Annotated in this window: 57 protein-coding genes and 3 pseudogenes (2 of these 60 cut by a window edge); 22 read left to right on the top strand and 38 right to left on the bottom strand. The window is 60.6% G+C overall.

Annotated elements, in window-relative coordinates; genetic code table 11:
• The 17 genes and pseudogenes from AC244Q_RS36080 to AC244Q_RS36000 all read left to right on the top strand — a co-directional run.
• A protein-coding gene (locus AC244Q_RS36080; RefSeq protein WP_003555624.1) for an alpha-L-rhamnosidase crosses the window boundary here: on the top strand, positions 1-803 show its 3' portion. It extends 1519 nt beyond the left edge of the window; 803 of the gene's 2322 nt are visible here — the last part of the coding sequence; its start codon lies beyond the left edge, outside the window; its stop codon occupies positions 801-803.
• Positions 804-840: 37 nt separating this feature from the next.
• Positions 841-2113, top strand: a pseudogene (locus AC244Q_RS36075) (ABC transporter substrate-binding protein).
• A 66-nt stretch (positions 2114-2179) separates the two neighbouring features.
• The gene (locus tag AC244Q_RS36070) at positions 2180-3058 is read left to right on the top strand and encodes a carbohydrate ABC transporter permease (protein WP_128407732.1); all 879 of its coding nucleotides are present in this window, start codon (positions 2180-2182) and stop codon (positions 3056-3058) included.
• Complete coding sequence (locus AC244Q_RS36065) at positions 3055-3882, top strand: carbohydrate ABC transporter permease (protein ID WP_128407733.1); 828 nt, start codon at positions 3055-3057, stop codon at positions 3880-3882. The genes AC244Q_RS36070 and AC244Q_RS36065 overlap by 4 nt, the downstream gene beginning before the upstream one ends.
• 4 nt (positions 3883-3886) lie before the next feature.
• Complete coding sequence (locus tag AC244Q_RS36060) at positions 3887-4864, top strand: ABC transporter ATP-binding protein (RefSeq protein ID WP_128407734.1); 978 nt, start codon at positions 3887-3889, stop codon at positions 4862-4864.
• A 135-nt stretch (positions 4865-4999) separates the two neighbouring features.
• On the top strand, positions 5000-5248 hold the full coding sequence (locus tag AC244Q_RS36055; protein ID WP_003555631.1) for a FitA-like ribbon-helix-helix domain-containing protein: 249 nt from the start codon (positions 5000-5002) through the stop codon (positions 5246-5248).
• On the top strand, positions 5245-5667 hold the full coding sequence (locus AC244Q_RS36050; RefSeq protein ID WP_128407735.1) for a type II toxin-antitoxin system VapC family toxin: 423 nt from the start codon (positions 5245-5247) through the stop codon (positions 5665-5667). Before AC244Q_RS36055 ends, AC244Q_RS36050 begins: the two co-directional genes overlap by 4 nt.
• Positions 5668-5730: 63 nt before the next feature.
• Positions 5731-5835 (top strand): annotated as a pseudogene (locus AC244Q_RS36045) (RidA family protein); the annotation flags it as partial.
• A gap of 261 nt (positions 5836-6096) precedes the next feature.
• Positions 6097-6723, top strand: a complete 627-nt coding sequence (locus AC244Q_RS36040; RefSeq protein ID WP_003555633.1) for an SIS domain-containing protein — start codon at positions 6097-6099, stop codon at positions 6721-6723.
• A gap of 17 nt (positions 6724-6740) precedes the next feature.
• The gene (locus AC244Q_RS36035) at positions 6741-7979 is read left to right on the top strand and encodes a glycosyltransferase family 2 protein (RefSeq protein WP_128407736.1); all 1239 of its coding nucleotides are present in this window, start codon (positions 6741-6743) and stop codon (positions 7977-7979) included.
• Between the two features lie 17 nt (positions 7980-7996).
• On the top strand, positions 7997-9967 hold the full coding sequence (locus tag AC244Q_RS36030) for a hypothetical protein (RefSeq protein WP_128407737.1): 1971 nt from the start codon (positions 7997-7999) through the stop codon (positions 9965-9967).
• A complete protein-coding gene (locus AC244Q_RS36025) occupies positions 9964-10923 on the top strand; it encodes a lysylphosphatidylglycerol synthase transmembrane domain-containing protein (RefSeq protein ID WP_128407738.1) in 960 nt (319 codons plus the stop codon). Before AC244Q_RS36030 ends, AC244Q_RS36025 begins: the two co-directional genes overlap by 4 nt.
• A gap of 32 nt (positions 10924-10955) precedes the next feature.
• Complete coding sequence (locus AC244Q_RS36020; RefSeq protein WP_128407739.1) at positions 10956-11897, top strand: NAD-dependent epimerase/dehydratase family protein; 942 nt, start codon at positions 10956-10958, stop codon at positions 11895-11897.
• Positions 11887-13836 carry an HAD-IIIA family hydrolase gene (locus tag AC244Q_RS36015; protein WP_128407740.1) on the top strand — a complete coding sequence of 650 codons (1950 nt, stop codon included), beginning with the start codon at positions 11887-11889 and terminating at the stop codon, positions 13834-13836. The genes AC244Q_RS36020 and AC244Q_RS36015 overlap by 11 nt, the downstream gene beginning before the upstream one ends.
• A complete protein-coding gene (locus AC244Q_RS36010; protein WP_128407741.1) occupies positions 13833-14813 on the top strand; it encodes a GHMP family kinase ATP-binding protein in 981 nt (326 codons plus the stop codon). The genes AC244Q_RS36015 and AC244Q_RS36010 overlap by 4 nt, the downstream gene beginning before the upstream one ends.
• A gap of 9 nt (positions 14814-14822) precedes the next feature.
• Positions 14823-16040 (top strand): NAD-dependent epimerase/dehydratase family protein, encoded by a 1218-nt coding sequence (locus tag AC244Q_RS36005; protein WP_128407742.1) that lies wholly within the window; start codon positions 14823-14825, stop codon positions 16038-16040.
• Entirely contained in the window at positions 16037-17566 is a 1530-nt protein-coding gene (locus tag AC244Q_RS36000) for an FAD-dependent oxidoreductase (RefSeq protein WP_128407743.1), read from the top strand. The genes AC244Q_RS36005 and AC244Q_RS36000 overlap by 4 nt, the downstream gene beginning before the upstream one ends.
• A gap of 15 nt (positions 17567-17581) precedes the next feature.
• On the opposite strand, the gene AC244Q_RS35995 is transcribed toward AC244Q_RS36000, so the two are convergent.
• From AC244Q_RS35995 to AC244Q_RS35890, 22 genes are all read right to left on the bottom strand, one after another.
• Positions 17582-18382, bottom strand: coding sequence for a phosphate/phosphite/phosphonate ABC transporter substrate-binding protein (locus tag AC244Q_RS35995; protein WP_128407744.1), 801 nt, complete (start codon positions 18380-18382; stop codon positions 17582-17584).
• Positions 18383-18403: 21 nt separating this feature from the next.
• Complete coding sequence (locus tag AC244Q_RS35990; RefSeq protein ID WP_003555645.1) at positions 18404-19879, bottom strand: HAL/PAL/TAL family ammonia-lyase; 1476 nt, start codon at positions 19877-19879, stop codon at positions 18404-18406.
• Entirely contained in the window at positions 19876-20877 is a 1002-nt protein-coding gene (locus tag AC244Q_RS35985; protein ID WP_128407745.1) for an ornithine cyclodeaminase family protein, read from the bottom strand. The genes AC244Q_RS35990 and AC244Q_RS35985 overlap by 4 nt, the downstream gene beginning before the upstream one ends.
• Positions 20878-20889: 12 nt before the next feature.
• Complete coding sequence (locus AC244Q_RS35980) at positions 20890-22209, bottom strand: LLM class flavin-dependent oxidoreductase (protein WP_128407746.1); 1320 nt, start codon at positions 22207-22209, stop codon at positions 20890-20892.
• A complete protein-coding gene (locus tag AC244Q_RS35975) occupies positions 22206-23285 on the bottom strand; it encodes an LLM class flavin-dependent oxidoreductase (RefSeq protein ID WP_128407747.1) in 1080 nt (359 codons plus the stop codon). Before AC244Q_RS35975 ends, AC244Q_RS35980 begins: the two co-directional genes overlap by 4 nt.
• A gap of 14 nt (positions 23286-23299) precedes the next feature.
• Positions 23300-24232 (bottom strand): ABC transporter ATP-binding protein, encoded by a 933-nt coding sequence (locus AC244Q_RS35970; RefSeq protein WP_003555649.1) that lies wholly within the window; start codon positions 24230-24232, stop codon positions 23300-23302.
• Complete coding sequence (locus AC244Q_RS35965; protein ID WP_128407748.1) at positions 24229-24870, bottom strand: ABC transporter permease; 642 nt, start codon at positions 24868-24870, stop codon at positions 24229-24231. Before AC244Q_RS35965 ends, AC244Q_RS35970 begins: the two co-directional genes overlap by 4 nt.
• 10 nt (positions 24871-24880) lie before the next feature.
• A complete protein-coding gene (locus tag AC244Q_RS35960; protein WP_003555652.1) occupies positions 24881-25498 on the bottom strand; it encodes an ABC transporter permease in 618 nt (205 codons plus the stop codon).
• Between the two features lie 100 nt (positions 25499-25598).
• A complete protein-coding gene (locus AC244Q_RS35955; RefSeq protein ID WP_128407481.1) occupies positions 25599-26480 on the bottom strand; it encodes a glycine betaine ABC transporter substrate-binding protein in 882 nt (293 codons plus the stop codon).
• Positions 26481-26696: 216 nt separating this feature from the next.
• Entirely contained in the window at positions 26697-28151 is a 1455-nt protein-coding gene (locus AC244Q_RS35950; protein ID WP_128407482.1) for an NAD-dependent succinate-semialdehyde dehydrogenase, read from the bottom strand.
• 12 nt (positions 28152-28163) lie between these two features.
• The gene (locus tag AC244Q_RS35945) at positions 28164-29243 is read right to left on the bottom strand and encodes an ABC transporter ATP-binding protein (RefSeq protein WP_017997690.1); all 1080 of its coding nucleotides are present in this window, start codon (positions 29241-29243) and stop codon (positions 28164-28166) included.
• Positions 29240-30040 (bottom strand): ABC transporter permease, encoded by an 801-nt coding sequence (locus AC244Q_RS35940; protein WP_003555656.1) that lies wholly within the window; start codon positions 30038-30040, stop codon positions 29240-29242. The genes AC244Q_RS35945 and AC244Q_RS35940 overlap by 4 nt, the downstream gene beginning before the upstream one ends.
• 1 nt (position 30041) lies before the next feature.
• Positions 30042-30914: an ABC transporter permease gene (locus AC244Q_RS35935; protein WP_128407483.1), complete on the bottom strand. Its 873-nt coding sequence runs from the start codon at positions 30912-30914 to the stop codon at positions 30042-30044.
• A gap of 112 nt (positions 30915-31026) precedes the next feature.
• Positions 31027-32037, bottom strand: coding sequence for an ABC transporter substrate-binding protein (locus AC244Q_RS35930; RefSeq protein WP_128407484.1), 1011 nt, complete (start codon positions 32035-32037; stop codon positions 31027-31029).
• 48 nt (positions 32038-32085) lie between these two features.
• Positions 32086-32409 (bottom strand): NIPSNAP family protein, encoded by a 324-nt coding sequence (locus AC244Q_RS35925; protein ID WP_128407485.1) that lies wholly within the window; start codon positions 32407-32409, stop codon positions 32086-32088.
• 5 nt (positions 32410-32414) lie between these two features.
• Entirely contained in the window at positions 32415-33878 is a 1464-nt protein-coding gene (locus tag AC244Q_RS35920) for an aldehyde dehydrogenase (protein WP_128407486.1), read from the bottom strand.
• 4 nt (positions 33879-33882) lie between these two features.
• Positions 33883-34923 (bottom strand): LLM class flavin-dependent oxidoreductase, encoded by a 1041-nt coding sequence (locus AC244Q_RS35915; RefSeq protein ID WP_128407487.1) that lies wholly within the window; start codon positions 34921-34923, stop codon positions 33883-33885.
• Positions 34920-35855 carry a flavin reductase family protein gene (locus tag AC244Q_RS35910; RefSeq protein WP_017997696.1) on the bottom strand — a complete coding sequence of 312 codons (936 nt, stop codon included), beginning with the start codon at positions 35853-35855 and terminating at the stop codon, positions 34920-34922. Before AC244Q_RS35910 ends, AC244Q_RS35915 begins: the two co-directional genes overlap by 4 nt.
• Entirely contained in the window at positions 35852-36697 is an 846-nt protein-coding gene (locus AC244Q_RS35905) for an alpha/beta fold hydrolase (protein WP_128407488.1), read from the bottom strand. The genes AC244Q_RS35910 and AC244Q_RS35905 overlap by 4 nt, the downstream gene beginning before the upstream one ends.
• 14 nt (positions 36698-36711) lie before the next feature.
• Entirely contained in the window at positions 36712-37314 is a 603-nt protein-coding gene (locus AC244Q_RS35900) for an amino acid synthesis family protein (protein ID WP_018071756.1), read from the bottom strand.
• Between the two features lie 411 nt (positions 37315-37725).
• A complete protein-coding gene (locus tag AC244Q_RS35895; protein ID WP_003555665.1) occupies positions 37726-38418 on the bottom strand; it encodes a GntR family transcriptional regulator in 693 nt (230 codons plus the stop codon).
• A 202-nt stretch (positions 38419-38620) separates the two neighbouring features.
• On the bottom strand, positions 38621-39982 hold the full coding sequence (locus AC244Q_RS35890) for an FAD/NAD(P)-binding protein (protein WP_128407489.1): 1362 nt from the start codon (positions 39980-39982) through the stop codon (positions 38621-38623).
• Positions 39983-40198: 216 nt separating this feature from the next.
• Between AC244Q_RS35890 and tauA the strand changes: the two genes are divergently transcribed.
• Genes tauA through AC244Q_RS35875 form a run of 3 tightly spaced genes read left to right on the top strand, consistent with a single transcriptional unit; the run spans position 40199 to position 42908 of the window.
• Entirely contained in the window at positions 40199-41212 is a 1014-nt protein-coding gene (tauA, locus tag AC244Q_RS35885) for a taurine ABC transporter substrate-binding protein (RefSeq protein WP_128407490.1), read from the top strand.
• 56 nt (positions 41213-41268) lie between these two features.
• A complete protein-coding gene (locus AC244Q_RS35880; protein ID WP_128407491.1) occupies positions 41269-42057 on the top strand; it encodes a taurine ABC transporter ATP-binding protein in 789 nt (262 codons plus the stop codon).
• Positions 42054-42908: an ABC transporter permease subunit gene (locus AC244Q_RS35875; protein ID WP_003555670.1), complete on the top strand. Its 855-nt coding sequence runs from the start codon at positions 42054-42056 to the stop codon at positions 42906-42908. The genes AC244Q_RS35880 and AC244Q_RS35875 overlap by 4 nt, the downstream gene beginning before the upstream one ends.
• Before the next feature lie 24 nt (positions 42909-42932).
• Here AC244Q_RS35875 and AC244Q_RS35870 read toward each other — a convergent pair whose 3' ends face one another.
• From AC244Q_RS35870 to AC244Q_RS35795, 16 genes are all read right to left on the bottom strand, one after another.
• A complete protein-coding gene (locus tag AC244Q_RS35870) occupies positions 42933-43700 on the bottom strand; it encodes a gamma-glutamylcyclotransferase (RefSeq protein ID WP_128407492.1) in 768 nt (255 codons plus the stop codon).
• 3 nt (positions 43701-43703) lie between these two features.
• Complete coding sequence (locus AC244Q_RS35865; protein WP_128407493.1) at positions 43704-44012, bottom strand: hypothetical protein; 309 nt, start codon at positions 44010-44012, stop codon at positions 43704-43706.
• Between the two features lie 11 nt (positions 44013-44023).
• Complete coding sequence (locus AC244Q_RS35860; protein ID WP_128407494.1) at positions 44024-44605, bottom strand: RBBP9/YdeN family alpha/beta hydrolase; 582 nt, start codon at positions 44603-44605, stop codon at positions 44024-44026.
• A gap of 70 nt (positions 44606-44675) precedes the next feature.
• Positions 44676-44825, bottom strand: a complete 150-nt coding sequence (locus AC244Q_RS35855) for a hypothetical protein (protein ID WP_017997703.1) — start codon at positions 44823-44825, stop codon at positions 44676-44678.
• Positions 44826-44838: 13 nt separating this feature from the next.
• The gene (locus AC244Q_RS35850; protein WP_017997704.1) at positions 44839-45015 is read right to left on the bottom strand and encodes a hypothetical protein; all 177 of its coding nucleotides are present in this window, start codon (positions 45013-45015) and stop codon (positions 44839-44841) included.
• A 33-nt stretch (positions 45016-45048) separates the two neighbouring features.
• Complete coding sequence (locus AC244Q_RS35845) at positions 45049-45246, bottom strand: hypothetical protein (RefSeq protein WP_128407495.1); 198 nt, start codon at positions 45244-45246, stop codon at positions 45049-45051.
• Between the two features lie 11 nt (positions 45247-45257).
• Complete coding sequence (gene msuE, locus AC244Q_RS35840; RefSeq protein ID WP_128407496.1) at positions 45258-45818, bottom strand: FMN reductase; 561 nt, start codon at positions 45816-45818, stop codon at positions 45258-45260.
• Between the two features lie 199 nt (positions 45819-46017).
• Positions 46018-46614: a 2-hydroxychromene-2-carboxylate isomerase gene (locus AC244Q_RS35835; protein ID WP_128407497.1), complete on the bottom strand. Its 597-nt coding sequence runs from the start codon at positions 46612-46614 to the stop codon at positions 46018-46020.
• Between the two features lie 55 nt (positions 46615-46669).
• Positions 46670-47707 carry an LLM class flavin-dependent oxidoreductase gene (locus AC244Q_RS35830; protein WP_128407498.1) on the bottom strand — a complete coding sequence of 346 codons (1038 nt, stop codon included), beginning with the start codon at positions 47705-47707 and terminating at the stop codon, positions 46670-46672.
• Positions 47708-47714: 7 nt separating this feature from the next.
• The gene (locus AC244Q_RS35825; protein WP_128407499.1) at positions 47715-48650 is read right to left on the bottom strand and encodes an ABC transporter substrate-binding protein; all 936 of its coding nucleotides are present in this window, start codon (positions 48648-48650) and stop codon (positions 47715-47717) included.
• A gap of 66 nt (positions 48651-48716) precedes the next feature.
• The gene (locus tag AC244Q_RS35820) at positions 48717-49661 is read right to left on the bottom strand and encodes an ABC transporter substrate-binding protein (RefSeq protein ID WP_128407500.1); all 945 of its coding nucleotides are present in this window, start codon (positions 49659-49661) and stop codon (positions 48717-48719) included.
• A 92-nt stretch (positions 49662-49753) separates the two neighbouring features.
• The gene (locus tag AC244Q_RS35815) at positions 49754-51529 is read right to left on the bottom strand and encodes an amino acid ABC transporter permease/ATP-binding protein (protein ID WP_128407501.1); all 1776 of its coding nucleotides are present in this window, start codon (positions 51527-51529) and stop codon (positions 49754-49756) included.
• A 37-nt stretch (positions 51530-51566) separates the two neighbouring features.
• Complete coding sequence (locus tag AC244Q_RS35810; RefSeq protein ID WP_017997716.1) at positions 51567-52124, bottom strand: GNAT family N-acetyltransferase; 558 nt, start codon at positions 52122-52124, stop codon at positions 51567-51569.
• A complete protein-coding gene (locus tag AC244Q_RS35805) occupies positions 52121-53320 on the bottom strand; it encodes a M20 aminoacylase family protein (RefSeq protein ID WP_128407502.1) in 1200 nt (399 codons plus the stop codon). Before AC244Q_RS35805 ends, AC244Q_RS35810 begins: the two co-directional genes overlap by 4 nt.
• A gap of 17 nt (positions 53321-53337) precedes the next feature.
• On the bottom strand, positions 53338-54687 hold the full coding sequence (locus AC244Q_RS35800; protein WP_128407503.1) for an LLM class flavin-dependent oxidoreductase: 1350 nt from the start codon (positions 54685-54687) through the stop codon (positions 53338-53340).
• A 24-nt stretch (positions 54688-54711) separates the two neighbouring features.
• Positions 54712-55704 carry an LLM class flavin-dependent oxidoreductase gene (locus AC244Q_RS35795; RefSeq protein ID WP_128407504.1) on the bottom strand — a complete coding sequence of 331 codons (993 nt, stop codon included), beginning with the start codon at positions 55702-55704 and terminating at the stop codon, positions 54712-54714.
• A 220-nt stretch (positions 55705-55924) separates the two neighbouring features.
• Here AC244Q_RS35795 and AC244Q_RS35790 point away from each other — a divergent pair, with 220 nt between their 5' ends.
• Together AC244Q_RS35790 and AC244Q_RS35785 are read left to right on the top strand one after the other, a co-directional pair.
• Positions 55925-56206 (top strand): type II toxin-antitoxin system Phd/YefM family antitoxin, encoded by a 282-nt coding sequence (locus AC244Q_RS35790; RefSeq protein ID WP_128407505.1) that lies wholly within the window; start codon positions 55925-55927, stop codon positions 56204-56206.
• Positions 56206-56363, top strand: a pseudogene (locus tag AC244Q_RS35785) (type II toxin-antitoxin system RelE/ParE family toxin) (it continues 143 nt past the right edge of the window). The gene AC244Q_RS35790 and the pseudogene AC244Q_RS35785 overlap by 1 nt, the downstream one beginning before the upstream one ends.

Genomic DNA, 56363 nt, shown 5'->3' with positions numbered 1-56363 from the left:
TCTCGACCGACCTTCTGGCAAGGATCGCAGCCACTCTCGGCGAGCATGCCCTTGAAGAGAAGATGAAACAGCGCGCAAACGAGATCCGGCTGACATTTTCCAACGAGTTCATCACGCCGGCGGGACGGCTCGCGCACAACGACCAGACGTCCTACGCCTTGGCCTTCCTTCACGACCTGATACCGGCAGAGCACAGGCAAGCCGCGCAGCAGCATTTCCGGCAGGTGATCATTGATGCCGACTACAAGATCGGCACCGGCTTCATCGGAACGCCGGCCCTGTTGCCGGCCCTGACGAAGCTCGGCATGGACGATCTGGCCGAAAAGGTTTTCCTGCAGGAGGATGTACCGGGCTGGCTCTACCAGGTCTCGAAGGGAGCGACGACGATCTGGGAGCGCTGGGATTCCATGGCGCCTGACGGCACGATCTACGAACCCGACATGAACAGCTACAACCACTATGCCTATGGCGCTGTCTGCCAGTGGCTGTTCGAAAGCGTCGCCGGAATTTCGCCGAGCCCGAGCGCACCCGGATTTGCCGAGGTGATCGTCGATCCAGCGCCGATTCCGTCGCTTTCGCCGGTATCGGCCCATCATGATATCAGCCAGGGACGCATCGAGGCCGGCTGGCAGTGCGACGGCAACAAGGTCACCTATGTGCTGACACTTCCGGAAGGTTGCATCGGCCGGTTCCGGCCCGGAAAACGGCATCAAAACCCGTCGCTCAACGGAGAGCCCGTCGTCGAGGAAGCCGTTATTCACCCCGGGACGCACCGACTGGCCTTTTCTCTACCCACTTCCTGAGGAGCATAAACGTCACACCGTTCAGAGGAGGAACGTCATGACACATCGGATTAAACTCATTCTTGCGGGCGCGTCCGCGCTTTTGGCATTGGTCGCGGCCGGCCCGTCGCATGCAGAAACCACGCTGTCATTCCTGATCGACAACAATCCGGACACGGTCGCTGCCGCCGAGGCGCTGGTTGCCGCCTATCAGACAAAGGCGCCTGACGTGACGATCGAAATCGAGCCGCGGGCCGGTGGCGGCGAGGGTGACAACATCATCAAGACGCGCCTAGCGACGGGTGAGATGTCGGATGTGTTTCTCTATAATTCCGGCTCGCTGCTCCAGGCGCTGAAACCCGCGCAGACGCTTGTCGATCTGAGCGGTCTCGCGTCGCAGGCGAAGGTGGACGAAGGCTTCAAGTCGGTCGTCCGCGCCGACGGCAAGCTCTACGGTGTTCCCTTCGGCACGGCGATGGCGGGCGGCATCCTCTACAACAGGAAAATCTACCAGGACCTCGGCCTCTCCGTCCCGAAGACATGGGCGGACTTCATGGCGAACAACGCAAAGGTCAAGGCATCAGGCAAGGTCGCCGTGGCGCAGACCTATCGCGATACTTGGACCTCGCAGTTATTCGTTCTGGCGGACTATTACAACCTCCATGCCGCCGTGCCGAACTTCGCCGCCGACTACACTGCCAACAAGGCGAAATACGCAGAGACGCCGGCGGCCATGAAAGGCTTCGAACGGCTGAAGGACGTTCACGACGCTGGCCTGATGAACGAGGATTTCGGCGCAGCAAGCTATGACGATGGCTTGAGAATGGTGGCAACGGGCGAGGCAGCGCACTAGCTTCGCAATCGGCGCGCTCAAGCAGAATTATCCCGACAACCTCGCAGATGTCGGTTTCTTCGCGCAGCCGAGCGACGACGCGGCGACGAATGGCCTGACGGTCTGGATGCCGCCCGCCCTCTACATTCCCCTTACCAGTCAGCACGCAGAGGAAGCGCAGAAATTCGTGGATTTCGCAGGAAGCGTCGAAGGCTGCAAGATCATGGTGGAAACCAACACCGTGCAAGGGCCTCCCTTGATCGACGGCTGCGGTCTGCCTGCCGACGTGCCGCCTGCGGTGAAGGACATGCTTCCCTATTTCGAGGCCAAGGACAAGACGACCCCGGCGCTGGAATTTGTTTCGCCGGTCAAGGGGCCGGCTCTTGAGCAGATCACCGTCGAAGTCGGCTCCGGTATTCGCCAGCCGGCCGACGCGGCAAAACTCTATGACGACGATGTGCGCAAACAGGCCAAGCAACTCGGCCTGCCCAACTGGTAGCGGTCTTTCGGGTCAAATGACCTCGCTCCCGATGGAGCGAGGTTCCACCCGATCGAAGAGGTAGTCATGACCGAGACACGCCCCCGCTCGCGCAAATCGCCCTACCCGCTGTGGTTTTTCATTCCGGCCGCAATCATCTACGGCGTGCTGTTTCTGGTTCCCACTGTATCCTCTCTTTGGTTCAGCCTCACGCGCTGGGATCTTTCGACCGCCGAATTCATCGGGCTCGAAAACTTTCAGCAGTTCTTTTCCGAACCATTCCTGGTCAAGGGACTGGTCAACACGGTGATCTATGCCGTGACGACATCCGGCCTGAAGACGGTCTGCGGGCTGCTGCTCGCCGTGCTCCTGACCAGCAATATCTTTGCCCGCGGCTTCCTGCGCACGCTGGTCTTCTTTCCCGTCCTGGTCTCGACGATCGGCATCGGCATCACCTTCACAGTGATGATGCATCCAACCAGGGGCATCATCAACGTCACGCTCGAAACGCTCGGCATTCCGGGACCTGGATGGCTCACCAATCCGGCGCTGGCGCTTTTTTCGGTGGCTTTGGTCGATGTCTGGAAGGGTGTCGGCCTCGCAACGCTGATCTTCATCGCCGGCCTTGCTGCGATCAGCCCCGATTATTATGAGGCCGCGCGGATTGACGGCGCCACGCGTCTCCAGCAATTTTTCCGAATCACTCTGCCACTCGTGCGTCCCGCCACTGTCATCGTGGTGACATTGTCGCTGATCGGCGGGCTTCGATCCTTCGATCTGATATGGGCCATGACCCGCGGCGGGCCAGGTTTCTCCTCCGATGTGGTCGCCTCGGTGATCTATAAGCAGTACCAGGCGGGTTTCTACGGCCTGTCGACGGCCGGAAACGTCATCCTGTTTGCGCTAATCGCCGTAATCATCCTGCCATTCACCCTGTGGTTCAACCGGCGCGAGGTCGAGGAATGAGAAGCGTCCGCCCTTACGTGACCGGCGCGATAACCCTTGCGGCGGCGGCCGTCATCTTCGTCATGCCCTTCGTTTTCGTCGCTCTGCAGGCGGTCAAATCGAAATCCGAGGCGTCTCGCCTTAATTTCGAATTGCCTGCGCAGTGGCTGTTCTGGGATAATCTGGTCGCCGTTTTCAAGGCGCGCGACTACCAGCTCGCGCTCGCCTATTTCAACTCCACCCTGATCACCGTCGCCTCCGTCACGATCCTGATCCTGCTGTCGGCAATGGTCGGATATGTGATGCAGCGCCGCAAGACCGTCTGGAACAGGGTGGCCTCCGTTGCCCTGTTCATGGGTCTGATGATGCCGCCGGCCGTCGTGCCCACCATCGGCCTCCTGCAGGAGATCGGTCTCTTCAAGACCATGACCGGGATGATCCTGATCCAGGTCGCCTATAATCTCTCTTTCTCGACCTTGCTCTACCGGTCGTTCATTTCGACCATACCGCGCGACCTCGACGAGGCGGCGCTGATCGACGGCGCCAAGCCCCGACAGATCTTCTTCAGAGTGATCCTGCCGCTGCTGAAGCCTGTGACCGTCACCAACATCGTCGTGCAGTCGATCGCGATCTTCAACGATTTCACCAACCCGCTCTACTACCTTCCCGGCAAGGAGAACGTGACGGTGCAGCTGACGCTCTATAACTTCCAGAGCATGTACACGAGCCAGTACAATCTCCTCTTCATGAATATCCTCCTCGTGACGATCCCGCCGCTGATCGTCTTCATCTTCTTCAACCGGCAGATCGTCGCCGGCATGACGGCCGGCGCAGTAAAAGGGTAACCGAATGGCTGAGCTCACTCTCAAGCAAGTTCGCAAGAGCTTTGGCGCCCTTGAAGTCATCAAGGGGATCGATCTGGAGGTTGCCTCAGGCGAGTTCGTCGTCTTCGTCGGCCCGTCGGGATGCGGAAAGTCGACGCTGCTGCGCATCATCGCCGGCCTGGAGGAGACGACGTCAGGCACATTGACCATCGGCGGCAAGGACGTGACCTATGCCGAACCCTCCGAGCGCGGCATCGCCATGGTATTCCAGAGCTACGCGCTCTACCCGCATATGACCGTTGCGGAGAATATCGGCTTCGGGCTTTCGCTCGCCCGCCGCCCAAAGGCGGAAATCGCCGCCAAGGTCGCGGCGACGGCTGAAACGCTGCAGCTCACCCAGCTGCTAGAGAGAAAGCCGAAAGCACTCTCCGGCGGCCAGAGACAGCGCGTCGCCATCGGCCGCGCGATCATCCGCGATCCTAAGGTCTTCCTGTTCGACGAGCCGCTCTCCAATCTCGACGCTTCGCTCCGCGCCCAGATGCGCCTTGAGATCGCCGATCTGCACGCCCGCCTGAAGTCGACGATGATCTATGTCACCCACGACCAGGTCGAAGCCATGACGATGGCGGACAAGATCGTTGTCCTGAAGGGCGGAGCGGTCGAGCAGATCGGTAGCCCGATGCAACTCTACCGCAATCCCGCAACACCCTTCGTCGCCGGCTTCATCGGCAGCCCGAAAATGAACCTCTATGGCGGCGAGATAGCGCGGCGATTGAATTGCACGACCTATGGCATCCGCCCTGAGCATATCAGGCTTTCGCAAAGTGCCGGGCAATGGCAGGGCAGGATCCGGCATCTCGAGCGGCTTGGCGCCGACGCGATCCTCTACCTCGACGTTCCCGAACTCGGCGAGATGGTGGTGCGCGCCGAAGGCGAGACGCCGTTTGCGCCTGGAATGACGGTCTGGGCAAATCCGGTCGAAGGAGCGGAACATCGGTTCTGAGGGATGGCGCAGCGCGCTATCTCTCGGCGCTCGATTCTGCCAGCGCACTGCGTTTACGACACCGCTATCTTTGCGCCAATCTTGAAAAACTGCAATCAATGATTAATATGCAATCATTGATGAATGGAGATAGAGATGGCAAGCATGACGATCCGCAATCTCGATGACGGGCTAAAGCAGCGGCTGCGCATGAGGGCAGCAACGCATGGCCGCTCCATGGAGGACGAAGCGCGGGATATCCTGCGCACCGCGCTTGCGACGAGCGAACCACCGGCGCGCAATCTCGCAGATGCGATCCGGGCGCGTCTGCTCTCGGCTGGCTGTGTCGAACTCGACATCCCGCCCCGCGAGCCGATCCGTGATCCCCCGGACTTCTCCGCGTGATCATTCTCGATACCAACGTCATCTCAGAGCTGCTGACCCCCGCCCCGAATGCGGCGGTCATCGGTTGGTTCGCGGCACAACATCCTACATCGATCTTCACGACAGCAGTCACCGAGGCTGAGATCCTCTACGGACTGCGTCTCCTTCCCGAGGGACGTCGTCGACGCGATCTTGAGACGGTGATCTTGTTGATATTTAGCGAGGATATTGGCGGTCGCGTTCTGCCATTTGATCGCGACGCTTCAAATGTCTATGCCGCTATCGTCACCGGCCGCCGCAAGGCCGGTCGACCGATCAGTCAATTCGATGCTCAGATTGCTGCCATCGCCATTTCACGCGGCGCTTCACTCGCGACACGCAATGTCTCGAATTTTGCGGGGATGGACCTCAAGATCGTCAATCCGTGGAAAGACAGATAAAGGCGCGGAACCGCCAGCACATCCTAAGCTTTGAGCTGATCATCGCGCCGCAGTTCCAAGTCGGACGCCTGGGTGCCCGCGGGCCATGCGCCGGCGCGCGCCACGGTCGAAGCAAGGCTTGCCGGACCGGAATTCGCCGTCGAGATCGGCATCATCGCAACGGTCGGGAACTTTAAAACCTTGCCGGAAGCGGCTGCGAACTCCTCTTTCACCCTACATGGCATCACCGGAGCGAGCGCTGAAAGCGGCTGTCGGGTCGACGTCCTGAGGCTCGGACAGAGGCGGTCGGTTCAACTGCCTGGCGTGACCGCTAGTTGCAAAGCCGCGACAGTCGCCAACAACCCTCAAAAGAGGGGACGGGCAACTTGCCTTCGCCCCATTTAATCTTTAAGGACGCCCCAATTTCCAAGGCGTAGGGACTGAACGAGGATGTCACAGAACGACAACAGATCTTCGGGGCTTGGCGTAACAGCCGGCGATCTGGATCGCTACTTCACATTTCTCCGCCATGTTCTTGTGAATGCAACCGCTACGCGGGCAGCCGGAGAGAGCCTGGGCTATGCAGCAGCGGTGACGGAGTCCATGCAACTGGCTCGCGCCACCCACGATGCCGGACGTAAGATCATGTTCATTGGCAACGGCGGCAGCGCGGCAATCGCCAGCCACATGGCGACGGACTATGCCAAAAACGGCGGGCTGCGCGCCATGGCGATGAACGACGGCGCGACGCTGACATGCCTCTCGAACGACCTCGGATATGAGAATGTATTCTCGACGCAGATCGCCATGCATGCCAATGAAGGTGACCTGCTGGTGGCAATCAGCAGTTCGGGGAGATCAGAAAGCATTACCAAGGCCGTCCGCACGGCTCGGGAAAAAGGCTGCGCCATCATGACTTTAAGCGGGTTCGCGCCAGGCAATCCGCTGCGTGATCTCGGTGACCTGAACTTTTATGTGGCCTCCGATCAATACGGCTATGTGGAGATCGCGCATCTGGCGATTTGCCATGCCGTATTGGATTTCTCCTGCGGGCTTGTCCCGCCTACTCTTTCCTAACGAGCCGTTTTACGCGCATGAATTTCCCCAACATTCACGATCCGGAATTGACGCTCCTTACCCCCGACGATGATGTGGCCAACCCCGAAGTGACCATCCTCGTCCCGTCTCTTAACGAGGAATTGACGATCGGAACCTTCGTCGACTGGTGCCGAGAGGGTATCGCGGCAAGCGGTGCGGCCGTGGAGATCCTGATCGTCGACAGTTCGACCGATCGCACACCCGAAATCGCGCGCGACAGGGGCGCCCGCGTGTTGCGGACACCGAAGCGCGGTTTGGGCAGGGCTTATATCGATGCCATTCCATTCGTCCGTGGCAAGTTCATCATCATGGGCGATGCGGACTGCACCTATGATTTTCGCCAGATAGCACCGTTTATCGAAGCCTTCCGGAAGGGGGCCGACTTCGTCATGGGCTCGCGGTTCAAGGGCTCGATCGAAGACAATGCGATGCCGGCCCTGCATCGCTATTTCGGAACGCCGCTGACGACGTGGATCCTCAATCGGATGTTCGCCAGCCGCTTTTCCGACATCCATTGCGGCATGCGGGGCATCAGTGTCGATGCATTGCTGCGCATGGATCTTCGGTCGCAAGGATGGGAGTATGCGTCGGAAATGGTGCTGAAGTCCGTGCATATGGAGCTTCCGACCACCGAAGTGCCGATCCACTTCCTAAAAGATCCGGATGGACGGCTCAGCCACATGAAGCGGCGGGGTTGGATGGAGCCGTGGCGCGCTGGCTGGCGTAATCTTCAAGCGATGTTTGTCTACGGGTTTGATTTCTTTCTCATCTGGCCGGGCTTCCTGCTTCTGGCCCTCGGCTTGATTATCATGCTGCCATTGCTCGCTGGACCTATGTCCATTGCCGGTGTGCGGTTCTCGTCCAATGCCATGCTTTTTGCCATGGCCCTGGCCGTCCTTGGTCAGTCAATGCTGGTTTCGGCCGCGATCGGCCGGGTTATCTTCGACTATTCCGGACGCGTGCAGCCTCGTTTCGAGCGGCTTCTGCCTTATAACGCAACGATCTGGGGAACGGTCGTGGCCATACTTGCAGGCGTTTTGTTGGCGTTCCCGCTCTTCGATTCCTATGTCGGGAATGGATACTTGCTGCCTGAGATTGGCGTCGAAACGAACTGGGCCGTCTTCGGGCTCTGGCTTATCACGACAGCGTTCCAGATCTTTATTTCAGGGCTCATGATCCGGGCGCTTGGGGTCATGCTGCCCGTCAAGAAGCCTGCGCCCCCTCTCGCGGGATAGGAACCACGGGAGCGGTGATGATCGCAGGTTGGTGCGCGGTTTTTTTTATAATCTTATGGGGCCTGGTGATCGATCGAGGGATCGTCGTTTGGCTCAATCGAGGTTGCGATCGGCCCTTTCGAGACGGCATCGATTTTCTATTCAGCGGCATTTTGCCGGCTCTGGCGATATCAGGCGGTGCGGCTACCGTCCTTGGCGCATTTCACGGATTACGATGGGAAATCGTTCTTCCTATCGTGGCTGTCTCGATGATCTGGCGGCGGCGCGATCTTGTCGCCGTTCTTTGCGACCTGGGTTCACTGTTTCGAAAAATCGCCGCTGAAGCGAAAATCGGAAACCCGTTTCCGGCGCTTGCGGCACTCACATGCATCGTACTTTGCTATGTGTGGAGCGTTTTGGCCCAATTTCCGCCGGGCATTGCGGACGTGTGGGTCTTCCACATCCCGCTCGCAAACAGCATCATCGAGCACGCCGGCTTTGTGTCTCCGCAGATCGACCATCCCTTCTACGGCAATATTCCACTCTTCTTCAATCTGCTGTTTGCGCTCGTCATGATGGTCAGCGGTCACTGGACCGGCGCGGCGACGATGAATATCGCAATTTTCTTCGGATTTCTGTTCCTGCTTTCAAGCTGCGCCAGTCGTTGGCGGGCATGCGGTTTTTTCCTGGTGGCCGCTCTGATCCTCAGCATCCCCTTCTTCAGAGGGAGTGTCGGCGAACCGATGACGGATCTGGCCCGGTCGTGTTTCTCAGTCGCAGCCGTGCTTTTTCTGTGGCGCTATTTGGAAACCCGGCGCCCGGCGGAGCTTTTTCACTGTGCGCTCGTCTTAGGGGGAGCGGTCGGAGGAAAATATACGGAACTGCAAATGGTTGGCCTCATAGGGATGGCATTGATGCCGACGCTTCTCAAGGGAAGAGTATCACTGCCGCTCTTTCTGTCATGCCTGTGCGCATTTCTCGTCGTCGCGGGCTACTGGTATGCGAAAAACCTGATCGTTTTCGACAATCCGATCTATCCCTTTCTATTTGGCCATCCGGGCCTCACCGACGCTTGGATGGCGGATTACACGCTCGAATTGGGTCGGGCTTTCGATCCAGCCAACCGACATTTCGTGACGAACCTCGCAACTGTGCAAGGTTGGCACGACTTCCTCTATATTCTTTACGAGTGGTTCCTCGCTCGCAAACCGAATACCTTCGTCGCTCTTGCCTTGATACTGGCCGGTCTGGCAGTGGCTTTTCGGCGCATCGCATTTCTGGCAGCGATTGTCGCTGCCATGTTTGTGATATGGTACACCGTTATGTTCAATCACATACGGTGGGCAACGCCCGCCTATCTGCTTTTCTTCTCGACCGGTTTTATCGGCGCCTCCCTGGTTCGCGAACGGCTGGATAAATGGCTCGACCGACGAGTCCTGCCGCAGATAGCCCCGCTTGCGAAAATTGTCTCTTCGCCAGCATGCATGGTCGCCAGTCCGGTAGTCATTAGCTTGCTAGCCGGGGGCCTCTGGCTTTCCCACTGGCATCGAGTGGGCGGTGGCGAGCTGGATCCCGCCGAGGCGGAAGAACTCGACGTCGTGCTAGGGATGATAAGCGTCGACGAATATATGAAGAGCCACCGCGAAGCTTATTTCATGTACCGCTACATCGCAGATCACAACCTGCGAACGGTTTTTCAACCTTTCGATACTGCCAACACATTATTGTCCACGGCTTACAATGGCGGCCGCGACGGCGGCTGGCAATTGCCGCGCTACGTGCTGCCTGCACCGGGGTCGGATATCGATGCTTTCATCAGGGACAATCATATAGGCTACTTCATCGTCCCCGCCGACGCCGGTAGCGCGCTCCTCGCCGAGCGCCTTGGAGAAGACAAAATGGTGATGGCCAACAGCGTCATAGCGCACATGATGTCGCGCTCTTCGGTGATATTGACGGATCGGTTCGGCTGGAAGCTCTACCGTTTTGACGCGGATCGCGCACCGTGACGACTGCGTCCTCCCCAGCGTTGCTTCGCATTGGCATTCCGGTTCTGAAAGTGGCTGTCGCGCTTGGCCTCGTCATATGGATCGCGCGCAAGGTAGATTTTTCCGAAGGGTGGGCTGCGGTCCAGACCCTGTCGGCGGCGACCATTTCGGTCAGTATCTTCCTTCTGCTCCTGCAGGCCCTGCTTTCGGCGTGGCGGTGGTGCCTTCTGTCGGACATGATAGGGCAAAGGCTGAAGATCTCAGGCGCGATGAACCTCTTCATGCAAAGCCTCTTTTACAATCAAGCTCTTCCAAGTCCCATTCCAGGTGATGCCGCTCGCATATTCGGTGCCGTCAAATATGGCCTGACGATCGGAGAAGCCACGCTGGGCGTCGTTATGGACCGCATCCTTACTCTTTTCGGACTGGCGGTCGTTGCGCTGATCGGACTGATCATCCTGCGCGCTGTTTACGGGCACGACTTTCCTATCCCCTATCTGACGGAACTCACGGCGCTTGGCGTTGCGGGGTCTATCGCATCAGCCCTGGTGTTCAGTTGGCGCCGCCACCTATTCGTCCGGTTTTTTCCGGCAAAGCTGCACGCGTTGACCGACGCGTTGCGGGCTTTGATCACCCACCAAAGAATGGTCGGCGTATTTCTATTGACCCTCGTCATTCACGGGTTGAGCGTCGTCTCGCTTGAGATCCTCGTTCTGGGCCTTGGTCTCCCGCTCGATTGGGGTCAGGCCGCAGCCGCTTTCCCGCCGGTGCTCTTGATCGCGATGGTTCCCATTTCCGTTGGAGGATGGGGCCTCCGGGAAGGCGGCATGATCATCTCACTTGCCGTGTTCGGCATAGGCACGACGGACGCGGCAACGCTATCGGTGGTTTTCGGCCTGCTGCAGCTTGTGGTCGGGTTAGCCGGTGGTGTATTCGTGCTTTCGCGTCCTCATTCGGGAAAGATCAAAGCGCTCTGATGAGCCTTAACAGATCATATGGAGCTGCCGACATGCATGCCTTGGTAACAGGAGGGGCCGGATTTATCGGCAGCCATCTCTGCGATCGCCTTCTGGAAAAGGGTTATCGGGTAACCGCTATCGACAATCTTCATCTTGGCCGCGTCCGGAACATAGACCATCTGCTGGACCGATCGGATTTTCGCTTCCATGAGCTGGATATGCTCGATCGGGACGGCATGGATCGGATCATTGCGGCGGACCGCCCCGACGCTGTTTTTCATCTCGCCGCCAATTCCGATATTGCCGCAGGCAACGCCAATGCGGAACTGGATCTGCAGCTGAACCAGCTGACGACGACGACGCTGCTTGCCATCATGCGCAAGCATAAGATCGACAGGCTTTTCTTCGCGAGTACTTCCGCCGTGTTCGGCGAAGCTGAAGGGAACATCGGCGAAAATCATGGTCCGTTGCGGCCGATCTCATTCTATGGCGCCAGCAAGCTTGCCGCTGAAGCCTATTTGTCCGTTTATGCGCTGTCATTCGGCATCAAGACACTGGTGCTGCGTTTTCCGAATGTCGTTGGGGAGCGCTCGACGCATGGAGCGATCTACGACTTCATCAACAGGTTGAAGGCTGATCCGACGAGACTCCAGGTGCTCGGCAACGGAATGCAGACAAAGCCATATCTCTATGTCGGCGATCTGGTGGATGCGATTCTCCTCGCATGGGACAAGGCACCCGGCGCTTATGAAGTATTTCATGCCAGCGGCATCGGCGAAACCTCCGTCCGCGATATCGCCGAGATCGTGGTCTCGAAGGTCGCAGCCGGAGCCGCTATCGAATACGGAAGCGAGGATCGCGGCTGGCTGGGCGACGTGCCGCGCTTCAGCTACGACATAAGCCGGCTCGTCGCGCTGGGCTGGTCACCGAAGCGAAAGTCCACCGACGCCGTTGAACTTGCCGTGGAGCGGATCCTGGCAAATGGGTTCTGAAAACGCTATCCGCCAGGCGATCATTATTGCCGGGGGTCTTGGAACGCGTGCTCGCAGCATGACAGGCGATGCCATTCCGAAGGCCCTGTTGCCGCTTGGCGGTGTCCCGATCATCCTCCGGCAGATTCGTGTGCTGGCCCGCGAAGGTGTTCAGCATGTGCGCGTGCTTGGTGGTCACCTCGGCAGCCAGCTGGAACCTGCTCTTGTCCCGGAAGCTGAAAAGCTCGGCATTACGATCGACGTCTTCGTAGAGACGTTCCCGCTCGGCACGGCAGGCTGCCTGACGACTTTGGATACAATCGCCGGTGACGTCCTGATCGTCTACGGCGACATGCTTTTCGACCTCGATCTGGCGGCACTGGCGCGTCACCGTCATCAATTTCCGGCGGCGCTGACCATCATCGCTCACCCCAACGATCATCCCCGCACATCCGATCTCGTCGTCCAGAAGAGCGGCTATCTCCAACGCCTGTTGCCCCGCAAAACGCCCCGGGATGCGGATTGGCGCAATCTCGTGCCGGCCGGTTTGTACGTAGCCTCAGACCAATTTTTTGAGGCGCTGGTGCCGGGCCTTACGGCCGACATGATTCACGACGTTATTCCCGATCTCCTCGAGCGTTCCATCCCGGTCGCAATCTATGACACGCCGGAATACATCAGGGATACCGGCTCGCCCAACCGCCATGCTGCCGCGGAGGAGGACCTCCGGCAGGACCGGGTTCATGCGGTCCATCTATCCGTTAGAAGACCCGCGGTCTTTTTCGATTGCGACGGCGTCCTCAACGAAGATGTGGGCGGCCATGGCGTCATACATCCCGACCAGTTGAAACTGATCGGACGAGCCGGCGAAGCGGTGCGGCTCGCCCGTGAGGCGGGCTTCCTGACGATTGCCGTCACCAACAGGCCGCAGGTCGCCAAAGGCCTGCTCGATGAACCCGGCCTGGATCATGTTCTTGGTCGCCTGGAGGCCGAGCTTGCCGAAGATGGCGGCGTCCTCGACCGTATCTATTTTTGTCCGCACCATCCGGACAAGGGATTTCCCAATGAGGTCCCGGAACTCAAGATTGATTGTGCATGCCGCAAACCGGGCGATCTGATGATCCGCCAGGCAATGACGGAATTGCCTGTCGAAAAATCGAAATCCATCATCATCGGAGACAGCCTGCGCGACATAGGTGCGGCCCGCAAGGCGGGCATCTGGGCCTATGGGGTCCGGACGGGTTATGGCCTGCGAGACGAGAAGAGCTATCCTGCTGCCGAAACAGATATTCCCCGTGCCGATCTTGTCTTCGACACGGTCTATGACGCCGTTCGCTTTCAATGCGGTTATCAAGATATCGGGCAAGGGCTGTCCCGAGCAATTCATCAACGTCTTCCAAGGAAGGCAGCTCCGCTGCTCGTCGGCATCTGTGGCCGTTCCCGCTCCGGGAAAAGCACGTTTGCGCATGCGGTCGAGCGTATGCTCTCGGAATCAGGGTGCCGTGTGCTGAGGCTGGAATTCGATCGCTGGATACTGCCGCTCAATTTTCGCCGCCCTGATATGACCGCGGAAGAACGCAACAGGGTCGAAGTCTATCCTGAGATCGTCAGCACACTGCGCCGATCCGGACAGGTCGAGGCGCCCAGCTACGAATCGGCAAGCCGTGGTCAGCGCAAGGGTACGACCACCTATGATGCGCGTGATGCCGACGTCATTCTGCTGGACGGCATCTTTGCTGGCCACAGGTCGATCCGCGAAGATGTCGATATGGCTGTGTTTGTCGAAGCGTCACAACAGACCTTGCTCAGCCGCTTTCACAATTTTTACGCCTGGAAAGGCCTCACAACAGCAGCGACAGACGTGCTTTGGACGTCGCGAATTCAAGACGAGTGGCCGAAAATCGATCTGCAGCGGGCAGCGGCCGATATCGTCATCAATCTTGAGGAGGCAATCCTTTGATCGTTTCATCCGCACCTTTTCGGGTCAGCTTCGCCGGAGGCGGCTCTGACATAGCGTCCTACTACCGCCGTCAAGCCGGCGCGGTATTGTCCTGCGCGATCGCCAAGTACAGCTTCGTGATCGTGCATAGCTATTTCAACGAAAATAAGTACCATCTAAAATATACGCGCACGGAGCTCGCAGATACGCTTGACGAGATCGCGCATCCGCTGCTGCGCGAGGCCCTGCGAATGCACCGGGTCGAGCCTGGCATCGAAGTTGCTTCGGTCGCCGACATTCCTTCGGGAACCGGGTTAGGATCATCCAGCTCCTTTTCCGTGGCGCTGATCAATGCGCTCTACGCCCACAGGTCGCGCTTTGCTTCCAAGGATCAGCTGGCGGAAGAAGCCTGCAAGCTCGAAATCGACATCCTGAAGGAGCCGATCGGCAAACAGGACCAATATGCGGCCGCCCATGGCGGACTGAACTTCATCGAATTCAATTCCAACGGCAGCGTCAACGTCCAGCCCGTCGTTCTCAGCTCGGAAAAGATGGCTGAACTCGAGAGCAACATCCTGTTGTTTTTCACCGGAAGCCAGCGCGATACGCGCTCGGTACTGTCGACGCAGGTGCAAGCCATGGAGGCGGACGAAGAAAAATTCCGGACCGTCGAGCGCATGGTCCAGTTGAGCTACGAAATGCGCGACATCCTGATGGCTGGAGATCTCAGTGCGTTCGGCGAAGCGCTGCACCGCGGATGGATGATGAAAAGATCGCTAACGTCCAAGATTACCAACAGTTCGATCGACGAATTTTACGAGGCAGCCCGTGCTGCCGGTGCTATCGGCGGTAAGCTTGCGGGTGCAGGCGGAGGGGGCTTCCTCGTCCTTTATTGCCCGAAAGACCGTCAGCAAAACGTGCGGCGAGCGCTGTCGCAGCTCAAGGAAATCGAGTTTCGTTTTGACTGGAGCGGCGCGCGCATCGCCTTTGCGCAGTAGAGAGGGTGAATGGCACCACGTCTCATCATCACCGGATCAACCGGCTATATCGGCGCAAGACTTGTCGCAATAGCGCGTGAGCGCGGCTTCGACGTGGTTGAACTCGGTCGGCGGCCCGGCGCGGCGTGGCGCATTGGCGACGAGCCTGCCGCGTCCGATTTGGAGGGGGCGGTTGGGCTCGTCCATCTCGCGCATTCCTGGGCTGCCCCGTCGGAGGCGGCCGAAGAAGAAAACGTCAATATATCAGGCACCTTGAAGCTGGCGGAAGCGGCAAAGGCAGCCGGCGTGCCGCGCTTCGTTTTTGCCTCGTCCACCTCGTCCAGAAAAGAAGCGCTCAACGTCTACGGCCGGACTAAGTTCAGGATCGAAGAGCATTTGGCTGCCAGCAAGGCGGCACCAATCGTCCGAATTGCGCGAATAGGCCTCGTTTATGGCGGCCCGCGCACTGCGATGTACGGCCTGATGGCGAAATTGGCGGCGCTCAGTCCAATCTTGCCGATGATAGGGCTCAGCCGAAAAGTTCAGCCCATTCATCTCGACGAAGTCGCCGCAGGCCTGCTGGCGCTGGCGACCGGAGAGAACCAACCGCTGCAGACATTTGTGCTGGCGCAGGAAAAGCCCATGAGCTTTGCCGCCTGGCTCAGAATTCTCCGCCGCGCCCAAGATAAGGGCAACCTTCTTTTCATTCCGGTGCCCCTGACTGCCGCACTCCTCGCCTGCCGCATGACGAAGCTTCTGCCGTTGATTCCTACAGTCGATCCGGAGCGTGTCCTGGGGCTTGCAGGCGCCGCACCGATGGAGAGCAGCGAGAGCCTCAGGCTCTTGAAGTTGAACCTGTCTGACCCGGCGACTGCGCTTACCGGGGAATTCGGCCAGACACACGAGGAGCAATCGCGACGTGAGGCACAGGCCCTGCTGCGATATCTAGGCATCGCGCCCACCGAAATACCGCTGCAGCGACTCTGCGAAGGGCTGCGGCGTGAGGGATTGTCGCCGCTCGGCCTTACCCCGGCGATGATCCGGCATCCTGCCCTGCTGGCCCTCTTTGAACCGCCGGCCAATCGAACACGGCATCGCCTCGCGCAGGCCCTTTATTTGGCCGACCTCGCGAGCGAACCGGAAAGGCACCCCGGCAAAAAAGCCGGATTTTTCGGCGCTATACTGGCGATTTCCAGCGATGTCCTGCTCTTTCCGCTCCGCGCGCTTTTAGCCGGGAGATATCGATGAATGGGGCGGACGCCGACTTCATCATCATCGGCAGCGGGCCTGCAGGTGTCTCCGCTGCATTTCCCCTGATAGCGGCCGGACGCCGCGTTCTGATGCTGGATGGCGGGGATGATAACGGATCGCAGGAGGAAAGCCGCAGCGTCCGCGTCCTGGGAAGCAATCTGGAATCGCTGCGAACGGACGACGGAAGTTCGCCGAAATTGCAGACCCCTGCTGCACGCGGGATTCTTGAACCTTTTCGACGGCAATCCGGCATAACCGGCGACGGTTTCATCCCAATCGGCAGCCTTGCCCGCGGCGGTCTCTCCAACATCTGGGGAGCGCAAATCAGCTATCTCGATGCCGACGACATCGCGGATTGGCCAATCGACATCGCCTCTCTGCAGAGATCCTACGAGAATGTCGCCAATCGCATCGGCATCAGCAGGAATACGGATGTTACGACAGACGCTGGCGGCGAGCCCGTCTTGCCGCTTGGAGCGACAGCGGCCCATGTTCTTCATCGGCACCAAGCCGCGAAGCCGGCTGATGGGTCGTTCCGGCTTTTTCCCGCCGTCAATGCCATACTTTCGGAGGCAAGGTTCGGGCGCGCAGCATGCAATCTGCGCGGTGACTGTCTCTATGGCTGCCCGAGCGGCGCGATCTATAACAGCAGGCAGGATCTGCTTCTCTTGCGAAAGTCTCCGCATTTTCGTTTGCTCGATAGCATGCCGGCCGTCTCGTTGACACGAGGCTCAGGCTGGACAGTCAGAACGGCAGACGGATCGTCATTTTCCGCACCGCGGATCATTCTGGCCGCAGGGGTCCTTGGAACGGCCGCCCTGCTGGCCGATCTCCTGCCGTTTGACGAGCAAGGACTGCGTCTGTTCAACAGTCCGACGCTGGCCGTCCCTCTGCTCTGCCTCCCACGTTTGTTGCGTTCTCCGACGCCGACGCACAGTCTTGCGCAGCTTGGCTTATCTCTGCGCTACGGCAGCGGCGCATCCGATTACGTGACGGGAGCGATCTATGAGGTTGGTGCTCTGCCGGCGCAGAGCTTCGTCAACAGGATGCCGCTTGGTCGAAAAGCCGGGCGCGCGGCGTTCGAGCTTATCGGCGACAGTCTCCTCGTCGCAACGATCTATTATCCCGGCGATCAAAGCCACAGCTACATCCGTCGCGATGCAACGGCAAGAAAGGGTCTGACCGTCCGCGGCGGCTTCGCAGAGGGATTTAGCCTTCGCGCCGAGACTTTGAAAAAAATGCTGCGCCGTGAATGGAAACGGTTGGGACTGATACAGCTCCCGGGCACATCGCTGGCGGAGCCTGGCATCGATGCACATTTCGCCGGCACTCTGCCTATGGGCGCAGCCGGCCCGTTCGGTACTTCTTCGGATGGCGAAATGAATCTCCATCCCGGTCTTTACGTCGTCGATGGTTCAATTCTTCCCGATCTTTCCTCGAAATACGTCACGATGACGATCATGGCCAATGCCGATCGCATCGCTCACCGTCTCGCCGAGACGGAAGCAAACTCGGCGCTCTGAAGTCCGTTGCCTCTTTCAAGCCCTTAATTGGGGCAATGCTTCGCCGGCCAATGATAAAAGCGGCTGATAATCTCCTTCTGAAAGCACTGAAAAATCAACAAGGCCGAGCGTGGCGCGCATGGCGGAGAGCGACGGCTCCTTGATCGCGGCGCCAAGCGCATTTCGCAGGAGAAGGACTCTATCGTCCGACGCATCGGCTGAGGTGATAAAAGGCAGACCCGGACCTTTGGGCGTTTCGGCGATGATGCGGACCGCTTGGATATGGCCGGGATCGAAGCGCCGAATATTTGCATAGGTCACGCAATCGATGGCCGCACTGTCGGCCCTGCCTTCGACAACGGCGGCGATGCTGCCGCCGTGGCTGCCGGTTTCGATAATCCGGCCGAAAAAGTGGCCGTCGCGGGCAAGCGGAGCGACCGCTGCGCGAAAGAAATTGCTGCCGGAATTGCTGTCAGGGCCGTTGATCGCAGCCGTGGTGCCGCGCAAGTCCTCCAGCGAATGAAGGGCAGAATCCTTGGCGACGATGATGAAGCTGCGCATCAGCGGGCCGTCGCAGCCGGGATGGTGATATATCGGCGTCGCCACCAGGCGGACCCTACCCCGCAGACTCTTTGCAAAGGGATAGCCGCATGCCTGCGAGAGAAGAAGATCCGGCCTCAGCCAAGCTTCATCATAGCGAACCGCCTGATCGAGCTTTTCAGGCAGGTCCTTGAGGCCGGCTTCCAAAAGATAGTGCCGCAGGAACGACCATAACTCAGCGGTCGCCTCCGCGAGCGGCTGGGATGTGACATACATGGCGATGCTGACGAGATGCATTCTTGTCTTCCGTGCCTTGAGCTACTCGTCGCGCCGGAGGTAAGATGCAAGCGCCGACGCATCCTCCCCGAGCGGGCGATCGTCCACCATCGCCGGCGCGATCTGGCGGACAAGATCGAAGGTTTCCCGGGTGCCTTGCCCGCAATGATGCTGCGGACGCTGGTCCACCGCCTGGGCGGCGGCCAGCATTTCGCAGGCGATCACCTGGCGCCAGAGCTCGAGCATTTCGGCCAATTTCTGGACGACAAGCGATGACTGCGTTGCATGGTCCTCGACGCCTTCCGAGACTGCGAGGAAATCGAGCATAACCGGGTTCGCCTTGTGTCGGATCGCTGCCGTCAGCGCCGCGACCACCTTCTGCATGGGCACGAAGCCGGCCGAAGCGCCGCCGACCGGCGACAGGTAGCGCGGCAGCCCGTTCCGGCCCGAGCCGGTCAACTGGACAAACCGCGCAGCGCTTGCCGATGCCACTTGGGCGATGGCAAGCCCCAGCGTCTCGAACGCGAGTGACAGCGACGGTGTGTGAAAATTGCCGGTCGAGAGCACCCGCTCCTCGTCGGGGATGACAAGCGGATTGTCCGCCGCCGCATTGAGTTCGATTTCGATGGTTTGCTCGGCCCGGCGCAGAGCCTCGGCCAGGACGCCATGGATCGGTGCGACGCACCTTAGGCTCAGCGGATCCTGGATGGCGGCTTTGGTTTTGAAGAGGGTCGAGCCGGTGAGCGCTTCGAGAAGCCTGGCTGCTTCTTCCGCCTGGCCGATGGACGGTCTTGCCTTTTGAATAGCCGGCGAGAGAATGAGCGGGTTGCCGCCAAGGCCTTCGAAACTAAGGGCTGCCGCCTGCCGCTGCCGACCGAGGAGTTGCCTTGCATCATGCAGGGCGAGAGCGCCCTGACCGACGGAAACGGCAGAGGCATTCAGCAGCGAAATGCCGTCCTTCGGCCGCAAGGTCACCGGTGTCAGGCCGGCAAGCCTCAGTGCTTCATGCGCGGGATGGATCGCGCCCGCATATTCGGCTTCACCCTCCCCGATGAGACACCGGGCGATGGAGGAGAGAAGTACGAGATCGCCAGCACCGATCGAGCCGATGGATGGAATGAGCGGATGGACGCCGGCATTGAGCAATGCGAGAAGCGCCTCGAAGACCGGCGGCGAGATGCCGGAACCACCGACCGCAAGCATGGCGAGGCGCGCCGCCATGACCGCACGCGTCACGTCGCGCGGCAAGGCTGGCCCAACGCCCATGGCGCGGCCGCGCACGAGCTGCAGCTGGAATGCCTCGAAATCGGCGGTCACCTCAGTTCCCAGATTGGCGCCGAGGCCGGTATTCATCCCATAGATCTGCTGGCCCGATGCCGCCGCAGTTTCCAGGATGTGCCGCGCGCGCGCCAGCCGCGGCGCGACATCTGCGCCTTGTTCGACAACGACGTTACGCCGGGCGATCGCAACAATGTCGGCGATCATAATGCCGGAGCCTGTCAAGAGGAGCGGCGTCATGCGAAACGCAGCCTCTGGCCGATATTGACGGCATGCGCCTTGGTCAGCAGCGCATGGCCGAGCGCGATGTCGCTCAGCGACAATCCTCGGTGCCAGAGCAGGATCGTCTCGTCATCGCTCTGTCGTCCCGGCTTTAGACCGGCAACGATCTGGCCGAGTTCGGCATGCAGGGTTTCTGCGGACAGCTTGCCGGCGTCGACATGCGCCCGCAGCGAGCCGAACTTGCCGCCTTTGCATTGGCCCCAATCGTCGACGACGAGCTTGTCCATGATGTCGGTCAGCGACAGTTCGACAGCACTCATCGTGCCGTAGGGAACGACGAAGGCACCCTTCTTGATCCACTCTGTCCGAAGCATCGGCTCGGGCTCGGAAAGGCGCGAGGCCTCGACGATGATATCGGCGCCTTCGACGCAGTCGCGCCAATTGTCGGTCACAGTAATCTTCTTGCCGAGATCCTGCTCCAGCTTGGCGCCGAAGGCATCGCGGCTTTCGGGACGGCGGGAGTGGACGCGGATTTCGTCGAAGTCGAACAGGTGATTGAGCAGCCGGACATTCCAATAGGCCGTGCCGCGGGCACCGATATGGCCGAGCACTTTTGAGCGCTTGCGGGCCAGATGTCTGGCGCCGAGCGCGGTGACGGCGCCGGTGCGCATATCGGTGATGACGGTGGCGTCGAGGATGGCTTTCGGGACGCCGGTGCGCGGATCGAAGAGGTTGAGCACGCCGAATTCCGAGGGGTAGCCGAGCTTATAATTATCGACGAAATCGCCAACGATCTTGACGCCGGCAAGGTTCAGCGGCGCCACATAGCCGCGCAAGACGTTGAAATGGCCGTGGAAGCTTGGATCGGGCTCGAGATGGACGCGCGGTTCGATCACCGTCTCGCCCTTGCCCTGGGCGCCAAGCGAGGTCTCGATCGCGGCGAGGATCTCGTCATTGCTAGGATTGAGTGCCTCGATATCGAAGGCGTTGAGATAGTCGATATAGATCGGGTTCATGGTCGTCTCACATTATCGTTTGGCCGGCGCGCCGACACCGAGATTTTGGCGCAGGGTCCGGCCTTCATAGTCTTCACGGAAAAGTCCGCGACGGCGAAGCTCCGGCACCACAAGCGTGACGAAATCATCGAGCCCCGAGGGGAAGATAGGCGCCATAACGTTGAAGCCGTCAGCAGCACCCTGGCTGAACCGTTCTTCCATCGCATCGGCGATCTGGGCAGGCGTACCGGCGACCTGCCAGTGGCCGCGCGCGCCGGCGAAATGGCGGGCAAGCTCGCGGATCGAGAGATTGTCGCGCCTGCCGAGATCAATGATCAGTTGCTGGCGGCTCTGGATGAGATTGGTCTCCGGCATGTCAGGCAGTGGTCCGTCGAGCGGATAGGCGGAAAGGTCCTGGATGCTCAGATAACTTGCGAGCAGCGCCACGCCGACAGCATCCGGGATCAGCTCCTGCAGCGCGCGAAATTTTGCCTTGGCTTCCGCTTCGGTGGCGCCGACGATCGGCGAGATGCCTGGCATAATCTTGACGTCGCCGCTCCGGCGACCGTACTTAGCAAGCCGCGATTTCACATCCACATAGTATGCCTGGGCCTCGCCGATCGTCTGTGAAGCGGCAAAGAGGACATCGGCGGTGCGAGCGGCAAGCTCCTTGCCGACGTCGGAGGCGCCGGCCTGCACCATGATCGGCCGTCCCTGCGGCGAGCGCGGGCTTTCGAGCAGGCCCTCGACAAAAAAATGCTTGCCGTGATGATTCAGCGGATGGAGCTTGGCGCGATCGGCGAATTTCGTGCCGCCCTGTGGCAGATAGGCTCCGTCTTCCACGCCGTCCCAGATCGCAAGAGCCGCATCGGCAAACTCCTCGGCGCGCTCGTAACGCTCCGAATGCGGGCGAAGGCCGCTGCTGGCGAAATTCTCCGCTTCGAGTTCGCTTGCCGAGGTGACGAGGTTCCACCCTGCCCTGCCGCCGCTCAGCTGGTCGAGCGAGGCGAAGGTGCGGGCAAGGCCGTAGGGTTCGTTGTAGGTTGTCGACGCCGTGGCGACGAGACCGATATGGGAGGTGTTGACCGCAAGGGCCGCGAGCAGGCTCAAGGGCTCGAAGGCGGTCGAGCGGGCAGCCTGGCTTGCCATATCAGGGTTGCGCTCGCGTATCGCGGCGGCGTCCTCGACGAAGATCATGTCGAACTTGCCGCGCTCGGCGATCCGAGCAAGCGCGATGAAATGGTCGATGTCGACGCCGGCCTCAGCATGCGCGAGCGGGTGACGCCACGCTGCGATATGATGACCGCCGGCCATCAGGAAGGCGCCCAGTCTCATCTTGCGATCGCCGCTCATGATGCACGCTCCACTGCATTAGGATGGGCGGGACGCGGCAGGCCGAGATATTCGCGTAGCGTCGAACCAGCTTTAATTTTGCCGGTCAAGCTGCGCCGCTGCAATTCGGGAGCGACTTCGGCAAGGAAGAGATCGGCCGTTCCCAATGTCGGCGGCAGAATAGTGAAGCCGTCCAGGTTGCCGGTTTCGAACCACCGCTGCAGCGTATCGGCAATCTCGGCTGGCGTGCCGACCAGACGTGACGCGGAAAGCGGTTGGCTCGCCCGCTCCGCCTCCCCAAATCGAAGCGCATCGCTTGCCGCGTGCGCCGCTTCAGACGTCTCGGCAATGATCAGCACTATATTTGCCAGTATCCGGACGTCCTGCCGCTGTCGCCCAGTCGCTTCGAGCACGCGCACGAAGTCGGCCGCCGTGTCGTTTGCACTTTCCAATGTCCTATCTTGAAGCAGGACGATTTCAGCGCTGTGCGCGGCCAGCGTTTTGCTTCCTCCGCTCAGGAACTGAGCGATAACCGGTTTGCCCTGCGGTGAGCGGTTGACGTTGAGCGGTCCGCGCACCGTGAAATGCTTGCCCCTGTGATTGAGCACATGCATTTTACTTGGCTCGAAGAAGCGGCCCTGCTGCTTGTCGTAGATGAAGGCGTCGTCTTCCCAACTGTCCCACAGCGCGCCGACAAGCCTTAGATATTCCTGGTCGCGCTCGAAATCGCCTGACGCGGGAAGTGCGACCCAGCCCGTTCGCCCGCCGCTGATCTGGTCGAGCGAGGCAAAGCGCCGGGCGAGATTATAGGGCTCGTGCTGACTGGTTGCGGCAGCTGCCAGGAAGCCTATCCGGCGCGCCTTCGTCGCAAGAGCCGCTACCAGCGTCGTCGGCTCGAAGGGTGTGGCAATCGGCGAGAGATCATCGACCGGTCGAGCACCAAGTCGGTCGGAGAGCAGGACAAAATCGAAACCCGCCTCCTCGGCCTTTGCAATCTGGGAAAGCAGCGAGTCGAAACCGAGATGCCCAGGCGTTCCGGCGTTGCGCCAGGCTGCCGGATGATGACCGAAGGGTGTGAGGGAAAAGCCGAGATGCATCGTGTTTCCTGCCTTCAGATCGAGAAGATGGTGTCACGCGTCAGATGCCCGGTGACCGTACCATTGCCATCGACGACGGCGAGCACGTCGCTGTTGGCAGCGACCATCAGCGACAGCGCATCGCGCAGATTGACATTTGCCGCCACCGTGGCAGCCGGAGCCGACGGCGCTCCTGTCAGGGCCGCGTCGGCGACCGAAAACAGGCTGAGCCTCTTGATCGCACGGTCGATTCCAACGAAATTCGCGACGAATTCATCGACCGGACCGGAGAGGATCGCGTCGGGCGTATCATATTGCACGATCTTGCCGGCGCGCATGATGGCAATGCGGTCGCCGAGCCGGATCGCCTCGTCGAGATCGTGGGTGACCAGAACCACGGTCTTTCTGACACGCTTCAGGATCTGCCTGAACTCGTCCTGCAGGCGCGCTCTGGCGATCGGGTCGATGGCGCCGAAAGGCTCGTCCATCAAAAGCACGGCAGGGTCTGCCGCAAGCGCACGGGCAACGCCGATGCGCTGGCGCTGACCGCCAGAAAGCTGGCGCGGATAGCGCTTCAGCATCTCCTGCGGATCGAGACCGACGAGGTCGAGCAGCTCCTTGGTGCGCGCCGCGATCCGTTTCTGCTCCCAGCCGAGCAGGTTCGGCACGGCGGCGATATTCTCGGCGATCGTCATATGCGGGAAGAGGCCGACATTCTGGATCACATAGCCGATGTGGCGGCGAAGCTGCACGGGATCGGCCTTGGTGACGTCCTCGCCGTTGACGAGGATGCGGCCTTCAGTCGGCTCGATCAGCCGGTTGATCATGCGCATCGTCGTCGTCTTGCCGCAGCCGGATGGGCCGATCAGCGCCACCGTCGAGCCCTCTGGCACATCGAGCGTCAGCCTGTCGACCGAGGGCGCCGCACCTTCGCCGTAACGCTTGGTGACATTTTCCATCCGGATCATGCGGCGGCTCTTTCTGCAAACAGGATTTTCTCGGCACGGCCGAGAATGAATTCGGTGGCGAGCGCCAGGATCGCGATCGGCACGGCGCCGACCAGCAGCCGCGACATGTCCATCATGCCGATACCGGTCGCGATGAAATCGCCGAGCCCGCCGCCGCCGATGAAGGGCGCAAGTGTTGCCCCGGCAAGGACCTGCACGGCGGCGGTGCGCGTGCCGGCAAACATGGCCGGTGCGGCAAGCGGGATACGGATCTTGCGCAGCACCTGGCCACGATCCATTCCCATACCGATTGCCGCTTCCACCGCATCGGGATCAACGTCGCGAAGGCCGACATAGGCATTGAGCAAGATCGGCGGCAAGGCAAGCACAGTCAGCGCCACGATCGAGGGCATGATGCCGATCCCAAGTAGCGGCATCATGATGGCGAGGATCGCAAGACTCGGAACGGTTCTCAGACCATTGATCGTATTGATGACGCCGAAGGCGAAACGGCCGTGATTGACGATGAGGATTGCCAGCGGCAGCGCGATGAGAAGCGCGATCGCCAGCGACACGCCCGACATCAACAGGTGCTGGCCGAGCGCACGATAGAATTCGTTTTGATGATCGACGATCCAGAACAAGGCGGTGCTCAGCATCGAATGGTCCTCATTGCCAGCGCACCAGGGCCTTTTCGGCCTGGGTCAAGATGAGATCGAAGATCACCGCGAGAAGCGCTGTCAGGATGCCGCCGACCAGGATCTTCTCGGCATATTCCTGATCGATGCCGATCAGGATGATGGTGCCGAGCCCGCCGCCATCAATGAAGGCGGCAACGGTTGCGATGCCGATGACGGTGACGAGCGCAATTCGCGCACCCGAGACGATCAGCGGCAAGGCGAGCGGCAGTTCGATGCGGAAAAGCCGCTGCCATGGGCCGTAACCCATGCCGTCGGCGGCATCGAGCACATCTGCGGGAACGCCGCGGATACCGGTGACGATATTGCGCAACAGGATCAGCAGGCAATAGGACGAAAGACCGATCAGCGCCGGCTCCATGCCGAGACCGACAAAGGGGATCAGCAGCGCAAAGAGCGCCAGGCTCGGAATCACGAAAATGACGTTCGTCACGGTCAGCGCGAAGGCATAGAGCCGCGGACGGCGCGCACAGATGATCCCGAGCACGAGCGCGATGACAAGGCCGATCAGCACAGAGGAAACCGACAGCACGAGATGCTGCCAGACCGCGAGCGCAATTTCCGGAATATGCTTGGGAGCCCAGTTCAAGACGATAAATTCCTGTCGGCACGATCATGACAATGCGGCGAAGCCTCAAGCTTCGCCGCATTTCGCGCTCAGGAAAAGCGAAACTTGTCGCTTCCTGAGATCAGATGCCCTGCGCCTTCAGGAATTCCGCGGCGACATCGGCCGGCTCTTCCTTGTCGCGGTCGACCTTGGCGTTCAGGCCACGCATGTTCTCGTTGTTGAGCAGCGGGCTGATCTTGTTCAGCACCTCGGCGATCTTCGGGTTCTTCGCAAGCGTGTCCTGGCGCACGACGGGCACGAGATAGTAGGGAGGGAAGAGATGCTTGTCGTCGTCGAGCACGACGAGCTTGTTATCCGAGATCTGCCAATCCGTAGCAAAACCATATGAAACGTCGAGATCCTTGCTGGTCAACGCGCTATAGCGGATGCCGAGCTTGGCGAAGATCTTGAACTCCTTGAACTGGATGCCATAGACCTGCTTCAGACCGGGCAGACCGTCCTTGCGTTCGCCGAAACCGCCTTCGGCACCGAAGGTGAGGTCCTTGGAAGCGGGGCCGAGATCGGAAAGTGTCTTCAGCTTGTATTTCTCGGCGGTCTCGGGAAGCGTGATGATCGCATAGCCGTTATTGATCTCAGTCGGCTGCAGCAGCGTCAGCTTCAGGTTCTTCTCGTAGTAATCCTTGACGTCGTAATAGATCTTGTCGGCCGAGCCGGAAAGATCACCCTTGACGACGGCGGCAAGCGCCGTGCCGGTATATTCGGGATAGAGATCGATATCGCCGTTCGTCAATGCGGTATGGGCAACGAGGGTCGCACCGAGATTGAGATGGCGCTCGACTTCGACACCGGCCTTCTCAAGCGCCTGGGCATAGATTTCGGCGACGATGAATTGTTCGGTGAAGTTTTTGCTGCCTATCTTCACTGCATCGGCCTGGGCGGGACTGACGGCAAGCACAGTCAACACGGCCCCGACGAATACGCCGGCTAAAGACTTCAAAAGCATCGTATTCCCCTAATTTGCGGTCTGAATTCGTTTCAGTTGCTTCTAGCGGTTTCGATCGCGATGAGCGCGGGATAGCATACTAATTTTGTCGATTTCTTGGAAAAATCTCGCTTCCCGGACGGTTGGACCGTCCGATCACGAAGCTACAGTTTATCAGCAAGCCCGAACTCCTTTGAGCGCCGGCAGTTTGCGGCAAGACGCAAGGGTCGGTCAAGGTCAGGCAATACCGCCAAGGCAGACATATTTAAGCTCGGTATATTCGTCCAATCCGTGCCGCGACCCTTCGCGGCCAAGACCTGACATCTTCACACCGCCGAACGGAGCCTCAGCCGTCGAGACGAGACCGGTATTGACGCCGACCATCCCATATTCCAGCGCTTCGGCCACACGAAATACCCGCGACAGATCGCGAGCGTAAAAATACGAAGCAAGCCCGAACTCGGTGTCGTTTGCCTGTTCGATGACGTCCTCTTCGTCGCGGAAGCGAAACAGCGGTGCAAGCGGCCCGAAGGTTTCCTCGCGCGCGACCTGCATGCCGGCAGCGACATCGCGCAGGATTGTCGGCTCGAAGAAGTGGCCGCCGAGCGCGTGACGTTTGCCGCCTATGACGATCCCGGCACCTTTTGAAACGGCGTCGCTGATATGGCTTTCGACTTTGGCGACGGCATTGTCGTCGATCAGCGGGCCAAGCACGACGTCACGGTCGAGACCGTTGCCGACCTTCAGGCCCGAAACCGCCGCGGCGAGTTTGGCGGCAAACGCCTCATAGACGCCGTCCTGAACATAAAGCCGATTGGCGCAGACGCAGGTCTGACCGTTGTTGCGGAACTTGGCGATGAGCGCGCCTTCGACGGCAGCGTCGAGATCGGCGTCGTCGAACACGATGAAGGGTGCATTGCCGCCAAGCTCGAGGCCGAGCTTTTTGATCGTCGGCGCGCATTGCCGGTAAAGCAGTTCGCCCGTCCGGGTGGAGCCCGTGAATGTCAAAACCCGAACGTCACGGCTTGCCGTCAGCACTCCGCCAATTGCCGCTGCGTCACCCGTGACGATGTTGAGAAGCCCCGGCGGCAGGCCGGCACGCTCACCGAGAACGGCGATGGCAATGGCAGAGAATGGCGTCTGCAGCGCCGGCTTGAGAACCACGGCACAGCCGGCGGCAAGCGCAGGGCCAATCTTGCGGGTGATCATCGCATTCGGAAAGTTCCAGGGCGTGATTGCCGCCACTACGCCTGCGGGCTGGCGCAGGACGAGGATCCGCTTGTCCGGCTGATGTCCCGGTACGACCTCGCCGTTGATGCGCCTCGCCTCTTCGGCGAACCATTCGATGAAGCTCGCACCATAGGTGATCTCCCCTTTGGCCTCGGCCAGCGGTTTTCCCTGCTCCAGCGTCAGGATCATCGCCAGATCGTCGCGGTTTTCGATCATCAGCCGATGCCAAGCCTTCAGAACGGCGGCGCGCTCCCCGGCAGTCTTCTTCGCCCAAAGCTTCTGGGCGATGACCGCGGCGCGGATGGCATCTTCCGTTTCCGCCGCACCGAGATCGGGGACCACCCCCAGCGGCTCGCCTGTGGCTGGATTGCGGACCGTCGCCGCCTTGCGGCCTTCCGCTTCGATCCAGCGATCGGCGATGGGGCATGCCTGGCGGAACAGCGAGGGATCATTGAGCTTCATATGAAACAACTTTCAACAGAATACGTGAGCGGCACCGGGATCGAAATTCAGATGGACTATATCGCCACGGCTGAGCCCGACGATAGCCTCATGACCAAACGGCAGACGAACCGCCAGCGCCTCACCCGTCGCCGTCTCGGTCGAGACGTGAATATTGTTGCCGAGGAAGGTAATGTCGCTGACGGTTGCGGCAAGACCCGCTCCCGCCACCTGGTTTCGCGACAACCGAATGCGCTCAGGCCTCAGCATCAGGGCTGCCCTTGTCCCGGAGCTTCCTTTTCCATGCACCGGAATGTCATTGAAGACGCTTCCGCCGCCAAGCGAAATGGTGGCCTGCCCATCGGAAGATGACAGCAGGTCGCAGGAAATGAAGTCGCTGTCGCCGATGAATTCGGCAACGAAGCGGGTCCGCGGATTGGCATAGAGTTCCGGCCCCGTGCCGATCTGGTCGATGACCCCCTTGGAAAAGACGGCGATCCGGTCGGAGAGCCGCAGCGCCTCCTCCTGGTCGTGCGTGACATAGAGGATCGTCACTTCGGTCTGCTGATGGATCCGGCGTATCTCATGCTGGATTTCCTCGCGCAGCTTCTTGTCGAGCGCCGACAGCGGCTCGTCCATCAGAAGCACCGGCGGGTCATAGGCAAGGGCCCTGGCAAGGGCGACACGCTGCTGCTGGCCGCCGGACATTTGCGCAGGCTTGCGATCCTCGAAGCCTTCGAGCCTGACGAGGCGCAGCATCTCCTTGACCTTGCTGTCGACCTCGGCCTTGGACCTCCGCCTCACCTTCAGCGGGAATGCGATGTTTTCGCCCACCGTCAGATGCGGAAACAGGGTGTAGCGCTGGAACACCATGCCGATGTTGCGCTTGTGCGAAGGCGTGTCGAGCAAGGTCTTGCCCTCCAGCGTGATGTCGCCTTTCGTTGGAGTTTCAAAACCGGCCAGGATGTAGAGGGTGGTGCTTTTGCCGGATCCGGACGGTCCGAGAAAGGTCAGGAACTCCCCGCGCCGGACGTCGAGATTGACGTCGTGGACGGCGACGACCGGGCCGTATTCCTTGCGTATTCCGCGGATCTGAAGGAACGGTTCTTTCATTGTTTCAGTACCTTACGCACGACGGCAACCAGCGCCATCAAGAGGATCGTCAAAAGGATGAGAAGGGTCGACGCCGCAGCGACAACGGGCGTCAGGTCCTGCCGCAGCGTTGCCCATACCTTGACGGGCAGCGTCTGCAGGGTCGGGCTGGACATGAAGATTGCCACCACCACCTCGTCCCAGGAAGTCAGGAACGAGAAGACGGCCGCCGAAAACAGCCCATGGCTGATCGCCGGCAGGGTGACCCTGATCTTTGCTTCCAGAGGCGAGGCGCCGCAAAGAACCGCCGCGTCCTCGATCGACTTGTCGAAGCCCTCCAGCGCACTTGAGATCGAGAGGATCGAGAAGGGCAGCGCGAGAACGAGGTGCGAAATGACGAAGCCTACCAACGTGCCGCCAAGGCCGATCCTCAGAAAGAAGGCATAAAGGGCGACCGCAAGAACCACGACGGGCAGGATCATCGGCGTCAGGAACAGTGCTTTCAGCGCATCGCGGAACAGGAACGAACCGCGCACCAGCCCGAAGGAGGTCACGAGCCCGAGCAGCACCGACAGAACAGTCACGATGACCGCGATCTTGAAGCTCGTCCAGGCCGATTCCAGCCAGCGCGGATCGGCAAAGAGCTCGCTGTACCATTGAAGCGTCCAGCCGGGCGGCGGAAAGATCAGCCACTGCGAGGAGCCGAAGGAGAGCGCCGCGATAAAGACGATCGGCATCAGCAGGAAGGCCGCAGTCAGAAGCGTTATCGCCAGCAAGATGTATTTCCACCAGCCGAGACGGTCGAAATTGAGCAACATGTCAACGCCCTCCCGGATTCTGGTTGCCGACGAAGCGCAGCTGCACGGCATAAAGCAACAGGGTCACCACGAGGAGAACCAGCGCCGCAGCACCGCCCATGCCCCAGTTGACCAGCGACTGCACGAATTGCGCGATCAGCTCTGCGAGCATCATGTTGGCGGTGCCGCCGAGAAGCGACGGCGTGACGAAATAACCAAGCGACATGACGAAGACCATGAGTGCACCAGCCGCCATGCCGGGCATTGCCAAGGGCAGCAGAACATGGGTCAGACACTGCCACCGGTTGGCGCCGCAAAGTGCTGCCGCCTGCAGGGTAGACGGGTCGATCTTCTTGATCACGCCGTAGAGCGGCAGGATGATGAAGGGCAGCATGATATAGGTCATGCCAATGGTCACCCCGGTCAGGTTGTTGACCAGTGCCAGGGGCTTGTCGATCAGCCCCATTCCGATCAGCATCTTGTTGATGAGCCCCGTGCGCTGCAAAAGAACCATCCAGGCATAGGTGCGGGCAAGCAGGTTGGTCCACATCGATAGGAGCAGGATCGCAAAGATCACCGAGGTTAGGCGCCCGGGCATGATTGCCAGCGCCCAGGCAACGGGAAATCCGATCAGCAGCGAAATCACCGTGACGAGACCTGAGACGATGAAGGTGTTGGCGAAGATCTTCAGATAGGTCGCGGACCCGATCAGCTGCGCATAGTTTCCAAAACCCGGAACAGGTTCCAGCACGCTGCGCAACAGGAGCACTGCCACCGGCGCGATGAAAAAGATCGTCACGAAGGCGAGAGCCGGAAGGACCCCGCCGAAACCTGTTGCCCTGCGCACCTTTGGCAGGGGCGCAATTGCAGCGGAGGCATCGCTATATGTCGACATGACAGTCCTTCCCACCCGTCAATTTCCGCAGGCGCCGAGGTCCGACAAGCGGGCACCGACACTGCGGGGGCACGGCGAACATTCGCCGTACCCGTTCATCTCAAGTTTCAGGCTATTTCGCCTGCCAGGCGTACCACTTCTCGCCGATGGCATCGCGATTATCAGCCCAGTAGTTCATATCGGCATTCACCTGGCTGGCCGTCTGCTGATCCGGCAGGGTCTTGGCAGTCTCCGGATCCATCAGCTTGGCCGAGTCAACGTTGATTGGTGCATATCCGGTGGCTTTTGCAAGGGCGGCCTGCGGTTCGGCAGAAGTCGCCATTGCAATGAACTTCATCGCGGCTTCCACGTTCGGCGAACCCTTCGGCACGACGAGCGAATCCGCAGCGGTGATGTTCTGTTCCCATGAGGTCTCGGTCTTGATACCGCTCGCCGCAAGCGCGGTCATGCGGCCATTCCAGACACTGCCGAAGGGAGCCTCGGCGGATGCCAGAAGCTGCTGCGACTGTGCGCCGCCCGACCACCAGACGATATCCGATTTGATCGTATCGAGCTTCTTGAAGGCGCGGTCGAGATCAAGTGGATAGAGCTTGTCGGCGGCCACACCGTCGGCAAGCAGCGCCGCTTCGATCACGCCGGGAGCCGACCACTTGTAGAATGTGCGCTTTCCCGGAAACTTTGCCGTGTCGAACAGATCCGCCCATGTCTTCGGGCAGGCGGTGACGGCATCGGCATTGCAGCCGATGACGAAGGAATAATAGAAGCTGCCGACCGAGTAATCAGTCACGAAGCGCGGATCGAGCTTGGATTTGTCGATGACCGAGAAATCGAGTTTCTCGAGCTGGCCATTCTTGCCGGCCTGGGCGGCATAGTCGCCTTCGACGTCGACGACGTCCCAGGTGACCTGGCCAGCCTCGACCATCGCCTTGAGCTTGCCGTAATCCGTCGGCCCGTCCTGCACGACGGTGATACCGGTCTTCTCCGTGAACGGGCTGGCCCATGCGGCCTTCTGCGCGTCCTGGGTCGTTCCTCCCCAGCTCGAGAAGACCATGTTGTCGGCGTGCGCCGGTGCGGACACAGCCACGAATGCGGCAACCGCCGCGACAGCAAATGTTGTTTTCATGTTCCCTTATCCTTGTTCTGGTTTGTCCTACGGGTATGCCTTATGCCGTCAGTGCGCCTCGCTCCTGGGAGAAAAGTTGGCTGGCTTCATAATCTTGTTTTCCGCCACTTCGATCAGATCGCGGATCTTGGGCAGGAAGGCCTGCCACCGGGGATCGGCCAGAAGCCTCTGGCGCCTCGCCTCCCGGTCGCCCAGGCTCGCAAAGGCCCAGATGTGAACGATCTCGTTGATCGTTCCGATCTCCGAAAAGAAGTAACCGACGAGCGTGCCGAGATGGCTCTTCTGGATTTCGATCCCCTCTTCCTCGACGACCTTGAGATATTGCGGGATGGTGCCGTTCTTCAGCCGATAGGTGCGGATTTCGTAAAACATCGGCGCTACCTCATCACGAAGGGATCGGGGATCGGATCGTCCGATGTCCTGAGCCAGATCGTCTTGGTGCGGGTATAGTCGAGTGCTGCGGCCATGCCGCCTTCCCTGCCATGGCCCGACAGGCCGAAACCGCCGAACGGCGCGATCGGTGATACCACGCGGTAGGTGTTGACCCAGACGATCCCGGCTCGCAGCCCCTTCATCAGCCGGTGCGCCCGGGTCAGGTTCTGGGTGAAGACGCCGGAAGCCAGGCCATAACGGGTATCGTTGGCGAGCCGCAGCGCCTCGGTCTCCGTCTCGAATGACACGACGGACAAGACCGGCCCGAAGAATTCCTCGATCAGCGACGGCGAGGCGACATCGTCGCAGTCGAGAATCGTCGGCGGGAAATAATAGCCGTCGCCGTCGATCTTGCGTCCTCCCGTGACAAGGCGGGCGCCACTTTCAATCGACTTGGCGACGAGAGCGCCGATATTGTCCTGCTGGCGCTTGGTGGCAAGCGGGCCGACTTCTGTCGCCATATCGAGCGGAGCACCGATCCGGATCGCCTCCGCCTTATCCCGTAGCAGGGCGACGAATTTGTCCTTGACGCTGCGTTCGACGATGAGGCGCGATCCGGCAACGCAGCTCTGCCCTGTCGCGGCGAAGATCCCCGCGACCTGGGCATTGGCAGCGCTCTCGAGATCTGCATCGGCAAAGACGATGAATGGCGACTTGCCGCCAAGTTCAAGCGAGGTGGAGGCGAGGTTTTCGGCCGAGTTGCGAACGACGTGCCGGGCGGTTTCAGGGCCGCCGGTAAAGGCGACATGCGCAACCTTCGGGTGCCGTCCGAGGGCGGCGCCGCACGACGCGCCGAAACCGGTGATGATGTTGACGACGCCGGCGGGAAAGCCTGCCTCGTGCACGAGCCGTGCAAATTCGAGAAGCGGCGCCGGCCCGTCTTCCGAGGCCTTGACCACCATCGTGCAGCCGGCCGCCAGCGCCGGTCCGATCTTCACCGCAGACAGGAAGAGCTGGCTGTTCCACGGCACGACCATCGCAACGACGCCGATCGGCTCGCGGCGAAGCCAGACATCCATGTCGGGCTTGTCGATCGGCAGGTAGGCGCCTTCGATCTTGTCGGCGATGCCGGCATAGTAGCGATAGTATTCGGCGACATAAGCGATCTGAGCCGATGTTTCGCGGATGATCTTTCCGGTGTCGCGCGTCTCCAGTTCTGCGAGGATCTGCGCGTTAACGGCAACCAGATCGGCCAGCTTGTAAAGCAGCTTGCCGCGTTGGGTGGCCGTCAGTTTCGGCCATGGGCCGTCGTAAAGCGCCCTGTCGGCCGCGTTGACAGCCCGGTCGACATCGGCCTCGCGCGCTTCGGGCATATCAGCCCAGACCGCGCCGGAAGCGGGGTCGATACTCGGATAGCTGGCCTCGCCATCTGAAAATTCGCCGTCGATATAGTGCTGGAAACGCCGCATGGTGTTACTCCTGAAATGCCGGCATGACCTCGGTGATGAAGCGTTCGAGCGACGCCTTCTTGCGCTCGAAGCTCATGCCGGTGTCGATCCAGAAGGAATATTCGTCGTAGCCGAGTGCTTCATACGCCTTGAGCCGGGCGATGACGGTCTCAGCGTCACCAACGACATTGTTGGTGCGCATGACCTGGTCCGACAGCATGGCGTTTGCTCTGATCTGTTCGTCCGGGATACGTTCGATCAGACCCTGGGTAACCGGCTTCTCATTCTTGAACCAGGCGAAGAAATAATTGTAGTAGACGCTGAGCTCATGGGCGGCCTGGGCGACATCGTCCGCCGACGAGCCGACATAGGTATGGCGCAGCAACATGATCTTGGGCCGCTCGATCTCGGGATGCTTGGCGCAGGCGTCGTTGAAGCGCTCCATCAACGACTGAACCTCGTCATCGCCTTGCCAGAGGGGCGTCACCTGAACGTTGCAGCCGTTGGCGACGGCAAATTCGTGCGAGTTCGGATCGCGCGCTGCCACCCAGATGGGCGGGTTCGGCTGCTGCAGCGGTTTCGGCGCCGACGTGGTCGACGGAAACTTGAAGAATTCCCCGTCATGGGCGTAGTCGCCGGCCCATATGCCCTTGACCGCCGGGATGAGCTCGCGCATCCGCTGGCCGGCGCCCCAGGCATCGAGACCGGGCAGCAGACGCTCGTATTCGAAAGAATAGGCCCCGCGCGCGATACCGATGTCGAGTCGTCCATCGCAGATGATATCGGCCATGGCCGCCTCGCCGGCAAGCTTGATCGGATGCCAGAAGGGAGCAATCACCGTCCCCGTTCCAAGCCGTGCCCGCGATGTGCGGCGCGCCAGATCGGCAATGGTCACGAACGGATTGGGCGCGATGGTGAAATCCATGCCATGGTGCTCACCGGTCCAGATCGCGTGCATGCCGCCTTTGTCGGCGATCTCGCAAAGCGCGACGAATTCCTCGTAGAGGCTCTTATGGCTTTGATTGGCGTCGAGCCGCTCCATATGGACGAAGAGGGAGAACTTCATGCTTTTGCGTCCTTGGCTGGAATTGGGTGAACAGTGCCGCCGGTCTCGTCGCCGAAATAGACGCCGAAATTGCCGATCGAGCTTTCCATCGCAAAACGGTTGACGATATCGGCAGTCGAACTGGTCTTGAACTTTGCCGCAACCAATGCGTCAGGCTTCAGGAACCTGCCGCCGGCAGGCTCGCCCTCTCCGGCAACGGCGTGATAGACGATGTGCTGCTTGCCGTCGCTCTTGCCCTCATAAACCGAATAGAGAAAGCCGATGCTGACTTTCAACCCGGTGAGCGTTTCCAGGTATTTTTGCAGCGTCTCGGTCGGACTGCCGTCATGGGCATCGACACCTGGCAGGGAGAGCACATCTTCGCCGAGCAGCAGAACCTCGCCGCGGCGTTCGACAACGGCTGCAAGTTCCATATTGCCTTCGCTTGCCGCGGACACCGCCTTGCTTGCGAGCGTCGGCGTGAAATAACCGCCACGCGCATAGCCGAGACCGTTGCGGCCGCTATTGTCGAAAGCTTCGATGCGCCCCATCAAGATGACGTGGTCGCCAGCCTCGATGACCTCTTCCATGGCGCATTCGAACCAGGCCGCAACGTTCGAGAATATCGGGCAGCCTGCCGATCCCTTCGCCCACTCGACCGCCGCAAACCTGTCCTCGACCGGGCGTGCAAAGGTGTTCGACACGTCTTTCTGCGTTTCCGAAAGCACGTTGATCGCAAAGTGCTGTGCTCCGGTCATGGTGGCGAAATTGCGCGACGACTTGGCAAGGCAGACGAGCAGCAAAGGCGGATTAAGCGAGACCGAGGTGAAGGAGTTCGCTGTGAAGCCGATCGGATTTCCATCCCCGTCACAGGCGGTGACGACAGTCACCCCGGTCGGAAAGGCCCCGAATGCATCTCGCAGTGCTCTTGGGTCGACAGTCTGGATTGTCATCGTTCATCCTCCCCGAACGACAGCCACTCAGCGAGCAGCGAATTGACGATATCAGGCGCGGTCAGGTTCACCATATGACGATGGCCTTCGACGATGCGAGCGTAGCCCTGCGGCGCAACCTCTGCCATTTGCGTCGCCATCAAGGGCGTCGAGTTCGGATCATCGGACCCCGTCAGAAACAGGGCCGGACCAGCCACGTCTTTCCAGCCGTTGGCATAGGTCTCGTCTCCTCCCGCAAAGGCGGCGTAAGCGACGGCATAGCCCTGGGGATCAACGAGGTTCAGCCATTTTCGCGTCAATTCACGCGCAGTGACGCTGTCTGCATCATCGCCGAACCAGCGGGCCAGAGGGCCTTCCTTGTCGACGCCCGATACCGGAATGGCCGCGGCGCGCGCAAGCACGGCGGCCTTTGCTTCAGGATCACGCCTGTAGACGCCGTTGAGGTAGGCGACGCGGCTGATCCGCTCGCCAAAGGTCACGGCCGCCCCTCCTGAAACCAGTGCGCCCATCGAGTGTCCGGCAACATTTGCCGTGTCGATTGCCATCTCGTCGAGAAAGCGTCCGAACCAGTCGACGAACTCCTCGAGCCGACTGCCCGCCGGCAACTTTGCGCTCTCGCCATGTCCCGGCATATCGACGGCGATGACGCGATGGCCCGCAGACAGGAATGCGATCTGCGGAACCCAGGCCTCCAGCCGCATGCCGACGCCGTGAATGAGAACCAGCGGCTCACCGCTGCCGGCCTCGTGATAGGCCGTTCCGCTTGCCGTCTTTTTTCGGGGCAAGGCACCGGCGGCGTTTGTTGCTGCAGCGGTGCGTGTGGTCGATCCGGCCGTCAGCATCTCAGAGCGCTCCTTCAAACGCCCGCAGGATTGGCAACGTCCTGCCCCAGGTCTTTCAGATCCTGGTAGCGGTCGCCGATGCGGTGATGCGGGCGCCCGCCTATCGAAGCACCGAGAGCCACGACGATCTCGTCGGCAGCAGGCGCGTCGGGGATCGACGTCTGGATGGTCAGGTAGTGCGAACGGCGGCCTTCATCGTTCTTGTCCATCAGCGGGATCATGATCGGCGCATTGGCCGGACCGCGTGTGTTGCAGAAGGCGAGATAGGACTTGGCGCCGACGGCCTGGCGATAGAAATTGCCGAAACGCAGTGTGTGGATAAGCGCGGACCCGTGTTCGATTTCGCCGTCCAGGCCGACGACAGCGGACTTTCCATATCCTTCGACAGCTTCGCCGGACCCGACCGCCTCGATGATCATCTTGGTCAGCAACTCGCCGAGCACCGGAGCGCCTGCGTGAATTTCGGGCTTGAGGTCGTCGACGAAGCCGCGACCGGCCCAGGGATTCTTCACGACCGCGAAGGCGGTAAACAGCTTCAGCGGAACCGCCGCGGCCTTGCCGCCTTCGATCAGCGTCGTTTCGATCTGCAGTCCCGTCTTGCGAATTTGAATGGCCATCGAGCACCTCATTTCTCAATTTCGTATTATGGTATACCATAATATATGAGTGTCAAGTTGGTTCCCTCGAGGAGCAGTTTAGGCCAAGGCGAGTTTTTCGATTTGCCGCGCGTGCGCCCTTCGACCCACCGGGCAGCGCTTTCTTCCCGTCAGCGCGTTGTCAGCTGACAAACGACATGGCGGCGCCCGTGGAGGCAGGCCGAGTTCAGAAGTCACGGTCATTCCCAGTCCATGCTACCGCCTTACATATTACTTAATATGGCATACCATCACATTGGACAAAGTTGGGTGTCAAGCGCGGAGTATGGGTTCCGCTAAATTGCGCGGAACATCATCGCGAATGGAGTGATATCGACAGCTGAGATGAGCGCTTTGCCAGGCCTGCGGGGAAGCGGCACGGGCCGCTCGTGCCTAGTCGGCAGGCTTCTTCCCCGACAGCACCGCTTCGGCAATCGCGCTCGCGGCGGCGACGTGATCCATCGCCGCCCGGTAAGCCCCCTCGCCGTCGCCGCGGCGGATGGCGTCGACGATCTTCGACATCTGCAGCGGGCCTTCGATGCCGCGTCTCTCCGTCTTGATCGTCATCGAGCGCAGGTGGTTGATGCGCACGGTGAGAAGATTGACGACACCCCAGGCAACGTTCCTGTCAACCATCGTGAACAGCGTATGATAGAAGGAAGAGGTGTTCGTCAGCACAGCCGCCATATCGTTATCGCGGTAACTGTTGCGGATCCCGGCCAGAGATTCCTCCAGCGCAGCGACGATCTCGGGGCTGCGGCGCTCCGCGCACAGCCGCGCCGCCATGCCTTCCAGCGCGCCACGGATCTCATAGATCTGCTTGGCTTCCCCGATGTCGAGCTGCGCGACGATCGGCCCCTTGTTCGGCAGATTGGCGACAAGCCCTTCCGATTCCAGATGCCTCAGAACCTCGCGCACGACTGTTCGGCTGACGCCGAGCTGGGCGCAGAGGTCACGCTCGACAAGGCGATCTCCGGGACGGAAATATCCGTTGACGATGGCTTCGCGGACCTTGTCGAGCGCCAATTCCCGCAAGGTCTTTGCAGGACGCTCGACTCGAATTGCGTCCTTTAGAGCGCCGCTCATTCTGTACCTCAGTGTTGGACTTTGCACGCTCAACTTCCGCCGCGGCAGCCGAATGCAAGAATCGTATTATGGCGTACCAGATACTGTAGCTGTCGGCGCCCGGCAATTCAACAAGCGCTGTGCCGACCTATAGCGCCGCTCGCCTTTTCAGACGCGCAAAGGACGTTGCAGCACCTTTGATCTGCTGCGGACGCGTCGGGAGCTAGCCTCTTGAAACGATCTCTTCGACCACGGCCTTGGCCTGCACCCGGATATCCGGAACGGCGGTAATCTCCCAGAATTGCCCCGCCGTCAGGGCACCGACCGCAAATAGTCGGGCCGGCGATATCCGGGACGGGGCTATCACCTCGGAAGCGGCATCCACCTGGATCCCGAGGCCAAGAGGATCGGGGGCAATCAACTCGAAGCGGCTCATTTCCTTCAAAAGCGGTGAATGACTGATCCCGGCCCGCTCCATTCCCGTGCAATTGACGAGCCAGTCCGCCCTGATCTCGGCGATCTCGCGCGCCGCTCTGACCCTGTAGCCGGCAACAAGCCGGCCCTCCTCGGCCCCGAGCGATTTCAGGAAGCCTGCGTGGAAACGAACAGTTCCGTCTAAGACCAATGTCTCAAACCTGTCGAACACGTCAGGCGCGACCCGGTGACGATGGATGTTCCACCAGGGAAGCGCATGCCTGAGGAAGCGTGCACGTTCCTCGCCCGAAAGCCGTTGCCAGAGAGCTTGCGTTGCAGGCCTCAGACCGTCCATCACGGCTCGCCAGTCGGCAACCGTCCTGCTCTTTCCCCGCAGGGTCTTCAATATGCCGCTGATCGTATCTGGAAGCTTCTCGACGTCGATCGGCAGAGGCGCCGGCGGCTTTCGCGCATGTCCGAGGGGTGCGAGCCCGCGCCGCGAAAGCACATCGATCCTGCCACGGTGGCCATGGGCACGAAGCGCCAGCACCTGATCGATCATCGTCAGGCCGGATCCGAGGATACACACCGCATCGGATGGTGCGACGCGCCTCAGCCACGAAAGCCGCCACGGGTTCTCGATGATCCGCGATCGCAGCGATGGCGGAATTCCGTCCGGAGCGACCGGAAGGGTCGCGTTCCCGACGCCGAGGCAGAGCACCACGGTCTTCCCGGCAATCTCGTCACCGTTGCCGAGATGGAAGGCCAGCGTGCTGCTGTAACGTTCAACGCATCCCGCTGCCTTAGCCTTGATGAAATCGACCCGGCAACGGCCGTCCCGCTTTCGAAGCAACCGTGCAAGCGTATCGCGGACATAAAGACCATAATCGCTGCGCGAGGCGAAATCGCCGGCCTGCAACGGACGGCCATGGCTTTTAAGCCAGTCGACAAAGTCGTCGGGTTGATGCGGCAAAAGGCTCATGCGGCCGGCCGGAACATTGAGGCGATGGAGATAGAGCTCCGTCCGGTAAGCCGTCCCGCGGCCGAAACCAGGATCGTCGCCGACGACGGCGACCTTCGCCGAAGCGGGAAGCTGCTCGATGAGATTGCAGGTAACCGCTATCGCTGAAAAACCGGAACCGACCACGATAACATCATATGCCAAATGCATTCCCCCTGAAGCTCAGAGCGTCATCGAGACATTTCGTCATTCAAGCCCAATGTCGCTCGCCGGTCCCTGTTGATCGCACAAGCGGCAGAATCACGAAACAATTATCTCTATTGTCTATAAATATAGTTTGTTATTTCTCCCGCTAGCCCCTCCCCAACCATTACGCTTTTGAGGGTGAGATCAAGGGTCGTCCGGCCCTGAACAAAGGGGCTCAAGATGAATTTCAGGAATTTGGTTGCCGCGATCGCCGTCGGCGTCGGCACTTTTGCAACGGCTGTTGTCGCCGAAGCGGCGGACAAGAAGGTCGTTGTCGCCTATCAGACCGACGCCTTGCCGTCTTCCGTGGCGATCGCCAATGGTGAATTCGCCAAGGAGACGGGATACGACATCGACTTCCGCAGGTTCAATTCCGGCGCCGAAATCTTTGCGGCCATTGCCTCCGGTGACGTCCAGATCGGCTATGTCGGCTCCAGCCCGTTTGCGGCTGCGGTATCACGCGGGCTCGAGGTCAAGGCCTTTTACCTCGCCTCCATCTCGGGCATCGACGAGGCTCTCGTCGTCCGCAACGGTTCCGGCATCGAAAGCCTGAATGATCTGAAGGGCAAGAAGCTTGCTGCCGCGCCGGTATCCACGGACCACTATCAGCTGCTGGCGCTGATCAAATCGCTGGGCCTGACCGAAAAAGACGTTCAGGTCTTCGCAATCCCTCAGCCTGAGATTGTCGCCAGCTATAACCGCGGCGATATCGATGGCGGCTTCGTCTGGGATCCGGCGCTCACCGAACTGAAGAAGAACGGGAAGGTTCTCGTCACCTCCAAGGAGGTGGCAGACAAGGGTGCGCCGACATTCTCGGCCTGGGTCGCGACCTCGAAATTTGCCGCCGACAACCCGGACTTTCTGAAGGGCTTCGCTTCGGTCATCAACAAATACTACGCCTCCTTCGCATCGGACAAATCCGCCTGGGGTCCCGACAGCGACAACGCCAAATCACTTGCCAAGCTTCTCGGTGGAACAGCCGACCAGCAGGCATCGGCCCTGAAGAACCTCACGCTTCTGACACCTGAGGTCCAGGCATCGGATGCCTGGCTCGGCGGCGGCGAAAAGGCGGGTGCCGGCAAGATTCTCAAGGACACGGCATCGTTCCTGAAGGAACAGGGCAAGGTTTCCGATGTACAGGCGAATTATGGCGCCTTCGTCACCGCAGATGCCCTCACCGGCGTCAGCAACTGATCCTCCCCAGCGCCGGCGCGGCTTACCGCGCCGGCATCGAACTTGCGAGCGGCAACATGCTTAAAGTCGATCACGCCAGCGTTTTCTTCGCAGCCCGCGACGGGCGGACCGTTCACGCGCTCGATCGCGTTTCCTTCGATATTCCCGAACGGGGCTTCGTCGTCGCACTCGGGGCGTCAGGATGCGGCAAATCAACCCTTCTCAACGCGATTGCCGGCTTCCTTCCGCTTTCGGATGGCCGGATCACGCTCGATGGCCGCGCGGTCGAACAACCCGGCGCAGATCGTGGCGTCGTTTTTCAGAAAGACTCGCTGCTGCCTTGGAAATCGGTGATCGACAATGTCGCGCTCGGTTTGAAATTCGCCGGGGTCAAGCGCAAGGAGCGCCAAGCGCGCGCCCTGGAGCTGCTCCGGCTCGTCGGTCTAGACGAATTCGCCGGCGCTTTTCCCTACGAGCTGTCGGGCGGCATGCGCCAGCGTGTCGGCATCGCACGGGCTCTGGCAACAAACCCCGACATCCTGCTGATGGACGAGCCGTTCGGCGCACTCGACAGCCTGACCCGCGAGCAGATGCAGGAACTGCTGGTTTCCATCTGGGATAAGACGGCAAAGAAGGTCTTCTTCATCACGCACTCGATCGAAGAAGCCTTGTTCCTGGGCACGCAGGTCCTGGTCATGTCACCTCGACCGGGGCGCGTCGTTGCGCGCTTCGATCTGGATTTCATTCGCCGCTTCGCCGAAACCGGCGACGCCCGATCAATCAAGGCGTCACCGCAATTTGCCGAGTTGCGCGAGGAGATCCGCGCCATTCTCCACAGCACCGAAGACCTCAGGAGCGCCGCATGAGCGATATAGTGCAGGCACCGCCGATTGCGGCGGGTAGAGAGGACCATCAGGTCAAGCTGGTGAAAATGGCGGGCTTTGGAGCCGGCGAGAAATCGACGGTGGCCATCAGCATTGCGACAGCGCTGGCCATACTGCTTTTGTGGTGGGTCGTCTCTGCGCTCGGTGTCGTTCCACACCTGTTTCTGCCGCGTCCTGACGAGGTGCTGACACAGATCGGCGCCATCTATCGCGACGGTTACGCAGGTGCGTCGCTGTCCGAGCATGTTTTTGCAAGCCTGTTCCGCATCGTCGTCGCCGCCCTCATCGCCGTCTCCGCCGGCATCCCACTCGGATTGCTCATGGGCCTGAACCGATGGGCAAAAGGGGTGCTCGACGCGCCGATCGAGTTCTACTGGCCGCTTCCGCCGCTCTCCTACCTGCCGCTGATGATCATCTGGCTCGGCATCGGCGAGACGTCGAAGATCACGCTGCTGGTGCTTGCGATGTTCGCACCGATCTGCCTCTCGGCCCAGGCCGGCGTCCGTGCGCTGCCGATCGAGCGCGTCAATGCCGCGCGTTCGCTGGGCGCGAGCCGGCTGCAGCTCTTCCTGGACATCGTGCTGCCGTCGGCCCTGCCGGAGATTCTCACCGGCATTCGAATTGCGCTCGGTGTCGGCTGGGGTACGCTGGTTGCAGCTGAATTGATCGCCTCCACGCGCGGGATTGGTTTCATGATCATGTCGGCTTCACAGTTCCTGGCGACCGACGTCGTCTTCGTCGGTATCGGCATCATCGCGATCTGCGCGTTCACCTTCTCGGCCGCAATCCGGTTTCTGGAGGCGTACCTCGTGCCCTGGAAGGGCAAGCTCTGACCGGAGGGCGGCAGGGAGCGATATTCAATGGTTTCCCGCCGCCGCATTCAGCCCGTGTATGGCGACGAGCTCGGCTGCGACCAGCTTCTGAAGCCGCCATAAATTGCGGTCCCGGATGCCACGTTCTTCCAGATGTTTCACCGTCAGATACAGATACTCGGCACAGGAGCCCATGTGCCCGCAGGCTCTCGCAAGTACCTGCGCCACCGTCTCCAGCGGCAATTTGCGGGAAACACGCTCGCCTTTCGGACCAGCCCAAAAGACCAGCGCACGCACCAGCCCATGCGCGGTTGCGACCGGGATCCAGCGCACCGTCGCTGCGTCTTCGATCGTGCCGACCTCACGGCGGATCAACCGCCGAATCTGGCCAAGGCGATCATCATCGGCAAGCCTGAAGACGACGCCGTTGCATCGTCCACCGCGATCAAGTGCCATCATCAGGCCCGGCTGGGACCGCGTTCCCCGCCAGCGGGTCATCTGCAGGCAGAAGGAGCGATGCCACCCTCTTGTCGCGCCATGCTGCGATTCGACGGCATCGAAGTCCGGCTTCCATATCAATGATCCATAGGCGAAGATCCAAAGCGGCGCGCCGGTAGACTCGTGAAGAAGCCGGTTGGCGAGCATCTCCACCTCCGCTTCGGTCAGCGGTTTTCGGTGTGGCTCCGGGCCGACATCGATCGCGGGGCGAAGGCTCAGCGATACGAGCTCGTCCGTCAGAGCCATTGTTGATCCGGTCAGCAAAAGTTTGCTTCCCCGGACCGTCACCAGCTTATGCTCCCGGATATCCGTCATGCGTCAGTGCACCGTAAATCTGGCCGCGTCGGCCTGGCGCCGCTGCAGGCTGCGTATCAGCATCGCGGCCTCCCTGACGATTGCCGAAAACGTCGCATCATCGGCCTCTGCAATCCTTCCCGTCATCTCGCGGATGATCGTCGTCAAATGAATGATGGAATGGCGATGCTGCGCATCTTCCGATCCCATTTCGGTATCTGCCATGGCGAGCAGCGTCTGCACCAGCCGCTCCATGGTTTGGCGGCGCTTGGTCCTCGGGTCGGCATTCGGATCTTCGCTTAGGCGCAGCAGGTCGGCGACAATGTCGGACATGGCGATTCCACTCACATAGCAAAAGCCGGCGGCATGGAAACGACATACCTTCGACCGCGCGTTTGCGTCTTCAAGCCCTCCAGCAATCGGTAGCCGCTGCGCCAGCGGCCAAAGCCGCTGGCGACATTGATGTGCCCGGCAAGGCCGATATTCCTGGTCTCTGCGTTCCACAAGCGGCCGAACAGGGTCAACCGATCGACCGTCATGTACGCATCGTTCATGCTGCCGACGACAATGCTCGGAAAAGGCAAAGGCGCTGTCGGCATGGCGCCAAACGAGATAAGCCCGGGATGCAGGTTTTCCGTGACCGGCAGATCGCATGGAGCAACGAGCAATGCTGCTTTGACGCGGCGAGCAGCACTTCGCCCGGCCAAGCGGGCGGCAAGCAGGCATCCGAGACTGTGGGCAACCAGATAGGCCTCGCCGGCCTCTTCAAGCGCGCCTTCCAATCGCAGCAGCCAGTTGTCAAGGTTCGGATGGTCCCAGTCGTCCTGAGCGACTAGACGACTGCCCGGCTGATCCTGCAGCCAATGCTGTTGCCAATGCCCTTCTCCCGAGCCGAAAAGCCCGGGAAGAATAAGTACGTCGATCATCTGACGGCTTCCTCTTTGAAGCTGCGCGTCGGCCTTTTTCTCGATTGGGGCAAACATCGGACATCACTCATCAGATCCACCCGATCACCAGGGCGAACAGGAATGTGAAGGAGCTGACGATCGTGCAGATTCCGGCCGCATGCCTGAAATGCGACATGACGCTGCCTTCCGCTCTTCTCGCACCGCCCCGACGCAGGTCGGTCTCAACGACAATCGCCATCGCGCCGTTCTCCTCAATACCAAAGGCCGGGCATGGTGCCCCAATAATGGAGTTCGTATTCGCGCGCGGACCGGTCGCGCTCGTCGTCCCGCGCGAACAATCCGTTTACCGGCTCCCGTGCAGCGGGCGGCTTCAGGCCGAGGAACCGGCCGATCGAAAGCTTCAGCCAGAACTGAAAATCAAGCTTCATGCGAACCTCCTGTCAGGAACCGGTATTATTCGGCTAGAAAATCAGCGAATGACGTTGTGCATTGGCGAGAAGAACATGAAGCGATGCCGTCGGTCCGTAGAGCATCAGCAGGCGGTTCTCCTCGCGTTTGGCGAGACGATAGCGTCGGGCGAATTCGAAGACGCTCCACAATTGCTCGCTTGCCCCCGGCCTTTCGGCATCTGTGATCGTTGCTTCCTGAGATCGAGCCATGGTGACGATCCTTACTCGGCTGCCGCCAGAGCCGGGTTTGCGCCCGGAAAGAAGGCCGCCAATTCGCCGATCACTTCGTTGATGCGGGCCAAGAGCGCGTCGGATGAAACCGCATAGTCTGTGAAATCGCGATCGGACGCATAGACGGCGGTCGGCAAGGTATGGGCCATGAAAAACCCGAACAGCGGCCGAAGCTGATGCTCGACCATCAACGCATGCCGGTCACCGCCGCCGGTCGCCGTGATGATGATCGGCTTGCCCCGAAGTTCGTGGGGGTCGATCAGGTCGATGAGGTGCTTGAAATGGCCGGGATAAGAGCCCTTGTAGGTCGGCGAGCCGATGATCAGGACATCGGCCTGCACGATCTCGTCGACGACATGCCTGGCCTGCGCGTCGAGATCCTTGCGCCACAAGGCGCTGCCCAGCGACGGACCGACATCATTGAGATCATAGCTCTTGCTGGTAAATCCGTAGCGAATGCTCGCACGTTCGGCGATGTGCCGCACAAGTGCCAATGTCTTCGATGGACGGTTGAAGCTGCCAGCGATGCCGACGAGTTTGAAAGCTGACATGGTTTTTCCTCTCTTTGCGTTGCTCCAACTATTGTCTACAAAATTGATCGATTAAAGGAACGTGCATCTCTCCTTCTTCGCCTGGTTGAAAAAAACGTTCACCGCATCTTCAGCACGCCTAAGCTGCAAGCCAATCGCCATCGACATCTCAGACCGCGGGACGCTGCAATTCATTGCGGTCACATTGCTTGAGCCAAGCCTAAGGCTTGTCGCCGTGAAGATGACGTTCGAGGAAGGGTAAATTGTCCTGTCCCCAATAGATCTCGCCGTCAAAGACATATGTGGGAAAGCCGAAGACGCCGCTGTCGCGCGCATGCACGCGGTCTGCCGACCATTTGTTCTGGACATCGTCGTCGGCTTGTCGTCTGAGGAGCACCGCGCCATCGAAACCCGCTGATGTCACGATCGCCTCGCGCACGTCGGGCTTTCCGATATCCTTCGCCTCGCTCCAGAAGGCATGCTGCAGGGCGCGGGCAACGCCGATCCAATCCTGTCCGTCGAGATAGGCGGCAATCACGAAGAGGGACGCGGGCGTCGCATCACTCAAATCAGGGCGATGTTCGAGCCGCAGTTCCTTGCCGCGCACGCGCGCCCAGCGCTTGAGGTCCCGCGTCCAATAAGCGCGCCGGATCTCCGGGCGGTTGCGCGAAAAGATACCGCCATTTTCCTCGACCACCGTCGTCAGATAGGGCGTGATGACGACGTCGTTCTTCGCCGCAAGTTCGGCGAAGGCGTCGAAGCCGATATAGGACCAGGGTGAGCCGATCGAAAAGAAGTACTCTACTGATTTGGTCACTGATGCATGTTCCCTGCGAGGTGATTGTTCTGGCGTCGAATGGGCGACGGTATTTTCAGGAAGCGGATCTAACTTCGGATTGTGCTTTCCATCCGAGCTCCGGGGCGATCAGCGTCACGAAGTCGCGGAGAATCTGGCGGTATTCCTCGTGCTCGAACTCGTAAGGGAGCTCCAGCCTCAACTCGCTGACCTCGGGCAGGATCGGATCGGCAAACAGCTGCGCCAATATCTCGTCCGATGTGCCGACGACATCGCGGGCAAACAAGGTGCCCCGCTCGCCCTGCGGTGAAAGGGTTCGCTCATGGCGGCCATCGGCATAGTCTCGATATCGGCGGCGCGTTGCCGCATCGGCGCTGTCGAAAGGCACGATGACGCGGCCCAGCGCGACCCGGCGCTGCGTGCCAGCGGCGCGATAGGTTTCGATCAGCCGCGATTGCGCGGTGAAGAAATCATCGGTCCCCTCGCCAGTTATCACATTGCCGGTCAACAGGTTGAAACCATTGCGGCCGGCCCATTCGGCCGAGCGCTGCGACCCGCCGCCATACCAGATCCGGTCGATCAGGCCCCTGGCATAAGGCTGCAGCCGCGGCCGCTGCGGGCCGAAGGGCGTCTTGATCAAGGTCTGCTCGTCGCCGAGATAAGTGCCACGCAGATTGTCGGCAAAGCGCAGCACGCGATCATGCGAGAAATCGTAACCCGTCCAATCGCCGTCGAAGACGAGCGGGGCGATCAGCTCGGCGTGCAGTGGCCGGCCAGCGCTGACGCCGACATTCAGCCGTCCACGCGACAGAACATCGACGGTGGCAAGATCTTCGGCCAGCCGGTAAGGGCTCTCGTAACCGATCGGGATGACCGCGGTTCCAAGCTCGATCCGGCTGGTTCGCTGCGTCGCCGCCGCCAGGAAGGCGCTGGCCGAAGAGATTCCAGGCTCCAGGTGCCGCTGGCGGACCCAGGCACTGTCGAAGCCCAGATCTTCGCCATATTGCAGCTGCTCAAGCGTCTGCTCCAATCCCGACAACGGATCTTCGTCGGGATAGTTGCCGGGGGTGAGGAAGCCGATATGGCTGATGGATATATTGCCCACTCGTGCCATCCGATGATCAGTATTTCGGCAGGCCGGGCGGGTTGGTCTCGGATACCGGCAAGGCTTCCTCGGAAAGATGCCAGTGGTCGAGGATTTTTGCGTAGGTGCCGTCCTTGATCAGGTCGTTGGTGGCGACAGTCAGCGCATCGGCCAGCCCACTTCCCTTGCGGGTGGTGATCGCCACATCCGAGCGATCCGGCCAGCCGGCGCTCAGCGTGCCGACCCGCCTGATGTTCTTGTCGCGCGCGGCGATGAAGACGAGCTGCGCATGCGGCTGGACGATGACATCGGCCCGGCCGGACCGCAGCGCGAGAAGGCTTGCCGCCTCGTCGTCGTAATATTGCAGTTCGATCGGCTTCAGGCCCGCGGCAACATCTTCCTCGCTCCACTTCACCAGGATGCGCTCCTGGTTGGTGCCGGCCCCGACAATGATCCTGAGGCCTGCCGCATCCTTGGGCTCCTTGATCGAGGTGACCGGACTGTCGGATTTCACGAAGAAACCATGCAGGCCCTGGCGGTAGGTGGAGAAATCGAATTTTTCCTTGCGCTGCTCGGTGACCCCGACATTGGAGATGACGGCATCATACTTGCCCGAGGCGAGGCCGAGCGGCCAGTCAATCCAAGCGACCGGCACGATCTCCAGCGTCAGGCCGAGGCTATCGGCGATGGCATAGGCATAATCGGGATCTGCCCCGACCACAGTCTTGGCGTCGGTGGCATAAGTAGCAAGCGGCGGGCCGCCGGGGCTGACCGCGATAGTAAACTTGCCTGACGTAACGAACTTGAAATCCTTGGGGATTGCGGCAATCGCCGCATCGTTCCTCGCGGCGTGAAGCCGGCCCGGCTGATCTGGGCTGAGGTCAAAATCCTCGGCTGCATGAGCTGCGCCGTAGGAAAGGGCTGACGCCATGGCGGCAATCAGCAGGGTCCGGAATGCCGGAAAGGCAATCATGGTTTTATTCTCCAAACTGTCAGGCAGGGTGGCCGGCAGCAATGCCGCCGGCCCTATAGGAACTGATCAGGAGCCGCTCTTCGGCAGGCCGGGCGGGTTGGTCTGGGCCTTGTCGATCGCCTCCGGACCGAGGTTCCAGGTATCGAGGATCTTCCGATAGGCGCCGCTGGCGATCAGGTCATTGACGACATCGCTCAAGGGCGCTGCCAGACCGCTGCCCTTGCGTGTGGTGACGGCAATTTCGGCCGTGATCGGCCAACCGCCGCTGACGGTCCCGACAAGCTTGGTCTTGCCGTTTATCCCCGCCGAATAGGCCTGCGTTGCGTTCACGCTGAAGACAGTGTCTGCTCTGCCGGACTGAACGGCGAGATCCTTGACCGCGTCGTCGTCATAATATTGCACCTCGATTGGCTTCAGGCCGGCGGCGACGTTCTCGCGATCCCACTCCAGCAGAATTTTTTCCTGGTTGGTGCCGGCATCGGTAATCACCTTCAGGCCAGCAATATCCTTCGGCTGCTTGATCGCCGCGATCGGGCTATCGGCCTTGACGTAGAAGCCAAGCTCATCCTTGCGGTAGGTCGAGAAATCGAACTTCTCCTTGCGTTCTTCCGTCACCGTCACGTTGGAGATCACCGCGTCGAACTTTCCGGAGGTCAGCCCCAGCGGCCAATCGGCCCAGGCGACCGAAACCAACTCGAGCTTCAGGCCCAGGCTGTCGGCAATGGCCTGCGCCAGATCGACGTCATAACCGATGACGGTTTTGGAATCGGAGGCATAATCATGCAGCGGCAGATTGCCGCTCGAGCTGATGCCGACGGTGAAGACGCCGTTTTCGACGAACTTGAAGTCCTTGATTTCGGCAATGCGTTTCTCGTTCTTTTCAACCCGCAGCCGGTTCGGCTGCTCGGGGCTGAGATCGAACTTCTGCTGCGCCTGCGCGGAACCGAAACCGATCGCGGCCATGGTGATGGCTCCCGCTATCAGAAGCCTTGCCCTATCTGTAAATGTCATGCCCCTTCTCCATTTCATCTTTAGGTTGTGGTTATTGTTATTCGGCCGGAGCAGCCCGTCGCGGCCCGGCGTTTCGCCAGCGCTGGTTCGCGCTAGAGAACCTTGGCGAGGAATTCCCGGGTGCGGGGATGTTCCGCTTGTGCGAAGATGCGGGCCGGCGGCCCGGCCTCCAGAATGCGGCCGCTGTCCATGAAGACGACCGTATCGGCAACTTCGCGGGCAAAGCCCACCTCGTGGGTGACGATGACGAGCGTCGTGCCGGTGCGGGCAAGCTCCTTGATGACGTCGAGCACTTCGCCGACGAGCTCCGGATCGAGCGCCGATGTCGGCTCGTCGAAGAGCAGCACCTTCGGGCGGAGCGCCAGTGCGCGGGCGATCGCCACACGCTGCTGCTGGCCGCCGGAGAGCTGGCGCGGATAGGCGTTAATCTTGTCGCTGAGGCCGATGCGTGCCAGCAGCTCCTGCGCCAGCTGCACGGCGTCCTCGCGGCCGACACCGCGAACCTGGATCGGTGCCTCGATGAGGTTTTCGAGCACGGTCAGATGCGGGAAGAGATTGAAGCTCTGGAAGACCATGCCGATATCGGCGCGGCGTTTGAGGATATCCTTCTCCTTGAGCTCATAGAGCGTGTCGCCCTTCCTGTTGTAACCCACGAAATCGCCGTCGACCGAGATGAAACCCTCATCGACACGCTCCAGATGGTTGATGGCGCGCAGAAGCGTCGACTTGCCCGAGCCGGACGGACCGAGGATGGCGGTCACGCTGCCGGCGGGAAGGCTGAGCTCGACGTCATCGAGCACTTTCAGCGAACCGAAGCTCTTCGAGATACCGTGGATGCGCACCGCGCCGCCTGCGGCCCGCAGCGTCGCCGCATCCTGGAAACCGATCTTGCGCACGGTGTCGGTCGCCGTCTCGAGGACAGGCAGCGGACGGCGCAAACGCTCGAAAAATGCCTGGAAGGGCAACGGCGTCGGGTTGCGCACGGCGCCTTTGGAAAAGTAGCGTTCGATATAGCGCTGAGCGATCGACAGCACCGTCATGATGATCAGGTACCAGACGGTCGCGACCATCAGCAACGGAATGACTTCGAGATTGCGGCGGTAGATCACCTGGACCGTATAGAAGAGCTCCGGCAGCGCCAGCACGTAGACCATCGAGGTGCTCTTCGCCAGTCCGATGAGTTCGTTGAAGCCGGTCGGAAGGATCGAGCGCATGGCCTGCGGCAGCACGATGCGGAAGGCCTGGCGGCGGCGCGGCAGACCGAGTGCGGCGGCCGCCTCCAGCTGACCATGATCCACCGAGAGAATACCGCCGCGCACGATCTCGGCGAAGAAGGCAGACTGGTTGAGCGTGAGGCCGAGGAAGGCGGCGGCAAAGGGCGTCAGCAATTGCACTGTCGGATAGTCGAGAAAGACGGTATCGGTGAAGGGAATGCCAATCTTGATCGTCTCGTAGAGGTAGCCGAGATTGTTCAGGATCAGCAGCAGCACGATGACCGGGATCGAGCGCAGCAACCAGATATAGCCCCAGGAAAGACCTGAGAGCAGCGGCGACCTGGAAACGCGGGCGAGCGCCAGAGCGGTTCCGAGGATGGATCCGGATATGGCGGCAAGCACGGTCAAAAGCAGCGTCCTGCCGAGACCGACGAGCACTGGTTCGGCAAAGAACCATTCAGCAAAGACGCCCCAGCCCCAGCGCGGATTGGTGAAGATGGAATAGAGCACGGCGATGATGACGACGGCGGCAAAGATCGTGCCTGCCAGGCGGCCCGGATGACGCGCCGGCACGATGCGGTAACGGGAGTAATCCTTCGATCCTGCCGTCCTGCTGCCGGGGTCGATGCCTGCGAAATCCGTTGTCAGCGCCATTGTGCTTCCCTTTTATGATTGTCGGTCCTTGCCGTTTTCAGAAATTTGCGCCGGCCACCCGCAGGCGCGGTTCGGCATCTTCGTGAGCAGGCTCAGCGAGATGGGTGATGTCCTTCTCGAAGGGCAGGCTCTTGTAGATCTCGGGATCAACGGAGGTGTCGAAGAGAGCGGTGTAGCCGTAGTTCAGATAGAGGCCGACGGCTTCGGGCTGGCGAAAGCCGGTCGTCAGGTAGATGCGGGAATAACCTTGGCGGGCGGCCTGGGCCTCCAATTCCACCAGCACCTGGCGGGCAAGGCCGTGACGGCGCAGATCGGAGCGCGTCCAGATGCGTTTGAACTCGGCCGTGCGTTCGTCATAGTTCTTGAAAGCGCCGCCGCCGATGGTTTCGCCACCACGGATCAACAGGAGAAAATTGCCGTCAGGCGGCGCAAAGGCTTCGGGAGGATAGCGGTTCAGCTCGGCTGCGGCCCCTTCGGCATTGAAATAGTTGCCGTAGCGGCTGTCATACTCGTGGATCAATTCATCGATCAGCGGCTTGGCGCGCGGGTCGAGAGGGCTGGTATAGAGAAACGTATCGCTCATATCGTTCATCACCCGTTGTCATCAGTGAGGAAGGTTTCGGCGAGCCGGACCCAGTAGCGGGCGGCGGGCGCAATGATCGCGTCGTTGAAATTGTAGTGGGCATTGTGGAGAGGAGCGCTGTCGCCATTCCCGACGAAGAGGTAGCTGCCGGGATTTGCCTGCAGCATGAAGGCAAAATCCTCGCTCGCCGTTCTCGGCCGGAAATCCTTCTCGACCGCCGCCGGGCCGAGTGCGTCAAAGGCGACGTCGCGGGCAAAGGCCGTCTCGGCTGCGTGATTGACCAGCGCCGGAAAGCCGAGGCGGTAATTCACATCCGCCTCGGCGCCGAAGCTTTCGGCCTGGGCGCGGGCAAGGGCGGGAATGCGGTCTCGCAACAACTGGCGGACCGTCTCGCTGAAGGCCCGCATGGTGAGCTTCATCTCGACGCTCTCAGGGATGACGTTCGAGGCGGAGCCGGCATGGATCGAGCCGACGGTGGCGACCGCCATGTCCTGGGGGTCGACATTGCGGGAAACGACGCTCTGCAGGGCGGTGATGAAGGATGCCGAGGCAAGCACCGGATCGACGGCGCGGTGCGGCTCGGCGCCGTGGCCGCCCTTGCCGATGATCTTGATTACCGCCTGATCGACCGAAGCCATGGCGGGGCCGCTAACGAAGCCGAATTGACCCGCGGGAACACCCGGCCAGTTGTGGAGCCCGAAGACCGCGTCGACAGGAAAACGTTCGAACAGGCCTTCCGAGATCATCTTGCGGGCGCCGGCGCCGATTTCCTCGGCGGGCTGGAAGATCAGCCGCAGCGTGCCGCTGAAATTGCCGCTTTCGGCGAGATAACGGGCGGCGGCGAGCAGGATCGACGTATGTCCGTCATGGCCGCAGGCATGCATGACACCAGGATTGCTGCTGGCATAGGCAAGACCGGTCGCCTCCTCGATCGGCAGCGCGTCCATGTCGGCGCGGATGCCGATCCGCTTTTTGCCATCGCCGCGCTTGAGGGTGGCGACGATGCCGGTTCCGGCAATGCCCGTCGCCACCTCATAGCCCCAGGAGGAAAGGTGGGATGCCACAAGCTTGCTGGTTCTGAGCTCCTGAAACGCGAGCTCCGGATATTGGTGCAGGTCGTGGCGAAGCGCGATGATCTCGTCGAGATAGGCGGCGATACTTTTCTCGACCGGATCGTTGCTGTGCGAGTTCTGAGCGATGATGTTCATTGCCGTTCGTCAGCGCCTCAGGCGCCGACCGCCTTTCCGCGCTCGACCTGATCCGCGCCCGCCGCATAGCGGCTTTCGCGGAAGGGCAGGCCGAGATGGTCGCGCAGCGTCTCGCCCTTCAGGACCGGATCGAAATAGCCGCGTTCCGTGAGGATCGGCAGAACGTATCTGGAGAAGTCGTCGAAGCCCTCGGCGATGACAGGGAAACCGAGGATGAAGCCGTCGGCGGCGCCATGATCCACCCAACGGATGATCTCGTCGGCGATGTGTTCCGCCGTGCCGATGAAGGCGGTGCGCGGCGTTGCGGAATCAAGCGCGACCTGGCGGAGCGTCAGGTCCTTCTCCCGCGCCGTCTTCTTGATGCGGTCGGTGGTGGCGCGGAAATTGTTCCTGCCGATATCGCCGAGCTCGGGGAACGGCGCGTCGAGCGGATAGACGCTGAAATCATGATGATCGAAGAAGCGACCGAGATAGAGCAGCGCCTCCTCGATGGTGACGAGGTTGCGGATCGCCTGATACTTGGCGTCCGCCTCTTCCTGCGTCGCTCCGACGATCGGTCCGATACCAGGATAGATTCCGACTTCCGCGGCACTGCGGCCATGGGCGATTACGCTGTCCTTGAGCTGGCGGTAGAAGGCCTGCGCCTCCTCGAACGGCCCGCCATTGGTGAAGACCGCGTCGGCATGCTTGCCGGCAAGCCTGATGCCCGAGTCCGAGGCGCCCGCCTGGAAAACGACGGGCTGGCCCTGCTTGGAACGGCCGATATTGAGCGGCCCCTCGACGCGGAAGAAACGGCCCTTGTGGTTGAGGCGATGCATCTTCGTCTTGTCGACAAAGACGCCGGTCTCACGGTTGCGGACGAAGGCGTCGTCGTCCCAGGAATCCCACAGGCCCTTGATCGCATCGATATAGTCCTCGGCGATCTCGTAGCGCAGTTCGTGTTCGGGATGTTCGCGGCTGTAATTGCGCCCGGAACCCTCGAGCGGCGAGGTCACCGCATTCCACCCTGCCCGGCCGCCGCTGATGAGATCGATCGAGGCGAACTGGCGGGCGATGGTGAAGGGATCACTGTAGGAGGTCGAGACCGTGCCGACGAGGCCGATTTTCGAGGTCGACGCGGCGAGCGCCGAGAGAATGGCGATCGGCTCGAACCGGTTGAGGAAATGCGGAATGGACTGCTCGTTGATGTAGAGCCCGTCGGCAACGAAGGCAAAAGCGATGCCGGCCGCCTCCGCCTTGCGCGCCGTCTTGACGAAGAAATCGAAATTGACGCTGGCATCGGCCGGTCCGCTTGGATGCTTCCAGGCATTCATGTGACCGCCGGGACCCTGCAGCATGATGCCGAACGTGACGTGTCTTTGAGCCATGGGATCAATCCTTTTTGGAAACGGTCAGGCGACGAGGGAAAGCCGCTCTTTGGCGAGCAGCTCGATGGAGGCCAGGCGCTCGGCGGCCGAAAGCGCCGGCGTGTCGAGCACGAACTCCTTGACCCCGTAGCGGCGGTGAAGTTCGTCCAGCTCCTTGCGGATCTGCTCCGCCGTGCCATGCAGCACGCTCGGCACCTTTTCCTCGATGCGGTAATCGGTGACGCCGGCCTGGCGGGCAAATTCGGCCGCCTGCTCCTCGCTGCCGACATTAACGGTCTGGCCGTTCGGCAGGAACACCTTGACGATGCGCAGCTTGCCGACGCGCTCGCGGGCATAGTCCTCGCTTTCGGCGGCGAAGGCTGCGAGCGCCAGGATCGGGCGCTTGCCGCCGGATGCCCGCTCATAGGCCTCGAAGGTTCTGCGCAAATTGTCAGGATCGCCGTTCAGGTGACCGGCGAAAACGAGTTCCCAACCCTTCTCGGCAGCGAGCTCGGCGCTTTCGACGCTGGCGCCGAGGAGGAAACGTTCGGGAGCAGTCGGCGGGAAAGGCGTTGCCTGCGCCCCCTCGTAATTCGGGTCGGCAGCGAGATATGTGTTGAGATCGGAGAGCTGGCTCGCGAAATCCGGCTTCCTGGCCGGATCGACGGCAAGCTGCAGGGCGCGCGTCGAGAGCGGAAAGCCTCCCGGCGCCTTGCCGACACCGAGATCGACGCGGCCGGGCGCAAGCGATGCCAGAAGATTAAAGGTCTCGGCAACCTTATACGCGCTGTAGTGCTGCAGCATGACTCCGCCGGAGCCGATGCGGATCCTCGATGTCCTGGCAAGGAGATAGGCGATCAGCGCCTCCGGCGCCGAGCTCGCCAGATTGGACATGTTGTGATGCTCGGCGACCCAGAAACGGTGATAACCGAGTTCCTCGGCCCGGGCGGCAATCTTGACCGTCGCCCGAAGCGCGTCCGCCGCGGTGAGACCCTGTTCGATCGGGCTTTTGTCGAGAAGGCTGAGGAGATAGGTCATGACGCCACGATCCGATCCTTGGTTGCAAAGTTTAGTCTATAAAATCAGTAGACAACCTTCATTATAAGAAATGGCATTCTCTTTCGAACGCGATGCGTAAAAAAAAGCGGCCGCACCTAAGATGGAAAATCCCCTGCCGGGACTGTGTCTCACTGGCAGCGTAAGGCTTCCTTCAATCGCCACTTGATGGTCTATATTCTGGTCGAAACGGAGTAACCGCATGAAGCTGTCAGAACAGGTCAAGCCGATCAGCTATCTCAAGGCGCATGCGCCGGAGGTCATCCGAAAGCTGAAGGATAGTCCGCAGCCGGTCGTCATTACGCTTCACGGAGAGGCGAAAGCCGTCCTTCAGGATATCGGCCAATACGAAGAAACACAGGAGACGCTGGCGCTTCTGAAGGTGCTGGCGCTGACCAACCGGCAGGTCGAGGAGGGCAAACTGCGCCCCGCTGCGGAATCCTTCGCGCGCATCCGCAAACGTCTGGCGGACACCCAATCCTGATGCCATACCGTGTTCTTTTCGCGAGGAAGAGGAACGCGACATCGAGGATCTCTATCGCTTCATCGCCAGCGCGCCGGCGCGGAGAGCCAGGGCACTTCCTGACGGAAATTGAGAGCGCATGCGCCGGCGGAAATATTCCGAAGGAGTTGGCGGGGGA

Source organism: Rhizobium sp. CB2179 (assembly GCF_057653455.1).
This window is presented reverse-complemented; position numbering and strand designations above follow the sequence as displayed.

What these genes read in the sequence shown, in the direction of transcription:
- AC244Q_RS36015 (WP_128407740.1), top strand. Translation starts at nt 11,887, where the DNA reads ATGGGTTCTGAAAACGCTATCCGCCAGGCGATCATTATTGCCGGGGGT.
- AC244Q_RS35905 (WP_128407488.1), bottom strand. Translation starts at nt 36,697, where the DNA reads ATGCTGACGGCCGGATCGACCACACGCACCGCTGCAGCAACAAACGCC.
- AC244Q_RS35940 (WP_003555656.1), bottom strand. Translation starts at nt 30,040, where the DNA reads ATGTTGCTCAATTTCGACCGTCTCGGCTGGTGGAAATACATCTTGCTG.
- AC244Q_RS35890 (WP_128407489.1), bottom strand. Translation starts at nt 39,982, where the DNA reads ATGCATTTGGCATATGATGTTATCGTGGTCGGTTCCGGTTTTTCAGCG.
- AC244Q_RS35825 (WP_128407499.1), bottom strand. Translation starts at nt 48,650, where the DNA reads ATGATTGCCTTTCCGGCATTCCGGACCCTGCTGATTGCCGCCATGGCG.
- AC244Q_RS35925 (WP_128407485.1), bottom strand. Translation starts at nt 32,409, where the DNA reads ATGTTTTACGAAATCCGCACCTATCGGCTGAAGAACGGCACCATCCCG.
- AC244Q_RS35970 (WP_003555649.1), bottom strand. Translation starts at nt 24,232, where the DNA reads ATGATCCGGATGGAAAATGTCACCAAGCGTTACGGCGAAGGTGCGGCG.
- AC244Q_RS35980 (WP_128407746.1), bottom strand. Translation starts at nt 22,209, where the DNA reads ATGAGCGGCGATCGCAAGATGAGACTGGGCGCCTTCCTGATGGCCGGC.
- AC244Q_RS35790 (WP_128407505.1), top strand. Translation starts at nt 55,925, where the DNA reads ATGAAGCTGTCAGAACAGGTCAAGCCGATCAGCTATCTCAAGGCGCAT.
- AC244Q_RS35910 (WP_017997696.1), bottom strand. Translation starts at nt 35,855, where the DNA reads ATGACAATCCAGACTGTCGACCCAAGAGCACTGCGAGATGCATTCGGG.
- AC244Q_RS35930 (WP_128407484.1), bottom strand. Translation starts at nt 32,037, where the DNA reads ATGAAAACAACATTTGCTGTCGCGGCGGTTGCCGCATTCGTGGCTGTG.
- AC244Q_RS35805 (WP_128407502.1), bottom strand. Translation starts at nt 53,320, where the DNA reads ATGAACATCATCGCTCAGAACTCGCACAGCAACGATCCGGTCGAGAAA.
- AC244Q_RS35895 (WP_003555665.1), bottom strand. Translation starts at nt 38,418, where the DNA reads ATGAGCGGCGCTCTAAAGGACGCAATTCGAGTCGAGCGTCCTGCAAAG.
- AC244Q_RS35830 (WP_128407498.1), bottom strand. Translation starts at nt 47,707, where the DNA reads ATGGCACGAGTGGGCAATATATCCATCAGCCATATCGGCTTCCTCACC.
- AC244Q_RS36060 (WP_128407734.1), top strand. Translation starts at nt 3,887, where the DNA reads ATGGCTGAGCTCACTCTCAAGCAAGTTCGCAAGAGCTTTGGCGCCCTT.
- AC244Q_RS35795 (WP_128407504.1), bottom strand. Translation starts at nt 55,704, where the DNA reads ATGACCTATCTCCTCAGCCTTCTCGACAAAAGCCCGATCGAACAGGGT.
- AC244Q_RS35945 (WP_017997690.1), bottom strand. Translation starts at nt 29,243, where the DNA reads ATGAAAGAACCGTTCCTTCAGATCCGCGGAATACGCAAGGAATACGGC.
- AC244Q_RS35900 (WP_018071756.1), bottom strand. Translation starts at nt 37,314, where the DNA reads ATGGCCATTCAAATTCGCAAGACGGGACTGCAGATCGAAACGACGCTG.
- AC244Q_RS36070 (WP_128407732.1), top strand. Translation starts at nt 2,180, where the DNA reads ATGACCGAGACACGCCCCCGCTCGCGCAAATCGCCCTACCCGCTGTGG.
- AC244Q_RS35995 (WP_128407744.1), bottom strand. Translation starts at nt 18,382, where the DNA reads ATGCATCTCGTCAGCATCGCCATGTATGTCACATCCCAGCCGCTCGCG.
- AC244Q_RS35915 (WP_128407487.1), bottom strand. Translation starts at nt 34,923, where the DNA reads ATGAAGTTCTCCCTCTTCGTCCATATGGAGCGGCTCGACGCCAATCAA.
- AC244Q_RS35800 (WP_128407503.1), bottom strand. Translation starts at nt 54,687, where the DNA reads ATGGCTCAAAGACACGTCACGTTCGGCATCATGCTGCAGGGTCCCGGC.
- AC244Q_RS36035 (WP_128407736.1), top strand. Translation starts at nt 6,741, where the DNA reads ATGAATTTCCCCAACATTCACGATCCGGAATTGACGCTCCTTACCCCC.
- AC244Q_RS35950 (WP_128407482.1), bottom strand. Translation starts at nt 28,151, where the DNA reads ATGAAGCTCAATGATCCCTCGCTGTTCCGCCAGGCATGCCCCATCGCC.
- AC244Q_RS35935 (WP_128407483.1), bottom strand. Translation starts at nt 30,914, where the DNA reads ATGTCGACATATAGCGATGCCTCCGCTGCAATTGCGCCCCTGCCAAAG.
- AC244Q_RS35975 (WP_128407747.1), bottom strand. Translation starts at nt 23,285, where the DNA reads ATGCATCTCGGCTTTTCCCTCACACCCTTCGGTCATCATCCGGCAGCC.
- msuE (WP_128407496.1), bottom strand. Translation starts at nt 45,818, where the DNA reads ATGTCAGCTTTCAAACTCGTCGGCATCGCTGGCAGCTTCAACCGTCCA.
- tauA (WP_128407490.1), top strand. Translation starts at nt 40,199, where the DNA reads ATGAATTTCAGGAATTTGGTTGCCGCGATCGCCGTCGGCGTCGGCACT.
- AC244Q_RS35850 (WP_017997704.1), bottom strand. Translation starts at nt 45,015, where the DNA reads ATGAAGCTTGATTTTCAGTTCTGGCTGAAGCTTTCGATCGGCCGGTTC.
- AC244Q_RS35870 (WP_128407492.1), bottom strand. Translation starts at nt 43,700, where the DNA reads ATGACGGATATCCGGGAGCATAAGCTGGTGACGGTCCGGGGAAGCAAA.
- AC244Q_RS35965 (WP_128407748.1), bottom strand. Translation starts at nt 24,870, where the DNA reads ATGCTGAGCACCGCCTTGTTCTGGATCGTCGATCATCAAAACGAATTC.
- AC244Q_RS36005 (WP_128407742.1), top strand. Translation starts at nt 14,823, where the DNA reads ATGGCACCACGTCTCATCATCACCGGATCAACCGGCTATATCGGCGCA.
- AC244Q_RS35920 (WP_128407486.1), bottom strand. Translation starts at nt 33,878, where the DNA reads ATGCGGCGTTTCCAGCACTATATCGACGGCGAATTTTCAGATGGCGAG.
- AC244Q_RS35955 (WP_128407481.1), bottom strand. Translation starts at nt 26,480, where the DNA reads ATGCTTTTGAAGTCTTTAGCCGGCGTATTCGTCGGGGCCGTGTTGACT.
- AC244Q_RS35820 (WP_128407500.1), bottom strand. Translation starts at nt 49,661, where the DNA reads ATGACATTTACAGATAGGGCAAGGCTTCTGATAGCGGGAGCCATCACC.
- AC244Q_RS36065 (WP_128407733.1), top strand. Translation starts at nt 3,055, where the DNA reads ATGAGAAGCGTCCGCCCTTACGTGACCGGCGCGATAACCCTTGCGGCG.
- AC244Q_RS35855 (WP_017997703.1), bottom strand. Translation starts at nt 44,825, where the DNA reads ATGGCGATTGTCGTTGAGACCGACCTGCGTCGGGGCGGTGCGAGAAGA.
- AC244Q_RS36020 (WP_128407739.1), top strand. Translation starts at nt 10,956, where the DNA reads ATGCATGCCTTGGTAACAGGAGGGGCCGGATTTATCGGCAGCCATCTC.
- AC244Q_RS36000 (WP_128407743.1), top strand. Translation starts at nt 16,037, where the DNA reads ATGAATGGGGCGGACGCCGACTTCATCATCATCGGCAGCGGGCCTGCA.
- AC244Q_RS36030 (WP_128407737.1), top strand. Translation starts at nt 7,997, where the DNA reads ATGATCGCAGGTTGGTGCGCGGTTTTTTTTATAATCTTATGGGGCCTG.
- AC244Q_RS35985 (WP_128407745.1), bottom strand. Translation starts at nt 20,877, where the DNA reads ATGAACCCGATCTATATCGACTATCTCAACGCCTTCGATATCGAGGCA.
- AC244Q_RS35865 (WP_128407493.1), bottom strand. Translation starts at nt 44,012, where the DNA reads ATGTCCGACATTGTCGCCGACCTGCTGCGCCTAAGCGAAGATCCGAAT.
- AC244Q_RS36040 (WP_003555633.1), top strand. Translation starts at nt 6,097, where the DNA reads ATGTCACAGAACGACAACAGATCTTCGGGGCTTGGCGTAACAGCCGGC.
- AC244Q_RS35860 (WP_128407494.1), bottom strand. Translation starts at nt 44,605, where the DNA reads ATGATCGACGTACTTATTCTTCCCGGGCTTTTCGGCTCGGGAGAAGGG.
- AC244Q_RS35880 (WP_128407491.1), top strand. Translation starts at nt 41,269, where the DNA reads ATGCTTAAAGTCGATCACGCCAGCGTTTTCTTCGCAGCCCGCGACGGG.
- AC244Q_RS35990 (WP_003555645.1), bottom strand. Translation starts at nt 19,879, where the DNA reads ATGACGCCGCTCCTCTTGACAGGCTCCGGCATTATGATCGCCGACATT.
- AC244Q_RS36055 (WP_003555631.1), top strand. Translation starts at nt 5,000, where the DNA reads ATGGCAAGCATGACGATCCGCAATCTCGATGACGGGCTAAAGCAGCGG.
- AC244Q_RS35815 (WP_128407501.1), bottom strand. Translation starts at nt 51,529, where the DNA reads ATGGCGCTGACAACGGATTTCGCAGGCATCGACCCCGGCAGCAGGACG.
- AC244Q_RS35875 (WP_003555670.1), top strand. Translation starts at nt 42,054, where the DNA reads ATGAGCGATATAGTGCAGGCACCGCCGATTGCGGCGGGTAGAGAGGAC.
- AC244Q_RS35845 (WP_128407495.1), bottom strand. Translation starts at nt 45,246, where the DNA reads ATGGCTCGATCTCAGGAAGCAACGATCACAGATGCCGAAAGGCCGGGG.